The sequence below is a fragment of the Synergistales bacterium genome (genome assembly GCA_021736445.1).
GTDB lineage: Bacteria > Synergistota > Synergistia > Synergistales > Aminiphilaceae > JAIPGA01.
Genome location: JAIPGA010000004.1, coordinates 1 through 55,823 on the forward strand (window position 1 = coordinate 1; position 55,823 = coordinate 55,823).

Here is a 55,823-nt window from a genome sequence, read left to right on the forward strand (position 1 = left end):
CACCAGCGACCTGGCGGCCGCCGCCGGAGCGGAGGCCCTGGAGCGGGCCGGTCTGGCCCCGGAGGAGCTCGACATGGTGCTGGTGGCCACCAACACCCCGGACACCATCTTTCCTTCGGTAGCCTGCAGGGTCCAGGACAGAATCGGCGCCGTCAAAGCGGGCGCCAGCGATATCCAGACCGGCCCGCTCCAGGGCCTCCGCTCCGGCGGCGGCCGCCAGGTCGCTGGTGTTCTCGTCCGGTGCGGCGATACGCCGCTCAATGATGCCAGTGCGTTCCCGGATCCACTTGTCGTTGGTGTCCACCAGGGTTTCCAGTTCGTGGTTGTCCATCACCCGTTCGGGCACCGCCATCCCGGTGGACCAGAGACTAACGGTTCTTCCGGTAAAGATCGTCATTATATGTTGCCCCCTCGTTCCAGTTCTTCGCGGACCCGTTCCACAGCCTTCCTGGCCACCACATCCCGGCCGACACCGAGGGCGCTGGAGATGGCGGTCGCCTTCGAACGGCCGTGGGCCTTGATCACCGGTCCGTTCACCCCCAGCAGGAGGGTTCCTCCGTAGCGTTCGTAGTTGAACCGGTGCCAGAGCTCCTTCAGCATGGGAACCATAAAGACCATTCCCACCCGCGGCAGTACGCGGCGGCCCATCTCTTCCTTGAGGAGCTCGTAGACGGCGTGGCCCGCACCCTCCATGAACTTCAGAAGGATGTTGCCGGTAAACCCGTCGCAGACCACCACGTCCGCCGGCCCCATGGGAAGGTCCTTGCCTTCCACATACCCGATGAAGTTGTCGAGCTTCGCCTGGATCAGCTCCCGGGCCTCGCCGACCACCTCGTCACCCTTGAACTCCTCTTCACCGTTGGAGAGCAGGGCGATCTCGGGCTGCTCCACCCCCATGGTGCTCCGCATGAACACCTCGCCGACCAGGGCGAAATGGTAGAGGTTCACCGGCTTGCAGCGCACGGTGGCGCCCACATCCAGAAGCAGCGTGACCTTGCTCAGGAAAGGGACCGGGACACCCAGCGCCGGCCGCTCGATGCCGGGGATCCGTCCCACCAGCAGCACCCCGCCGGCTACAATCGCACCGGTGTTGCCGGCGGAGATGCACCCCGTGGCTTCGCCGGCGCGGACCATCTCCATGGCGACCCGCAGGCTTGATTTCCGCTTCTTGCGTATCGCCACCGCCGGGGTCTCGTCCATCCCGATGACCTCGGGGGCATCGACGATATGAAGCCGTCCCCGGTCGGCATCCTCCAGCTGCGACAGCTGTGCTTCTATGGCTTCAGCTCTTCCAACCAGCGCCACCTCGAGGTCACTGTGTTCCCTGCAGGCCTCCGCGGCCCCCTTGCAGGTCTCCTCGGGCGCATAGTCGCCTCCCATTGCATCAAGAGCCAAGAGCATTCACTCCACCTCTCCCTCAAACCGTATCCGCGTCAAGCGACAATCCACTCCGTTCGTCCATCGTCACGACAACAAACCGACCGACAAAGATCTCTTTCCCCTCGACCCGGGTCCGGACACTGACAACCGTTTTGTTACCCTTTCTCGAACCCACCTTGGCCTTGGCGATCAGACGATCCCCCACCAGCGCGGGCTTCCGGTAGTTGACCCGGGCGGCTCCGGTCACCACCAGACGGGCTTCGATCACCGCCATGGCGAGGGAGCTCGCCTGGGAATAGATGTGATGGTCCCAGATGATATCGGTATCCCGGAAGGCCATATCCCGGGAGGCCTGGATCACCGAAAGCGCCCAGCTGTCCGGTTCAAGCTCCAGCAGCTCGCCCACCACATCCTCGTGCCGCATGGAGGTCAACCGGCTTGTCGCCGTCTGCGCCATGCGCCGCATCCGTTCCCGCAATTCCGGGAGCCCGAGAAGGGTGCGGTCGAGCCTGATGGTGCTCACGCTCACACCAAGCACGGCAGCCAGCTCGTCGTCGGTGTACAGCGGGTTGTTCTCCAGCAGGTTCTGCAACCGCTGGTGTCGTTCTCTCCGAGGCCGTGACCGTACCAGAGAGGATCCCTCCATTAGCACTAGGTATTAAGAACGCCAGGTCATAGGAGCAGTATATAAAGCCGGCGGTGTTTGTCAAGCCCGGGTTTGTCCCCGGGCGTGGGCACACCAAAAGCGGGGGCCGGTCACGCCCCCGCTCTGCTCTCTGTGCCTCCGTGCTACTCCTCGTCCTCGTCGGCGGCCCCTTTGGTGACCTTCCTGCCCCTGTAATAGCCGCATTCGTTACAGGCCCGGTAGGTCTCTACCGGCTCCCCGCAGTGGGGGCAGGTTGTCAGCGAAGGTCCACGCAACGCGCCCAGCCACTGGGCCTTCCGTTTCCTGGCCCGCTGGCGCGATGTCTTCCTCTTCGGCACTGCCATGGTTACTCCCCTCCTTTATCCGCTTCGGGAAACTGCTGTTTGAGCTTTTCGAGCTGTTCCAGTCGTGGGTCGATCTCCTGCCCGGAACAGGTGCACTCCTCTGTGTTGAGATCCGCGCCGCAGGTCGGACAGATCCCCTTGCAGTCCTTTGTACAGAGCACTGCAGGGGGAAGGACCTCAACCAGGCACTCCCAGACGAGAGGTGCGATGTTCAGGGTTTCCGGCCACGAGTCAACCAGGATGAAGTGCTCTTCATCGTCAAAACCTTGGTCCTCGTCGTTCTCTGCACGGGACTTCAGCACATAAAAATACAGGAAATCACTCTGCAGTGCAAGCTCTACAGGCCGGAGACAGCGGGAACAGGGAACCACCGCCGCGCCCTCCACGTGGAGCTGCACCTGGAAGACCCCCTGCTCCCACCGTGTCGTCGCCCCTGCCGTAATGCCCTGGGGAAAGCTGTACTCCTGGCCCCAGTAGGCGATGGCAAAGTGTTCTGTCGATGACCACTCATACCGCTCTTCCTGCGGTGCGTCCACAAGGCCGGGTCGCACCGGGAAATCCCAATATGGGGGAGCCGATGTATACGCCATAGTTCGCCCCCCTTTCTTTGATGTTATCAGTGCCGGGCCGGGCCTGCCACGCCCCTGCTAGCCCTTGACGAGCGCCCAGGTGTCGCTGGCGATCACATACTCCTCGTTGGTGGGGATCACCATCAGGGCCACCGAGGAATCCTCCGTGCTGATCACGGCCTCCTCGCCGCGGATATTGTTCTTTGCGGGGTCAAAATGGGCACCCAGGAACCCGAGCTGTTCGCCCACCTTCCTGCGCAGCACATCGCTGTTTTCGCCGATACCGGCGGTGAAGACGACGGCATCCAGACCGCCCATGGCGGCCGCGTAGGCGCCGATGTACTTCCGCACGCTGTAGCAGAGCATCTCCTGGGCGAGGGAGGCCCGTTCGTCACCCTTTTCCGCGGCCTCCTCGATGTCCCGGAGGTCGCTGCCGATCCCGGAGACCCCCTTCAGGCCGCTCTCCTTGTGCAGGATGTGGCTGACCTCCTTGATGCTCAGCTCCTCCTCTTCCATAAGGTGCAGGACGGCCACCGGGTCGATGTCGCCGCACCGGGTCCCCATGAGAATCCCGGGGACCGTCCCGAAGCCGAGGCTCGTGTCGTAGCTCCTGCCGCCCTTGACGGCCGTGATGGAGCTTCCGTTGCCCAGGTGGCAGGTAACGATGCGGAGGTCCTTCTCGTCTTTGCCGAGCATCTCGGCAGCCCGCCTGGCCACGAAGGAGTGGCTCGTGCCGTGGAATCCGTAGCGTCTGATGGCGTACTTCTTGTAGTACTCGTAGGGAAGTCCGTACATATAGGAATGTTTGGGCATGGTCTGGTGGAAGGCTGTATCGAAGACCGCCACCTGGGGTGTCTCGGGGAGCACCTCATGCATCGCCCTGATTCCCGTCAGGTTGGCGGGATTGTGCAGCGGCGCCAGGGGGATGCACTCCTCGATGGCGGCGAAGACCTTGTCGTCCACAATGACGGACTGCGAGAAATGTTCGCCGCCGTGGACCACCCTGTGGCCGACAGCCTTCAGCTCGTCGAGACTCTGCAGCACGCCGTCTTCCGGGGACTGCAGCAGGGCGAGCACCTCGCTGACACCCTTTTTGTGGTTCGGGATGTCCACATCGACAAACTTCTTCTCCGAGCCGTTCTTCTCGTGCTTGATCCTCGATCCGTCGATGCCGATGCGCTCCACGAGACCCTTGCAGAGGACATCCTCTGTGGTCATGTCGAAGAGCTGATACTTGAGCGAAGAGCTGCCGCAATTCAGAACCAGAACCTTCATGTGTAGAACCTCCCTTGACCTCTACGATCCCTCCCGCTACATTGTCGATAGATTTCGGGAGGGATCTCCGATGACGCAACCTGTGGTCTGTATTGTTGCGGAATACAACCCGTTGCACAACGGGCACGCCTGGCATATCGCACAGTCCAGGGCAACCAGCGGCGCCCGGGCCGTCATGGTGGTGCTCTCCTCACACTTCGTCCAGCGGGGTGAACCCGCCTTCCTGGACAAGTGGACCCGTACCCGTCTGGCCCTGGAAGCGGGAGCCGATCTCGTCCTGGAGCTTCCCACCTACTTCTCCTGCTCCAACGCGGGGGTCTTCGGCAACGCCGCGGTGGACATCGCCGCCGCGACCGGGGTCGTGACCGACATGGCCTTCGGGATGGAGACACCGGAATGCGATCTGGAGCGGACCGTAGACATTCTAGTGCACGAACCGCCTCAATTCAAGGAAGCGCTCCGCACCAATCTCGAAGCGGGCTACTCCTACGTGGAAGCCCGCTCCCGCGCCCTGGGCTCCCTCTGCCCGGAAGGAGAGGAGCTGCTCCGCAGGCCCAACAACTCCCTGGCCGTGGCCTACTGCATGCGCATCACCGCAAGACACCTGGGCATCCGACCCCGGGCGATCCAGCGCCGGGGCGGCGGCTACCACAGCGAGGCCCCCCATCCCATGGCCGGCGCTTCGGCGGTGCGGCGGATGGTGCGGCAGGGGGAAGAGACCGACGCGGAGAAGGCCCTCCCCGCCTTCACCTGGCGGGCCGTCCGCGAGGCCCTGGAGGCCGGGCGGATTCCCCTGGACTCCGATCTCCTCTGGCGCTGCGTCCGCACGGTGCTGCTCCGGAACACCCCCCGGGAGACGGCAGCCTCCTCGGAGATGGCCGAAGGTCTGGAACACCGTCTCCACCGGGCGGCCCTGGCCTGCACCTCCTGGGAGGAAGCCGTGGATTTCTGCACCTCCCGGCGCTATCCCCGGGGCCGGATCCAGCGTCATTTCATCCATCTGCTGCTCGGGATCACCCACAGCTTCGGCCGTCGTCTCCAGCGGACAGGCCCGCCCTATATCCGGATCCTCGGCGCAACCGGCAGGGGCAGAACAGTGCTGAAGGAGATCAAGAGCCGCGCAGCCCTGCCCATCCTCTCCAAAGCGGCAGCGCCCCGGGGCACCCCTGCCTATGAGGTGGTCGCGCTGGAACACCGGGCCGCCGCACTCTGGGAGAACCTGGTGCCCGCCCCCCAGGCACGCACCGAAGCGCGCCGCAGCACGGTCGTCACCGATTGAACCGCACCGGCGGGAAACGCTCCCGCATCCTCCGGAAGACCCCCGGCGGCACCATGCTGTGCACGGAACCCCCGAAGTTGTAGACCTCCTTGACCATGCTGCTGGACAGATAGGAGTACTCCGGTTCGGTGACGATGAAAAAGGTCTCGATCTCCGGGGCCAGCTGTCTGTTCATCTGGGCCAGCTGGAATTCGTACTCGAAGTCGGAGAGCGCCCGCAATCCCCGGATCACCACCCTGCTCTGCACCTGGCGCATGAAATCCACCAGCAGTCCCTCGAAGCAGGTGACGGTGACATTGGGCATGTGGCTCAAGGCCTCGCGGGACATGGCCTCCCGCTCCTCCACGCTGAAGGTGGCCTGTTTCTGGGGATTCAGCAGGACGGCCACCACCAGTTCGTCGAAATGGGTGGCCGCCCGCTCCGCGATATACAGATGGCCGTTGGTAATGGGATCAAAGGATCCCGGATAGACAGCTCGTATCATCCTACGCCTCCAGGTCAGTCCGCTCCAGAAAGGTGAGCACCGTTTCGCCGTACGTCCTGTCCCTCCGCTCGAATCCCGCCGGTGTCTCCGGCAGCACAACCCGCGAGGAGTGCTCCAGAACAAAAACACCCCGGGGTCGGAGCAGCGCCGCAATGCCCGGAAAGAGCGCACCCAGCAGCGGCTGCTCCCAGCCGTCCCCATAGGGGGGGTCGGCAAAGACGACATGGAAGGGAGCGAAGCGGCGTTCCAGAAGGGGGAGGCTCTTGCGGACATCCACGGCGAGCACCTCCACACTCCCCTGCGGCGCGGTGCGCCGCAGCTCCGCCGCCCGCCGTCTGTCCCGCTCCACCATCACCACCAGACCGGCGCCGCGACGGAGCGCCTCGCCACCGACCCTTCCCGTTCCGGCGAAGAGATCGAGAACACGCTCTTCCGTTACGGGGCCGAGTATGTTGAACAGCGCCTGGAGCACCTTCCGGGAGGTCGGTCGAACCGGCTTCACAAAACCATCCTTCCACACTATACTGTAGCACGTTTGCTCGATTCTTCACGATTCACAGCAAAAAAAGGAGTGAGCCCATGGCAGGACTCTCGAAAGGCAAACAGGCACTCAAACCGGAACTTCTGCTCCTGGCGTGCACCCATCTGGTCAACGATATCCACGCGGCCTTCCTCCCTACGCTGCTCCCGCGGCTCGTGGACAGCCTGGGGATCACCCTCGCCCAGGGGGGGCTCCTGAAATCAATGAACGGACTGGTCCATATCATCGGGCAGCCTGTCTTCGGCCACTACGCCGACGCCTCGCGCAAACCCTTTTTTATCGTACTTGGGCCGATCTGTACAGCACTGGGCCTCGCCCTGCTGCCCTTTGCGCCGAACTACGGCGCCGCCCTGCTCTGCATCGCCATCTACAGCATCGGCAGTGCCGCCTTCCACCCCCAGGGCACCGGGACGGTAGGCCTGGTGGTGCCGCCGGAGCAGCTGGCCTTTTCACTGGCGATCTTCAGCACCGGCGGCATGCTGGGCGCCACACTCAGCCCGCTCTACGCCATCGCCATCACCGAGACCCTCGGGCTGTCTGGGCTTCCGGTCATCCTCCTCCCACCGCTGATCCTCCTGGGCCTCTTCTTCCGCTTCCGCCTCGACCGGGGGATCTCCTCGGAGAAACCCCAGAGCACAGGGGTACGCCTGCTTCCCAATGTGGTCTCCGTATTCCGACAGGTCTACCGCATCTGGAGCATCTCCCTGGCCCGGAACGCGGCCAACCAGGGGATCCGGTTCTTCCTGCCCACCCTGGTCGCCTCCCGGGGCGGTTCGCTCTTCGAGGGCGGGGCCACACTCTTCGCCGTCACCATCACCGGCACGGCGGCATCCATTCTGGGCGGCAAGGTCGCCGACAGACTGGGGAAGCGTGCGTTCCTGGGGCTCTCGCTGACCGCCGCACCGCTTTTCATCCTGCCGGCGACCCTGGCCGAGGGCGCCGGGTCGACGCTCCTCTTCATGGGGGCCATCGCCTGTCTGAACGCCACCATTCCCGTCACCACGGCGCTGGCCCAGGAACGGGTGCCCCACGCCCGCTCCCTGAGCAGCTCCATGGTCATGGGCGTGGCCTTCGGGCTGGCGGGGTTCGTCACCTATCCCATGGGGCTCATCGCCGACCGGTGGTCGGTCACCCTGGCCATCCAGGCCATCACCTTTCTCCCCTGGCTTTCGCTGATCCCGCTGGCCTTCAGCGCCAGGGACCACTCGTTCTAGGCGGGGGTCTCCCGCTCTTTGGCGCCCCCACCGAGATGCCGGGCCGGTTTGATATCCAGCACCGGTGTCCCGTCGATGGCGTCCAGCCCGCGCACCCGCAGCAGCCCTTCTTCGACAGCGGTGATCCGGCACCTGGTGACCCCGATGTTGTTGGGACGCATGGGAGCACAGGTGGAGAAGACCCCCCGCATCGGCCGATCCCGGTCCCCCCGGGGATGGACCTTGACGGAAAAACCGGAGGAACGGTGGAACCAGAAGAGGATCAGCACCTCCTCCTCCGGCGCCAGGCCCTCCAGAGCCTGGGCCAGCTCCGGCGCCACCTCGATGGCGGCTTCCACATCCTGGAATGCATCGGGGTGGGCAGGGACGGTCATGGGAGAGGCCACCCTGCCGACGGGGTAGAGAGGGAATCCGTTCATGACGACACCCCTTCCTGCAGCAATCCCGCAATATCGTGGAGCGCCGCCTTGACGGCGGGGGTGCGGAAGGGCATCGAGGCCGAATCGATCTTCACCAGCACCTCGCCCACCCTGGGCACCACCCGGACATAGAAACGCTGCTCGAACCCCTCGTCCACGGTCAGCACCTGCACCAGGCGGATCCCTCCGGAACCGGCAAAGGATTCGAGAAGCACCCGCAGACAGCCGGCTTCCCCTCGTTCGATCTGATTGATGCCCTCCAGGGCGGCCACATCACCCTGGAAGGGGAACTGGATCTGCAAGGGCATTCCTCCTTTCGCAAGACGGCGCACCGACCAGGGATGCGTCCGCTCCACCAGCACCCGGAAGAGCGACTTCCCCTGATCACGCCACTTCCGCTCGTACTTTGTCGTGATCCCACGCTGCGGATCCTTCTCGTAGAGGGCACAGCGCAGGGCGTCGTGCCTGTCGAGCAGGTCCGCCGTCTCATCGGCGTACCACGCCTCGTCGGTGACCAGTTCGAAGACCCCCTTCTGCTGCAGCACCGCCGCGAGGGTGTCGGGGAATCCCCCGCCGGTCACGCGCCGCGGGGCATGCCGGCTTTTGGGCCAGGGGCAGGGGAAGTGCATGAACAGCCGCCGGACGGACCCGTCGCCGAAACACTCCCGCAACAGGAAACGCGCATCCCCGTGGAGCAGCGACACATTCCGCACCTCCGCCCTGGCCAGGCGTTTCGCCGCCTTGGCGACACAGGTGAGGGACACCTCTATGCCCACCAGCCTCTCCTCCGGACAGGAGGCTCCGTAGTGCGCCAGAAACTCCCCGTTTCCAAAGCCGATTTCCACCGTGCAGGGCGGTTGCCCCGCCTCCGCCGCAAAGAGCGGTAACCTCTCCGCCTCCCGGGGGACACGGAGATACTCCTTGAAGGCCAACCGCTGCATCCGACCACCTCCTCCGCAACCCGGCCATTATACAGAAGACTTTCCTCGACATACACCTTGACCTGTCGGCGGGAGATGCGTATAATACATCTTGCACAGGGAAGTCGGGACGTAGCGCAGTCTGGCTAGCGCACTTGTATGGGGTACAAGGGGTCGGAGGTTCGAATCCTCTCGTCCCGACCAGAATGTACCGGGGGAACCCACAGGGGTTCCCCCGTTTTGCATATCTTCCAGGGAACGGGAGAAGACAATGACCACTCATCGGCGATCCACGGGTTTCGTGCCGGCCAAACGGTACGGGCAGCACTTTCTGACCGACAGGAATCTGTTGCATCTGCTCATCCGGGAGGCGGACATCGGCACAGCGGACAGCATCCTGGAGATCGGGCCGGGCAAGGGGACGCTCACGAGCGCCCTTCTGCAGAGCCCCTGCATGCGGGTGGAAGCGGTGGAGATCGACGAACGGTTCAGGGAGTTCCTCGAACCACTCCGGGAAGAAGATTCCAGACTCCATCTCCACTGGGGCGACGCGGTGCGCTTTCACTACGACACCCTCTCCCCGCCGCCCACCCGCGTGGTCGCCAACCTCCCCTACAATGTCACCACGCCGCTGCTCTGGGCGATGCTGGAGCAGCTGGACACGGCCCTGCTCAGGCATATCGTCGTGACCGTGCAGAAGGAGGTCGGCGACCGCCTCCTGGGCGCGCCGGGCACAAAGCAGCGTTCGCCCCTGGGGATCACCCTGGAGGCCATGGGGCGTGTGCGGCTGGTCCGGACCCTCCCCCCGGAGGCCTTCACGCCGCCGCCGAAGGTGGCCTCCTGCATCCTGGCCATCTCCCTCACCGGAAGGCACGGACTCCCGCGGAACCGGCTGTGGCGCTCCCTCCTCCGCTGCGGTTTCGCACAGCGGAGGAAGACGCTGGGCAAGAACCTCCGCCTGCTCTCCGGGGAGCTCCCCCTTCCGCCGCGTGGAGCGATCGACCGTGCGGGGCTGGGAGAACGTCTTCGCGCCGAGGAGCTGACCACCGACCAGTGGCTCCGCCTGGCGGCGGAACTGGGCATGAAAGACAGCGAAGGGGAGCGGGGCCTGTAAGGCCCTCTCCCCCTCGCGGGTATCCTGCAATCCGCCCGGCAACCACCGGGCACCAGACAGGGATGATGCAGCTACTGGTCTACCGCGTCCTTGAGCGCCTTCCCTGCTCTGAAGGCAGGGACCTTCTTGGCGGGAATCTTGATCTCCTTGTCCGGATTCTGGGGATTCCTTCCTGTCCGCGGCGCACGCTCTCGCACCTCGAAGGTACCGAACCCTACAAGCTGGACCTTGTCGCCCTGCGCCAACGCGTCCTGCATAGCCTGAAAGACCGCATCCACGGCCTCCGATGCATTCTTCTTGTTCAGATTGGCCGTTTTGGCTACCTCGCTCACCAGGTCATTCTTCGTCACTTCGCTACACCTCCCTCTTCCCAAACAGAGTCGTATCCCTTCGCGCCACTGCTTTGCGCCCATTATTAGCAGCATTTCCCGCTGTGGTCAAGGGAATAGCGCCCCCTCCAGGCAGGCGGTCGGGCCTACCCGCCGCTTTTCCGCCAGAAGAGCCGGAGGGGCGCCCCGTCAAACCGGGCCAGCCTCCTGAGCTGGCGTTCCACATGGCGGTGGAAGGCACGGGTCACGATCTCGGGATCGTTCACGAAAAAGACGAACGTGGGCGGAGCGCCCCGCACCTGCGAGGCGTAGTAGATCCGCAGGAACCGCCCCGCACCGTTGCTGGGCAGACGCTCAAAGGCCATCAGGTCCTGGAGGAGCCTGTTGAGCGGCCCCGTGGCGATACGGCGTCGCCAGTTTTCCCAGACCTCTGTAATCATCGCCGGGATCGTCTCCATTCCGCGGCCCGTCTTCGCCGACAGAAAGACCAGAGGCGCGTGGCTCACAAAGGGGAAGGCCTGCCGGATATACCGGGTCATCCGGTCGCCGACGCCCGGCTCCCGCGGCGCCAGGTCCCACTTGTTCACCGCCAGGATGAGCCCTCTCCCCTTCTCCAGAACATGGCCGGCGAGACGCTTCTCCTGCTCCGTACCCGACTCGGCACCGTCCATCAGCAGGATCGCCACCCCGCTCCGATCAATGGCCTCGTAGCTCCGCAGGGTGGAGTAGTATTCGATGCGGGACCGTACCCTGCTCCGTTTCCGCAGCCCGGCGGTATCCATGAAGCGGTAGGAGACCCCGTCCCGTTCCATCATGATGTCCACCGTATCCCTGGTGGTCCCGGGCACCTCGTCCACCAGCACCCTGTCGGAACCGGCAAAGCGGTTCAGCATGCTCGATTTCCCGACATTGGGCCTTCCCACGATCGCCACAGGGATCACCGTTTCCGCCAGTTCCGGCGCCGGTTCCGGCGGCAGCAGCCTGGTGACCTTCTCGTAGAGCTCGTCGAGGTTGCGCCCGTGTTCGGCGCTGACCGGCACCACCTCGCGGAACCCGAGCTCGTAGGCCGCCATCGCCAGGTCCTCGTGGACCACATCGTCGATCTTGTTGGGCACCACCAGCACAGGGTGCATGCTCTCCCGCAGGATCTGTGCGATCTCGTGGTCCAGCGGGGTCGGTCCCTCGCGACCGTCGATCATGAACAGGATGACGTCGCTCTCTTCGACAGCGGCCCGCACCTGAAGCGTGATATGCTCCTCCAGCCCCTCCTTGCTCCCCGGCAGGATTCCGCCGGTGTCGACAATATACCAGCTGTGTCCCTCAATCTCGACCTCCGCATAGATCCGGTCCCGGGTCACACCGGGGAGATCATCGACGATAGAGATCCGGCGTCCGGCGATCCTGTTGAACAGCGACGACTTCCCCACATTGGGACGGCCGACGATACTGACTACAGCCATAGGCAACGCTCCCTCCTTATCATAGCAATGGTACGCGGCGGCTACTCCCGCCACAGCCGGACACGGGGAAACCTGGCGGATTCGCGCCGCATCGAGAAAAAGGGCTCCAGAGCCTCCCGCAGACGAGCCAGACGCGAGGTGTGACACCACAGTTCGTGGTGCGCCGATTCGGGCTCCAGGGGCACCAGGCCCCTCTCCATGAACCGCTCCATACACCCCCTCTTCTGCTCTGCTGAAACGCAGAACAGCTGCACCAGCGTGCTGTAGGGAGGATGCTCCAGTTCGCGTCGCTCCTCCAGCTCGCGATTCCAGAAGCGTTCCCAGCCTCCCCCCAGCATCCCCTGCCATTCCCTGCCCGGGCGCCAGGTCTGGAGCACCACCTCCCGGTTCTCAGGACAGATACCGCGCCACAAAGACTCCCAGATCATGCTGAAGGCCTTGAACCGGGCATCGTACCAGGGTCGCCGGGCCTCGCCGTCGGCATCGATCCAGCAGACGGCGCCGACGGCGAGCTCGTCGCAGAGCGCCAGGGCGCGCCGGGTACCGAGGACCAGGCCTCCGTCGGCGAGATCCCCCACGAGACGCCTCCACTCCCGTACCCCGTAGGTCTTCTCGGCATACCAGGTATGGAGGGGGAGCCGGTCTCCCAGCAGGGCTTCGGCAAGAGGGGCGAAGGCCTCCAGCCCGGGGCGTTTCCCCTCCAGCACCACGCCTCCGCAGCGGGGACAGCGTTCGGGGAACGCCTCCTCCCGCCCGCAGAGAGGACAGCGGAGCCTTCCTCCTGTCCCTCCGGCCACCATGGGGATCCCGCAGCGGCTGCAGTGCAGCACATAGCTGCAGTCGGCACAGGACACCTCCCCGCTGAAGCCCTTCCGGTCCAGGATCCAGAGCACCGTTTCATTCCGGGAGAGTCGTTCCTGTGTGGTTCCCAGCACAGGTTCGGTCACCGCCAGGCCGTCCCGGATCCCCGGAGCCAGGAGGTTGTAGGCTTCGCGGAGGTCCACATGACGCAGGCGTTTCCCCGGGAGCCGTGGATTCGCAGGTTTCCAGCTCTGATAGATCCGTGACGAAGGCATCCGTCCGGCCACCGTCAGCGCGGCGCCTTCGAGACGGGCCCGCAGCGCCGCCACCGTCCTGGTGTGGAAGTGAGGGTGCTCCTGCCGCACATGCCCTCCGCTGGCCTCCTCATCCACCAGGACCGCGCCGATCCCGGGGAGGGGCGCAAAGACCGCACTCTGGCCGCCCACCACCGTGCGCACCTCGCCGTTGCGGACACGCCGCCAGGCAGCACGGAGGGCCTTGCCGCCCTTTGTCGAGGGCCACAGGATCGCATCCCGCTTCAGCCGCTCCGGAAGGGAGGCGAAGAAGCATTCGGCACTCCTCTGTTCCGGAAAGAGCGCCAGGGCGCTCCCGTCGACCGCCGCAAGGCGCTCCCGAAGCCGCTGGTGCCGCAGCTGATCCAGCGGTTCGTACAGCAGAAAGGGCTCCTCCGGCGGGGGGTCGCTCTGTGCCGCCCCATTCCGGAGAGGGGTCCAGTCATCGTCGGCATCGGCCCGGAAGAGAAAGGCAGGGAGCATGGCCCCGAGCGCCATGGGGGCCCCGCAGAGATAGAGCGCCCCCAGCTGTTCCGCCAGCCGCAGGGCGGAGCGCCCTACAGCGGGCACCCGCTCCAGGGTCCGCTTCACCGGCAGTACGGTGTAGGAGGCGCTCTCATCCTCCGGCGTCGAGGAGGCCACCACGCCCACCCGCCGGCGGCCTGCCAGGGAGACCGCCACCCGCGTCCCCGGGGCCACCGGACGGGACGATCCATAGGTCAACCCATGCCACCATGGCCCCGGAACATAGACGGTAAGATGCAGCAGGCTAGTCACCTCGGGAACGGAGACCGGCGACGGCATCCCATATCCCCTGGGCCACCTCTTCCTTCGTTCCCTCGAGGATCCCCTGCACACCCCCCGCTCCGATCAGGGTCACCTGGTTCCGCCCGGCCCCGAAGGCGCTGTCGGGACCGGTGATGCGGTTGGCGGCGATGAGATCGAGATGCTTCGCCGCCAGTTTGGCCGCCGCGTTGCGCTCCAGATCCTCCGATTCGGCGGCAAACCCCACAAGGGTCTGGTGCGCGCCCTTGTTCCGCCCGATCTCCTCGACGATATCGGGGTTCCGTTCCAGTTCCACCGTCAGGGTGGGCTCTCCGCCCCGCTTGATCTTCGATTCCTTCCGGGAAACAGGACGGTAATCGCCGACCGCTGCGGCCTTGACGATGACATCGGCGCCCTGTGCCCGCTCCACAACCCGGTCCCGCATCTCCAGAGCGCTGGTCACCGGAACGGACTCGACCATCGCGGGGAGCTCCACGGAAAGGGGTCCGTGCACCACCTCGACATGGGCGCCGCGGTACCAGGCCGTCAGGGCCAGGGCGAGCCCCATACGGCCGCTGCTGGGGTTGCCGATGTAGCGCACCGGATCGAGGAACTCCCGGGTCGGGCCCGCCGTGACCAGCACCCTGACCCCCTGCAGATCCTTCCGGGGCGACAGGGCGCGCCAGATATGGTGCGCCACGGTTTCCACGGCGGGGAACCGCCCCGGCGCGCTGTCCCCGCACGCCAGGGCACCGCTTTCGGGACGGACCACGGTATAGCCCAGCTCGGCACAGCGTGCGGCGTTGGCCTGGGTCGCCGGGTGCTCCCACATATGGACGTTCATCGCCGGGAAGAGCACCACCGGGGCTCTGGTGGCCAGGGCTACGGAGCCCGTCAGCGTCGCCGCTTCGCCGGCAGCCAGCCTGGAGAGCGTCGCCGCGGTACAGGGGGCCACCGCAAGCACCTCGGCCTCCTCGGCGAGGGTGATATGCGGGATGGTGCGGCCGCTCCCGGGCTCGAGGTAGTCCCGCTGCCTCCAGACATGCTCTCTGGAGAGGGTCCCGAGAACCAGGGGGCTCACAAAGGCTTCCGCGGCTTCGGTCATGAGCGGGACGAGACGATTCTGGTCCGGGGCGAGTGCCCGGACCAGCGCTGGTGTCTTGTAGGCCGCAATGCCGCCGGTGACGGCGAGAAGAATCGTCCGGTTACGATTCCATTCCATCGGACTCGTCTCCGTTCCGCTTCTCTTCCGGTTCCCCCTCGAAGATCTCTTCGGCCGCCGGAACGTCTCCGGATTCCTCCGTCGGGGCCGCCTCTTCGGTCTGGAATTCCCCGGTCTCCGGCGCCGCCTCCGCGGCCTGAGGTTCCGCCGTCTCCGGCGTGGGTTCCTCCTCCGCAGGGCTCTCCTCCGGACAGGGTTCCTCCCGTTCGGGGGGGTCCACCGGGCCCATGGACACGTGGAGCTTTCCCTCTTCCAGATCGTGGAGGGCGTCGGTGATATAGGTCTCCTTCGAACCCTCCAGGATGTGGCTTCCCTTCTGCTCGCTGAGCTGCCTGGATCGCTTCGCCACAATGATCGTCAATACGTACTTGTTCTCGATATTATGGTCGCCGTAGAGCTGCTCGTAATCGTAGAAAATCATTCAGCGTTCCCCCCGGTGTCGGTGGTTCTCCGTTTTCGATATTCCCGGACAAGATTCTGCAGGCGCTGCGCCGCCCCTTCGACATCGTCGTTGACGATGGTATGGTCGAAGAATCCGGCCTGGCGGATCTCCGTCTCGGCGTTGGTCAGCCGCACCTTCAGATCGCTTTCGCTCTCCGTTCCCCTCTGCTGCAAGCGCTCCCGGAGATCCTGCTGGGAGGGCGGAAAGACGAATATCAGGACCGCCTCGGGATAGCGGGATTTGACCGCACAGGCGCCCTGGACGTCGATCTCCAGCACCACGTCGCGTCCCCGCCGGCGCTCCTCCTCGACATCGCTGGCCAGCGTCCCGTACCGGTTGCCGTGGACCTCCGCCCACTCGAGAAAGGCACCCTCCCGGATCAGCCGGTCGAACTCCCGGTTGTCCAGAAAGCGGTAGTCCTCGCCGTGCCGTTCGTCCCGTCTGGGCGGTCTGGTGGTACAGGAGATGGAGAAGGCAAGACCGGGGACGGTCTGGAACAGCCGCCGCCGCAGTGTGCCCTTCCCGGTTCCGCTGGGCCCGGAGATCACGAAGAGGTACCCTCTAGTCAACGGGCTCGGCATCCTCTCGTTCTTCCCGGCCCTCAAAGCGATGCGCCAGTGTCTCCGGCTGCAGGGCCGAAAGGATAATATGATTGCTGTCGGTCACAATCACTGCCCTGGTTTTCCGTCCGTGGGTGGCATCGATCAGGAGCTTGGCGTCTCTGGCCTCCTCCTTGAGCCGCTTCACCGGCGCCGATGAAGGGGTGATGATGCCGACGATGCGCTCGCTTACCACCATATTGCCGAATCCGATGTGTACCAACCTGTTCGTCATTATCCTCACTCCACGTTTTGGACCTGTTCCCGGATACGTTCCAGTGCAGCCTTCGCCTCCACTGCCAGCCAGCGGATCCGGCTTTCCGCGACCTTTGACGAAATGGTGTTGATCTCCCTGTTCATCTCCTGGGTCAGAAAATCCATCTTCCGGCCCACCGGTTCCGTTTCATTGAACAGCTGGTGAAACTGCTGCAGATGACTCCGGGAACGCGACAGCTCTTCGGCGATATCCCACTTGTCCGACAGCACCGCCGCCTCCTGGGCGAGTCGGGACTGGTCGATCCCCGTCCCGCTCTCCTCGACAAACTGCTGCAGCCGTTCCACCATGCGGCTGTAGGCGTCCCGTTTGGCTTTCGGCCACTCGCCGTCAATGCTGTCGAGCAACGCGGAGAAGGTCCCGGCATGGGATGCGATATCCTCCTGAAGGTGCTCCCCCTCCTGCCGACGCATGGCATTCCATCCACGCAGGGCCTCGTCGGCGGTCTCCGCCAGCGCTGTCTCCACGGCATCGGTGACGGTCCGGTCCCTTCCGGCGGCCTCTTCCATCACGCCGGGCATGTTGAGCAGCAGATCAAGCCGAACATCCTCGATAATATGCAGCTTGCTCTTCAATCGCTCTATATGTGCGTAGTACCGCTTCAGCACCTCCTCGTTGATCTCCACCGTCTGCTGGAGCGGCGACCACTGCATCTCCACCCGCACCGTCATCTTGCCCCGCCGGAAGGCCGCTTTCGCCTGTCGCTGGAGCGCCTGCTCAAGGGAAGAGAGCTCCCTGGGGAGACGGACCGTCACCTCCTGATACCGATGGTTCACGCTGGAGATCTCGATGTGGAGCGTTCCCCACGTTTCGTCCCGGGTCGCAGACCCGAACCCTGTCATACTGGTGATCATGCGCCAGCCTCCTTACCGGATCATCGCTCGTCGTCTGTCTACGAGACGGAGCAGATGGTCCGTCCCCGCCCCCGACCTGGCGCAGACAGACGCCACCGTCTCCCCCTGGGCCCGAAGCCGCTCCTCCTGTCGCTGCAGATACGCCTCGGAGACCCGGTCGATCTTGTTGAGGACCACAATCCGCGGGATCGAGCCGGCGCCGATCTCATGCAGTGTGGACTGGACCACGTCCAGCGTCCCGGGCAGCTCCTCGCGCCGGCTGTCCACCAGCAGAAGGATCTGGTCGGCATTCTCCACCTCCTCCAGTGTCGCCTTGAAGGCTGCCACCAGATCGGGCGGGAGCTTCCGGATGAAGCCCACGGTGTCGGCGAAGAGGGCCGGCTCCCCCGAAGGGAGTTCCACCCTGCGGACACAGGTGTCCACTGTGGCGAAGAGCTTGTCCGCCGCGGCGATCTTCCTGTCCCCGGAGAGGCTCCGAAGCAGCGTGGACTTCCCGCTGTTCGTGTAGCCGGTGAGGGCCACCGTGGGGAGCCCCGCTTTCTCACGGCGCTTCCGCTGCCCCTGGCGGCGTTTCCGCATCTCCGCAAGCTTTTTGGTGATATCCCGGGAACGGCGCTCCAGCTTCCGCCGGTGCCGCTCGAACTCCGTCTCGCCCGGGCCCCGGGTGCCGATGCCGCCGCCGGCGCGGGACATCTGCAGCCCCAGCCCCTTCAGGTGGGGGATCTCGTAGCGGCAGCGGGCCAGCTCCACCTGCAGCTTGGCCTCGGCGGTATGGGCGCGGCTCTCGAAGATGCGCATGATCACCTCCGCCCGGTCCATGACCTGCAGCCCGGTGCTCTGCTGCAGCGCATAGACCTGACCCGGGGTGAGCCGGTCGTCGCTGACCAGGTAGGTCACCCCCAGCTCGCGGCCCATCTCGCGGATCTCCTCGGCCTTGCCGCTCCCGCAGTAGTAGGCCGGATCGGGGTGGTCGCGCTTCTGGACCACCCGATCGGCGGTCTCGATTCCCAGGTTCCCCAACAGGAGAACCAGCTCGTCGAGCAGCAGCTCGCGCTCCGCGTCATCCTGTCTGGGGGTTTCCACCGCCACCAGCAGCGCTGTCCCGTCGGACCGCTCCGTCATGCTCCGGCCTCTCCAAGCAGCTCCCGCATCCTCTGTTCCAGAGCGTCGAGAAAGGCCTGCCGTGCCTCCCGTCCCGTGCCGTGATCGGAGAAGTAGAGCGGTTCGCCGAACTGGACGGAGATCGAGGCCGGGCGGATCCCGGAACCCCCCATGGGCATCGCCCGATGGGTGCCCTGCACCACCACGGGCACCACGGGAAGACCGGAACGCTTCGCCAGCAGCGCCACGCCGCCCTCGAGGGAACCGAGTCGGCCGTCCCTGGAACGGCGCCCCTCCGGGAACAGGAGGACATGCTCCCCCTGCTCCAGAAACCCCAGCAGGTGGCGGAGTGCCGTTCCGGATCCTCCGCCGTCGTCGCGCCGCACAGGACTGGCCCCCAGCACGCGGATCAGCGGGCCGAGCAGGGGAACCCCGAAGAGCTCCTCCTTGGCGAGATAGCGGAGGCGTACGGGGCAGGAGACGCCGACCACCACGGGGTCCAGGTTGCTGCAGTGGTTGGAGACCACGATATAGGGATGCTCCCGGGGAAGCGATCCCTTCCCCGAAATGCGCAATCTGTTGTAAATCTTCAGAACAAGGAAGCAGAAGACCTTGGCTGCAGCGTAGACCACAGCCGAAAGCAGCCGGCCCATCCTATCCTCCGCCTCTCCCGGGTTCGCGGGCGATCGCCAGGATCACGTCCACCACCTCATCGATGGAGCGACCGTCGGTGGGGACCTCCCGGGCGTCCCCGGCGGCCCGCAGCGGCGCGTGTTCCCGGCCGGTGTCGTAGTCGTCCCGCCGCCGCACATCCTCCAGGACACGGTAGTAGTCCGTGTCATCGCCGCGGTCGGTCTGCTCCTTCCAGCGTCTCCGGGCACGCTCCTCCGCCGAGGCGGTGAGAAAGATCTTCACGTCGGCATCGGGGAAGACCACGGTCCCCATGTCCCGTCCCTCGGCCACCAGAGCGCCTTCCAGGGCCTGACGGCGCTGGAGTTCCAGCAGGCGCTCGCGGAGGGAGGGGAGCGCCGCGTAGGGGGAGACGATGGTGTCCACATAGGGCGTGCGGATATGGCCGGAGATGTCCTCCCCGTTCACGGAGACCCTTCCGTCCCGAAGCGCCACATCCAGCTGTTTGAGTTCCTTCCGCAATGTTTCCGTCTCCTCTGCCGGGACGCCGCTCCGGTCCAGCACGAAGGCGAGGGCACGGTACAGCGCCCCGGTATCGAGGTAGAAGGCCCCCAGCCGCCGGGCGACACGTCTGGCGACGGTGCTCTTGCCGGCGCCTGCGGGACCGTCGAGGGTTACAATCTGTGCCACCGGATTTTCACTCTCCAAGGTTGAATTCTTCGGACATGCTGTCGATGAGATCGACGATCTCCGACATGAGGCCCTCGATATCGGTCAGCCCCAGCCGCTCGATCACATCTTCGGAGGGCCGGTACTGGAGTCCGTCGGCGCCGATACCGATGCCGAGCATCAGACAGAGGATATTGGCCACATGCACCACGTCGAGGATCTCCCGGATGTTGCCGCTCTTCTCTTCGTAGTCGTCCGGATCATGATGGAACCGGGCGGTGACGATATAGGATTCGGGCATGTTCCACTGTTCCAGAATCATCCCGCCCACCTGCGCGTGGTCGAACCCCAGCGCCTGGTGTTCCGCCTCCATAAAGGGAACCCCGTCTTCCTCGACAAGACGCATGATGATGCTGTACCCGAACCGGACAAAGTCGTTCAGGACAATCTTGCCGAGGTCGTGGAGCATGCCCGCCACATAGGCCTCCTCCACGTCAACCCCCACCTGCTTGGCGATATGCCGGGAGACAAGGCCCACACTGAGAGAGTGGCGCCACAGGGCTCCGCGGTCCAGCGCATAGCCGGTAAAGGAACCCTCCATGAATTTGTACACCGAAGCGGCCAGCACAATGCTTTTCACCGTACGAAAACCGAGGAGTGCGATCGCCTCGGTCACACTCACGATGTTACGCGGCAACCCGTAGTACGCCGAGTTGGCGAGCCGTAGGATACGGATCACCAGCCCTTCGTCCCTCCCGAGCCGGTCGGCGACATCGGAGGCGCTGCTTTTGGGATCGTCGAGCTTCTTCAGCGTCTCCGTGACAAACTGCGGCAGCGAGGGGATATCCCTCACCCGCTTCAGCACCCGCCGCCGGATCAGTTCCTGCGTGCGTTCATCGAGTCCTTCCACAACCCTTCACCCCCGCTTCTTCTGCGCGGCTCATCTATACGATACCACCTGAAAGAAGCTTCTTCCACAGCTCTTTCTCCGACATTCCACACCACTGGCCGGATCGGAGCGTCCTGAGGCGCATTCCCCCGATGCCCGTCCGGATCAGCCGCTCTACCTCCAGTCCCGCCTGCGACGCGAGCACCCTGATCTCGCGCTTCCTGCCTTCGGCAAGCTCGATCTCCACCCATCCCGGTTTGTTGCGGGGATTCCGCTTTTCCACCTTCACCGGCCGGACAGGGCTTCCCTCCACGGTACACCCCCGCCGGAGCGCCTCCATAGCCCGCCTGTCGGGGGCGGGACGGAGTCTGACCCGGTAGTGCTTGCGCATCCCCCGGGAAGGGTGGAGGATCCTCTGGGCGCACTGGCCGTCGTTGGTCAGGAGCAGCAGCCCTTCACTCTCCCTGTCCAGCCGCCCCACCGGGAAGACCCCGGTGTCGCGCAGATGATCGGGAAGCAGCTGAAGCACCGTGGGGTCAAAGCGGTCCCGCACCGCGCACACCACACCCGCAGGCTTGTTCACCGCCAGATACACCGGCGGCGCCGGGGTCACCACGGCGCTGTCGACGGTAACGGTGTCCTCCGGACCGATCCGCACCGCCGGAGCCGTGGCCGTCACGCCGTTCACCGCAACACGGCCGGTGTCGATCAGGGTCTCCACAGAGCGCCTCGAACCCAGCGAACAGGCGGCGAGATAGCGGTTGAGCCGGACCGGTTCTTCAAACATCGCCGTCATGGTCGCCCTCCACTCCATCCTGGAGCTCTTCCAGACTGGGCAGGTCGGAGACGGAATCAAGGCCAAAGAGATCCATGAATCGCTCCGTGGTCCGGTAGAGCAGTGGTGTGCCTGTTCCCTTCATTCGTCCCGCCACCTTGATCAGCCCATGTTTCAGGAGTGTCTCCACCACCCGATCGCAGCGGACACCCCTGATCTCCTCCACCTCTCCCCGGGTCACGGGCTGACTGTAGGCGATGACAGCCAGGGTCTCCAGTGCCGGACGGCTCAACCGCACACGTCCCATCTGACTCTCCTCGCGGAACCGGGCCACCGTATCCCGCAGCTCCGGTGCGGTGGCAAGCTGCCATCCTCCGGAGATCCGGAGCAGTTCCAGGCCGTGTCCGCCGTAGTGCTGCTTCAGCTGCCGGAGCGCGTCGTCGACGCTCTCCGCCGGCCGCCCAAGGAAATCGGCCAAATCGGAGGTACGGATCGGATCCGTTGCGAGAAAGAGCAGCGCTTCGAGCTCCTTCTGGAGCGGCGTCAGTCCCTCAGGCTGCGATAACGACATGGCCGAACAGCCCCTCCTGCCGGAGTTCGATCTCCCCCATCCGGCTCAGTTCCAGAAGCGCCAGAAAGGTCACCACCAGGTGCGACCGGGTGGGCGTCTCGCGGACCAGCTCCGCCAGCGAAAGAGCGCGCCCCGCCGCCAGATGGGCACGGATCTGTTCCATCCGCGTCCCTACCTGGGCCTCCTCGGGCACCTCGTCGGGCAGTCCGTTCCAGAGCACATCCTCCTCCCCGGCATCCACAATGTCCCCGTCGTCCTCCCGCACCCTGCCGATCAGCGTCCACCAGACCCGGGCCAGGGAATAGAGGTCGCCCAGATCGAACCAGATCGTCTCCTCGCTGCCGGGCCGGGTGAAACAGCTCCTCCTCCACTGAAAACGCTCCGCCAGAATCGACGAGGCCCGCCGGTAGGGCCGATAGCGCTGGAGACGGGCGGTGATCTCCTCTGTCCCGTCCTCCCACTCCCCCTCGTCACAGGCTGGATCCTCCGGTTCCTCCCGGGGCATCAGGGCCCGTGCCTTGTTGAGCAGCAGCCGGGCGGCCAGGGAGAGGAACTCGGCCAGCTCCGTCAGCGGCACATCCCGTTCCTTCGCCAGATATGTGCAGTAGCGGCCAACGATCTCGTGCACCGGCACATCGCCGGCATTGACCTCACGGGATTCCAGCAGGGCGCAGAGCACGTCCAGCGGTCCGGAAAACCCCTTGCAGGACACCTCGAAGGCCACGGGGTTTCCTGCCTTACAGCGAGGTGTTCCTGGAGGAGATGAAGCCCAGCGCCCCGGTCACCTCCTGCATGGTCTCCCCGGCCACCTTGCGGGCACTGGCCGCCCCGTGGTGGAGCACATCCATGACCTCTTCGCCGTGGGCTTCGTAGTACCGGCGGCGCTCCTGCACGGGACCGAGATAGGTCATCACATGCCGGTGCAGGGACTTCTTGCAGTCGATGCAGCCGATGCCGGCGGTACGGCATCCCTCGGCGAGCTCCTCCCGCTGGGCCTCGTCGCCGTTGAACACCCTCTGCAGATCCCAGACGGGGCATTTCTCCGGCTCCCCGGGATCGGTCCGGCGCTCCCGGGCCGGATCGGTCTGCATGGTCCTGAGCTTGTCCCAGATCTCTTTGTCCGTATCGGCGATATTGATGGCGTTCCCGTAGGACTTGCTCATCTTTCTGCCGTCCGTACCGGGCACCCGCGGGGTTGGTGTCAGGAGGGTCTGCGGTTCCGGCAGGCTGGTCCCGAAGAAGTGGTTGAACCGCCGGGCGATCTCGCGGGAGAGCTCCAGATGGGCCGACTGGTCTTCGCCCACGGGAACCCGCTCCCCCCTGTAGAGGAGGATGTCCGCAGCCTGCAGAACAGGATAGCCGAGGAAGGCGTAGTTGCCCAGATCCTTGTTCTGCATGTTCTTGATCTGTTCCTTGTACGTGGGGCAACGTTCAAGCCAGCCAAGGGGGGTAATCATCGAAAAAGCCAGATGCAGTTCAGCGTGCTGCGGGACATGGGACTGGAGGAAGATGGTGCTCTTCTCGGGATCAAGCCCCGCACCCAGCCAGTCGAGCAGCACCTCGCGGCAGTTCCCCGCCAGCCCGCTCACATCGGCATACTCCGACATCAGGGCATGCCAGTCCACGATGCAGTAGAAACAGTTGTATCTGTCCTGCAGCGGGACCCAGTTCGACAACGCCCCGGCAAGGTGCCCCAGATGGAGCTTCCCCGTCGGGCGCATGCCGCTGAACACATTACTTGCCACATCTATCACCTCGTTTTATTCTGTTGATCCTTCCACAACGTCTCCGTACAGGGAAACGGGACGGGACGCGTGCACCACAGCCGCCTTCGCCCCGGTTCTGTCCCGAATCGTCGCACACAGGGCATCCAGGGAGAGGGCTTCCATATCGCCGTGGTCCACCTGACAGACACATATTCCCGAGAATAGCATATCCTGACGCTTATGGTAGGCGATATCCGCCGAAATGAACACGGAAGCGCCCTGTTCGGCCGCAGCAGGCCAGAAATCCGCTCCGGAGCCGCCCACCAGGGCCACCTTCGTCACCTCGCCGGGGGCCCCGGCGGCCGGGAAGCCCAGCAGCCAGGGGAGTTCCCAGGACCTCCGCACCCTGCTGCAGAGTTGGTCGAAGGAGACAGGGCGCGGCAGGGTCCCGACAATACCGTCGCCGAAGAGCCCCCCGTCGTCGCTCGGCAGGAGCGGCGCGGTCCGTTCCAGCCCGAGACGCCGGGCCAGAACCACGTTCGTGCCGTCGAAGGCGCGGTCCCAGTTGGTGTGGAGTGCGATGAGCGTCATGTCCCACTGGACCGCCCGGATCACCACCCGACCCGTTGGGTCCTCCGGGGTGATCCTCTTCCGGGGCGCGAAAATCGGGGGATGGTGGGAGACCACCACATTACAGCCCCGTCGTCCGGCCTCCGACAGGACCTCCTCCGTCACGTCCAGCGCCACCGCAATCCCCTCGACCTCTGTAGCAGGCGAACCGAGGAGCAGACCACAGTTGTCCCAGTCCTCGGCCCCGCGAAGGGGCGCAATGTCGTCCAATCGCTCCAGCAATGTCTTGACATCCACCAGCCGCGCACCTCCTTCAAGGCCCCTCCCTGGAGGGGGGAGAGAAAAGAAAAAAGCCACCGTGTCGGTGGCTTCCGGCTCACGCCGCAACTCTCATCGTGGTGGGCCCACCTGGACTCGAACCAGGAACCTTCCGGTTATGAGCCGGTGGCTCTAGCCACTTGAGCTATGGGCCCACGGGACACCGCAATTGGATCTCGTGGCCGGTCCCATGTGTTGTCGTCCTGGTCCCTCGCTATTCCTCCTCAATGTCAATGCAACTCACGGGACAGCTCTCTGCAGCCTCTTTCGCACATTCCGCCCCTTCGGGGCGAATGACCCTGGCCTTTCCTGCGTCCTCGTCAAGTTCAAACACCTCGGGGCATACCTGAGCACACACGCCGCATCCGATACATTCATCTTCGCGCACAGTGACAACCATGAAACCGCCACCTCCTTTTGCGGAAAGATTGTAACCCAGTGCGATAGGAACGTCAAACATTCCGCTCCCTTTTCTTCTCCAATTCGGCATTCCGGTTGTATAAAAAAGCACCCCGGAGGGTTTCCGCCGGGCTAGGGAAGCGATGTATTGACGACAATCCGCTTCTGGTCATCGCCGGCGCCGGTCATCCTGAGCAGCGTGGTGACATCCTGGACCGCTTTGTTCTCAGGCCGGTCGGCCATGATGAACACCCCGATGCCCACCACCAGCGCCTCGAACTCCCAGGCGACGTGCAGCATCCCCGACGCCGTACTGCCGCCGCGCATAAAATCGTCCACAATGAGCACGCGCGCCCCCCGGCGGAGCTGGCGCATGCTCATGTACATCGTCCGGACATCCCCCGTCCCGCTTGGATAGTGGACCGCCACCGCCGGCCCGTCGCTCGGTCTGTTCCGGAACCGGCAGAGCGCCAGCGGGACACCCAGGGCCTGGGCGGTATAGATCCCCAGGGGGATGCCCTTCACCTCGGAGGTCATGACCACCTCCGGGTTCTGTCCCGCAAAGAGCGTCGCCAGGCTGTTTCCCAGGGGCATCACCGTGGCAGGGTTCATCAGCACATCGCCGTAGTAGATCAAACCGCCTGGAAGGATCCGCTGCGGGTCGGAGAGCTGTTCGGCCAGACCGTGGAGATGCCGGCGCCGGCTCTCCCTGTCGACCTCCGCAATAAACCGCGCTCCGCCCGACCGTCCGCGGACCACCTCGATTCTGCCCAGGCCCTCCTTCTCCAGTGCGGCCCCTACCGCAAGCGCATCCTCGCTGGCGATGGTCTTGGAGACACCGAATTCCCTCGCCCAGTCGGTGAGCGAGAGATTGCGTCTGGGGAACCGGAGAAACCGGGACGCAAGCTGCACAAGCCTCTCTATACGTTGTCCGCGCATGCCATTTCCCACACCCCTCTGTGGCCTCGGCCGGTCTCACACCACCCCGCAGCAGCGCACCCAGGGGAACCGCTCTCCGGCTGCGGCGAGATGGAAGGCCTCCCCGGCGCACCGCGCCAGGGCGAAGGCAGAGCTGCCGCTTCCCGTAATGCCCCAGGCCGGCGCCCCCCGCCTTTCCGCCAGATCGAAAAACCGCCGGTACTCCGGATGCAGCCGGAGGAGCCCACCGGCGAAATCGTTGGGAAGCATACCGACCGATGCGCCCCTTTCCAGATCCTCTGCAACCGAACGGGCTACACGCTCTCCCTCCTCGGCGGTCCCCCACTGCCTGCCTGCACGGGCCGCGTCGATCCCGGCAAAGGCGGCCGCGGTGTCGCTGGACCACCGTGGAACCAGTACCACCACCCACAGCGGCCGGGCCAGCGGCATCGGCTGGAGACATTCGCCCACACCCGTGGCGAGCGCGCATCCTTCTCCCGAGTAGAGAAAGGGGACATCCGCTCCCACCGAGGCAAGCTCTGCAGGCTGCAGCGGAACGCCGTACCTCGCGGCCCCCCAGCGGAGGATCGCCGCGGCGTTCCCGCTGCCGCTCCCGAGTCCGCTGCCCGGCGGAATGCGCTTGGAGAGCTCCACCTCCACGGGCGGGATCCTCCCGCTCTTCCGTCGGAGGAGTTCAAACGACCGGGTGATGGTGTTGCGGGCAGGCAAAGGAGCCCCGCGCACCACCAGCATATCATTAACATTATGAACCTTATCGGGTCTTAATGTCAACATTTCTACCGCAGGCAGGCGGAAAAAAAGCGTCGACAGGTCGTGGAACCCGTCGGAACGCCTCCCAGTGACCGTGAGCGTCAGGTTGATCTTCCCGGGACTCTGCAGCAGCACTCCCGACACGAAAACGCCTCCTTTCATGCCACCGGCAGGACCGTGGCACCACGCCGAAGCAAAGAGAAAACCCCGGCGCCGAAGCGTCGGGGCTGGGGGCAATGATGTTGTGTGTCTCTAGAGGGGTCTCTGTTCTCCGGAAATGATCTCCATTTCCACTTCATGAGTCAGCAATTCAGCGTAACTGAAGGACACCGTACTGTTTTGCGAGGCAACGTAGAGTGTGAAGATCTTCGGATAGGTCTCCAGTATGACTCCCTGACGCTCCTCCACCTTACGCCGACCCTTGGAAGCCCGGTACCGAACTGTTGCGCCTTTTTGAAGCGCCACTTGTTCCCGAATCGTGGTCAAGCTGCAGGGCATTGGCGTCACTCCTACAATAGTCGAGTTAACTGAATTTTACCAGATAATTGAATAATTTTCAACCTCCAGTCGCCGGCCTCCGACACACTTGTCCACGAAGGGAGGCTCCCCTTTCGGGCGCCCTCCATCGATCTCCCCGCCACTGGGGCGGTCCGGGGCGAAACCGGGCCCGCCCGGCAGGTTCGCAGCTCACCACAGGCTATGGTTCCACCGTTACCGCTTCCTCAGGACCCGAACGTTCCCCACTCTCCGTGTGTACCCCTGGGCATCGAGATACTCGAGCAGGGGGAGCACATACTTGCGGGTGCTCCCCGTGGCGTCGCGCACATCCCCCAGGGAGATCTCCTTCCCCATGCCCTGCAGCAGTTCAAGGGTCTTCTGTTTCATCCCCTCCGTCAGCAGGAGCCCCCCGCCGAGCACCGCAAGCCGCTCCCGCTGCTTCCCCAGCTCCACCAGGAGGCCCATCTCCGCTTCGTCCAGCCCGAAGTCCTTCCGCACCTCTTCAATACTGGGCAGCTGCCAGGCCTGCCGGAGCGCCAGCTCGTCCAGCCGGTCGAGAAGGGCGTCGTACCGCGCCGTGTCCCGGGGCACAAACCCCGGCACCCGGACCCGGCCGTCGTCGACAGCCACGACACCCCTGCGGGCGAAATCGGCCAGGATCTCCCTGCCCGCCCGTGATGCCCTGCCGGAGAAGGCCTTCTGCACGGCCTCGTCGACGGGCATCCCCGCGAGCTGGGGATGGGCCTCGTGGAAGGCCTCGAGCCTCTGGAGAAGGCTGCGGGAGAGGCGATCGGACTCCCCGGCATCGAGGAAAAGCCGCGTCCCCTGCAAGGGCAGCACCGTCAGCGCGCCCTTGCCTTCGAGCTCCTCCGCCAGGCCGTCCACGGCCTCCGCGGTTTCCTGCAGCAGTCGCCTGGCCTCATCGACGGAGAGGATCCCCTCGCTCCGGAGGAAGCTGCGGAACATCTCCCCCTTGTCGGGAGCCTCCTCGAGCTCCCGCAGCGTGCCCGAGAGCTCCTCCCGGCGGCGCCTTCCCCGGGGCTTCCGCCCATAGGGGTAGAGCACCTCGCCGCCGCCGATGGTGATCAGCGGGCTGTAGAAACGGACGACGAAACGCTGCCGCAGCGAGGCCACCACCCGCTCCTCCAGCACCAGCTGAGCCGGTCCGCTCTCCCCGGGGGCGATGGTCCGTCCCTCCGGCAGGGAGAGGCGGGCCAGCACATCCGCCGTGCCGATATGGACCCGCACCCGCTGCCAGTGGTAGACCGTCTCGGGCGCGGATGTCAGGATGTGGAGCCACACATCGATACAGGAGGTGGGCGAGAAGACATCGGGGCTGCACAGCACGTCACCGCGGTGCAGCCGGTCCAGCGCCACCCCGGCGAGGTTCACGGCGATCCGCTGGCCGGCGTAGCCCTCGGAGACCGAATGGCCGTGGACCTGGACCCCCCGTACCCTGGTCTTCTGCTCCGAAGGCTGGATCTCCAGCGCTTCGCCTTCGCGGATCGTCCCGCGGTGGGCGGTCCCGGTGATCACCGTTCCGAATCCCGAGATGGGGAAGGCCCGGTCGATGGGCAGAAAGAGCGCCCCGCTCCGGTCCCGGGGCCGCACCCGTTCCACCAGGGCCGCCACCTCCCCGGTCAGATCGTCCACCCCCAGGCCGGTCACCCCGGAGACGGGCACCACCGCCCTGCCTTCCAGGAAGGTCCCCTTCACCGTCTCCCGCACATCCTCCAGGGCCATCTCCAGAAGCTCTTCATCCACCAGGTCGGCCTTGGAGATCGCCACAATGCCGTCGGCCACACCCAGCAGGGAGAGGATGTCCAGATGCTCCCGGGTCTGCGGCATCACCCCTTCGTCGGCCGCCACCACCAGGAGCACCGCATCGATCCCCGAGGCGCCGGCCACCATCTGCCTGATGAAGCGTTCGTGACCGGGCACATCGACGACGCTCACCACCGTTCCGTCCGGCAACGTCAGGGGAGCGAAGCCCAGCTCGATGGTGATGCCCCGCCGTTTCTCCTCGCCCAGCCGGTCGCAGTCGATGTCGGTGACCGCCCTGATGAGCGTGGTCTTCCCGTGGTCGATATGCCCCGCCGTGCCCAGGACCAGCGCGATCTCCCGGGGCCGCACGCTCATGGAGACACCTCCCCGAGAAGGGCGGCGAGGGCGTCCACCACAGCGCCTTCGTCCCCCTCGAGCAGCGTCCGGACATGGATCAGCAACGTGTCCTCCCGGGCGCCGCAGACAATGGGCGGATCGTTCCCGCGCAGGGCCTCCTGCAACCTGCCGGTGGGCATCCGCTCCGGTTTGAGCGCCACCGCCACACCGGGCAGGGCCTCCTGGGGGAAGGCGCCGCCCCCTACGGCGTCATCCACCTCCACCACCTCGGTCCCTGCGTCCGGAAGCGCCTTCTCCAGGCTCTCCGACAGCGCCTCGGCCCGGGCGTGCAGCGTCTCCCGTCCCAGGGCCAGCATCCCGACGGTGGGGATCTCCCCTTCCCTGCCGGCGAGGTAGCAGCGCAGGGTGCTCTCCATGGCCGCCAGGGTCATCTTGTCCACCCGGAGCGCCCGGGCCAGCGGATAGCTGCGGAGCCGGTCAATGAGCTGACGACGCCCCACAATCCCGCCGATCTGCGGCCCGCCGAGCAACTTGTCGCCCGAGAAGGTCACCAGGTCCACACCGGCCTGGAGGCAGTCGCGGACCGACGGCTCCCGCGAGAGCCCGTAGGGGGAGAAGTCCAGCAGCATGCCGCTGCCCAGATCCTCCATGCAGATCAGCTCCCGCTCCCGGGCCATGGCCGCCAGCTCCTCCCTGGTCACCTCGCGGGTGAAGCCCTGGACCCGGAAGTTGGAGGGGTGCACCTTGAGGAGCATGGCCGTCTGGTCGCCGATGGCGCCCAGATAGTCCGCCGGATGGGTACGGTTGGTGGTGCCCACCTCCCGCATGACGGCCCCCGAGAAGGTCATGATGTCGGGGATACGGAAGGACCCGCCGATCTCCACCAGCTCGCCGCGGGAGACCACCACCTCCCGTTCGGCCGCCAGCGCGGCCAGCGCCAGCAGGACCGCGCCGGCATTGTTGTTCACCACCATGGCGGCGTCGGCGCCGGTCACCTCACAGAGGAGCCACTCCACATGGTCGTTGCGCTGCCCGCGGGTCCCCTCTTCGAGGTTGTACTCCAGCGTATTGTAGGAGGAGGCCACCTGCGTCACCGCCTCCACCGCCTCGCCGCAGAGACAGGAACGCCCCAGATTGGTGTGGACCACCACCCCCGTGGCGTTCACCACCCGGCGCAGGCTCCGCTGGAGACGCCGCCGGCAACGCCTGCGGGCCTCCTCCACAATGGCCCCCGCATCCACCGTCCGGTCCTCCCCTTTTCTGATGTCCCGGCGCAGCTCCCCGACGATATCGGCGAAGACGCCCTTCACCGTCCGTTTCCCCAGGCAGGGCTCCACCTCGGCGATCCACGGGGCCTCCAGGAGCCTGTCCATCGACGGTATCCTCCGCAGCTTCTCGCGCAGCTCTTCGTCCACTGTCCTTCCCCCTGTTGTGTGCATATCCTCTGTTGCATCCCCCTGTTGCCTGTTCACCTTGAGACATACCCACGATCATGTTATACTTATCATAATACAGCATACACCCCGGCTCAACGCGCAAGGAGGTGGATTCCATGTACAGACCGGAAGCGCTGCTGGTGGTTGACGTCCAGAAGGATTTCCTTCCCGGCGGCGCCCTGGGCGTTCCGGGAAGCGAGGCCATTGTACCCATAATCAACGGGCTCGTCGAAAGATACGGAAGCGCCGGCTGCCCGCTGGTTTTCTCGCGGGACTGGCACCCGGCGGGACACGCGAGCTTCGAGGAACAGGGCGGACCCTGGCCGCCGCACTGCATCCAGGGCACCGAAGGCGCCGAATTCGCTCCGGGGATGGCTATCCCCCCGGAGGCCCGCATCCTCGATACGGCGGACCATCTCGATCACGACGCCTACTCGGCCTTCCAGGAAACCGATCTGGGGGAGTATTTCAGAAAACAGGGCGTAGGAACCATCACCATCTGCGGCCTCGTGACGGAGATCTGCGTCCGGGCCACCGTTCTGGGGGCCCTGGAAGAGGGATTCGACGTACTGATGCTTCCAGACGCCAGCCGGGGGGTCAATCTGAACGAAGGCGACGAAGAGCGGGCCCTCGGGGAGATGGCCCTGGCGGGAGCGGTGCTCTGCCCGGCAGAGCGTCTTCCCGAGCCCGCCGCACCGCAATAGGCATTCCGGCACCAATCATCCTTGAATCGGAAGGGGAAGTGGAAGGTGAAGACAGTCAACGCCAGAGGCAGGGCCTGCCCGGAGCCGGTCATGATGACCAAGAAGATGATCGACACCGGAGAACGGGAGATCCAGGTGCTTGTCGACAACAAGGTCGCCGTCTCCAACGTCACGCGGATGTTCGAGAAGATGGGCTACAGCGTGGCACAGGGGGGCGAGGGAACCGATCTCACCGTCACCGGAACCGGCGGCGACAGTGCGGCGCAGCCGGCGGCAAAGGACAGCGACGAAGGATCCCTGGAGGATGTGGCCATCCTTGTCTCCGGGAAGGAGCTGGGCAAGGAAGACAGGGAGCTCGGCGAGGTGCTGATCAAGGGCTTTCTGGGGGCTATGGCCGAACGGGACAGACCGCCCCGCGTGGTGGCCCTGATGAACGAGGGGGTCTTCCTCGCTCTGGACGACCACACCGCCCTGGAGAGCCTCAGGCAGCTCGAGGCGAAGGGGACGGAGCTGCTGGTCTGCGGCACCTGCACGACCCACTTCGGTGTCACCGACCGGGTGGGCGCCGGCGTGGTCTCCAACATGTTCGACATCTCCGAAGCGCTCCTCGGCGTCGCCCGGACGGTCTGTCTCGGTTGACGGGAAAAGAAGCTGCGGAACGCAACACCGGAACCTGCAGTGTTCAGCGCCGGGGCTCCCTCCTGGGGGCCCCCTCCGCTCTCTGTGTCCAGGCCTGTCTAGGCTACGGGGTGGGCGATGCCCCTGGTGATCCCTTCGCTCAGCGGGTCCAGCACCTGGGGGTTCGCGTAGACCTCCAGGCGGCCGTCGTCGCCGAGGCCGGAGATCTGCGAGTCGATGGGGATGCGTGCCAGGGCGGGGATCCCCCAGCTCCGGGCGACCTCGTCGAGACGGCTCCTGCCGAAGAGGTCCCAGGTCTCCCCGCAGTGGGGGCAGGTGGCGTAGGACATGTTCTCCACCACGCCGAGGAGCGGGACGTTCATCATCCGCGCCATATTGACGGCCTTCTCCACCACCAGCCCGGCGAGCTCCTGGGGCGAGGTGACCATCACCAGGCCGTCGAGCCTGATGGTCTGCATCACCGTCAGCGGCGCATCGGCGGTGCCCGGCGGCAGGTCCACCACCAGGTACTCGCTGTCGTCCCAGTTTACGTCCGTCCAGAACTGGCGGATCAGGTTGCCGATCAGCGGCCCGCGCCAGACCACCGGCTTGGTGGGGTCCTCCATGAGGAGGTTGACGGACATCACCTTGATGCCCAGCCCCTTGGTGGCGGGCGGGATGATGCCCTGCTCGTCGCCCTCGGGGGTGCCGGTGACGCCCAGCAGCTTGGGGATCGACGGGCCGGTGACATCGGCGTCAAGCACCGCCACCTTCTTGCCGGCCCGGGCCAGCGCTACGGCGGTGAGCGCCGCCACGGAGCTCTTGCCGACGCCGCCCTTGCCGCTGCCCACGGCGATGGTGTGGCTGAAGCTCCCCTTGGTGGGGTTGAAGGGGGTGTTGGCGCCCCCACAGCTCTTTTGCGAATCTGCCATTGCATTGCCTCCTATTGTATACTCCCGCTGGATGCGGGCATTACGGATACCCCCGGTTAGAGGGGAAGCTCCTTGAGTCGGCCGGCTTTGAAGGCCTCCACGGCATCGTCGCCGGTCCCCTGCCGGACCTCGTAGACCGCGATCTCCGCGGCACGGAGCGCCGAAGCCGCCTTGGGGCCCACCCTGGGCGCCAGCGCGGCGGTGGCCCCTGCGGAGGCGATGTTCTGCACCATCCGTCCCCCTGCTCCGTGGGCCATGTCGTTGGCGTCGTTGCGGAAGGTCTCCACGTTGTCTGTGTCGGTATCTACGATGTGCACAAATCCCCCCCGGGCGAAACGCCCGCCAAGCTGACTGGAGAGCGCCTCACCGTCGGACACGACTGCTATTTTCATCAATACTCCTCCTTATTGAATGTCTTTCTCAACAACTCTCCCTTATACACGCTGCCGGCCCGGCCGTCAAGCGGTATCCCGCAAAGATCATACGGGAACCGCGGATGAGGGTGCCGCTCCGGTGAGCAGTATACAGGAAGAACCGCGCAACGGCAGTCCTCTTCTGCACACAGATGGTTCAGGCCACCCGTGCCCTCCCCCGCCATGAGGCCCAGATTGCCGCTTGACAGCCTCGGCAGGCCTGGTATACTTCCCAACCAATACGAAATGCCGTGCGAGCAAATCCGGCGGAAAGGAGCGGCGGCGCATGTCTCTACAGAGATCACAGATCGATTCCAGTCTTCATACCGTTATGCTGACCAGCATGATGATGTGCGTCGGCCCTCCTGGGGTGATCGGCGCACGCTAGTCGTGCACAGGCAGCGCCGAGCGTTCCGGGCCAGGGCTCCCAAAGGGGGGTCCTGGTCTTTTTTTGTATCTTTGAATAAGGGGGATGCGTAATGACTGCACAGAAGGCACTGCGGCTGCAGGATGTGGAAGGCGTGGCGGAGGTCGTGGCGAACAGCTGGGTTGTCGGCGAGCTGGAGCGTGTGGTGGCCCGCTACGGCACACCGGAGGAGATCAACCGCAAGGCCCGGGAACAGGGGAGCGTAGCGGCGCTCAAGGAGCGGCTGCGGCGGGAGCGGTCGCCCTATCTGGCCGATCTGGCCTGGCTGGAAGACAGCGTCGCCGACGGGGCCTTTGTGGAGGCCGACAGGTTCGCGCGGGAACAGGGCGGTATCCCCGAAGGGGCGAACAGCCATCCCGTGACGCTGGAGCTCAGCGCGCTGCAGTACTTCCCCTGGCTGATCGCACAGGCGAAGGCCGCCATCCGCAATGGCGAGCTCCTGCCCGGTCGGTTCATCCGCGTCCGGAACATGGCCGAGCAGGAGGCCGACGGCGACCTGGCGGCGGTGGCGGCGGCCATGGGGATCCTGGGCTGCAGCTGGGTGGAGACGCGGGACACCAGGGGGACCGACGGCTCCAACGTCCACCTGGGCGGGCCCGAGACAATCACCGGCTACTTCGGCGGCGTGGGCCAGCCCAACGACCACCCGCTGCGGTGGGCCGGGGAGTTCCTCCACTACTACACCGGGTACGGCGTGCGGGAGGTGCTCAACGTCAACCCCGGCACGGTGCTGCTGGGCTTTCTGCTCTACCGGATGGGGGTGGATATCCACTTCAAGGTCTCCGTCTTCATGGGCAACGACAACCCCTTCGCCGTGCTGAGCATGCTCTCCCTGGCCCGGCTCTTCGCCCGCGACGACGGCACGACACCGCTGTCGGGGTTCAACGTCTCCAACTCCATGACAGCGGAGACAATCCGCCGGAGCGCCGCCCTCCGGGAGGCGCTGGGGCTCACCGAGCAGGTGCGGATCGAGCACCACATCACGGAGACCTACAGGAGCATCGTCCGCCAGCCCTACAACCGGCGCGGCGACATCGTAGAGCTGGGACGGACCGTGCCCAACCTCTCGGCCAAGCACGAAGGCGGCGATCCCGAGACCGAGGCGGCGGCCGAGGTCCCCTCGGATCTGCTGCACTACTTCCTGGCCAGGGAGGATATCGAAGCGGAGAACGCCATGGAAGGACTGGAGACCTCCTACCTCAGGAAGCACGAAGCCGTGAACGCCACGGCGGCCGCACTGGTCCGGGCGGGGATCCCCGTGGCGGCCGCCCCGCATGCGCATCACGGAACAGGCCGAAACCGTGTAGAATCGGAGAAACAGGCGGCATCGGTGCTGTCGTAAGCTGGAAAAGGAGGAATGGCTGTGATGCAGATTGCGAAACGATCCGGGCGGCTGCTCGGCGAGGCGGCCTTCGACGTGCTGGCCAGGGTCAAGGAAGAGGAAGGAAAGGGCAGGGATATCGTGAGCTTCGCCATCGGCGAACCCGACTTCGACACCCCCCAGCGCGTGAAGGACGCGGCGATCCGGGCGCTGCAGGAGGGGGCCACCCACTACACGCCCTCCCCCGGAACGGCGGCCTTCCGGCAGGCCGTGGCAAAGAAGGTCTCGGCCCAGGCGGGGGTGGCGATCACGCCGCAGCAGGTGCTGGCCTTCCCGGGGGTGAAGCCGGTGCTCTTCTGCAGCCTCATGTCCATCATCGACGAGGGCGACGAGGTGGTCATGCCCACACCGGGCTTCCCCGCCTACGGGTCGCTGATCCGGTACGCCGGCGGAACCCCCGTGCCGCTGCCGCTCCGCGAGGACCGGGGCTTCGGCTTCGACGCCCGGGAGCTGCGGCGCCTGGTGGGGCCGAAAACGAGCGCCATCATCATCAACAGCCCCCACAACCCCACCGGCGGGGTGCTGACCGACGAGCAGCTGCAGACCGTGGCCGATCTGGCCGAAGAGCACGACCTCTGGGTTGTCTCCGACGAGGTCTACCGGGCCTTTGTCTACGACGGGGGCCACACGAGCTTTCTCTCCCTCCCGGGGATGCGGGAGCGCACGATCCTGGTGGACGGCTTCTCCAAGACCTACGCCATGACGGGCTGGCGGCTCGGGTACGGGGTGATGCCCGATGAGCTGGTGCCCAGGGTGAGCCTGCTGGTGACCAATTCCGTCTCCTGTACGTCGGCGTTCACCCAGGCGGCGGGGGTGGCGGCGCTTGATGAGTGCGACGACGATGTGGCGGCCATGGTCGAGGAATACCGGGTGCGGCGGGATCTGATCGTGGAGGGGCTGAACGGCCTCCCCGGCGTCCGCTGTCCCGAACCGCCCGGGGCCTTCTACGCCTTCGCCAACGTTACGGAGCTCTGCGCCCGCCTCGGTCTGGACGGTGCGGAGGCGCTGCAGGACTACCTGCTGGAACATGCCGGCGTGGCCGTACTGGCCCGGAGCTGCTTCGGCGACCGCTTCCCCGGGGAGAGGGACGAGTACCTCCGTTTCTGCTATGCTACGGATAGAGCGCGTATCGGCGAGGGGATCGACCGCCTCGCGGCGCTGCTCGGCCACAACGCCTGAAAGGAGCGTGGACGCCATGCAGACACTGGTGATCGATGTGCCCGACATGTCCTGCGACCACTGCGTGAACCGGATCGGCAGGGCTCTCGAAGAGGCCGGCTACCCCGGCGCTCAGGTGGACCTTGCCGGCAAGACGGTGACCGTCGCCGCCGGGGACGAGAACGCGGTGCTGGCGCTGCTCGACGACACGGGCTATCCCTCGACGGTGAAGGAACGGAGGTAGAGCGATGGCGGGACAGGAGGAACGGAACCTCAAGCGGTCGATGCTCGTGACGGGGATGACCTGCGCCACCTGCTCCCGCATCGTGGAGCGGTCGCTCCGCAAGGTGGACGGCGTGGCCTACGCGGGGGTCAACCTGGCCACGGAGACGGCCTTCGTGGTGCTCGACCGGGACATCCCCCAGGAGCGCCTGGAGGAAGCGGTCCGCAAAGCCGGGTACGGGGTGACCCACGCGAGCCGCGAGGAACGCGAGGCGCGGCGCTATCTGGACGCCCGCAACCGGCTGGCGCTGGCCTGGAGCGTCACGGGCCCGCTGATGGTGATGATGGGCTTCCACATGGCCGGGACCCACGTGGCGGCCTACCTCTGGTTCGAGACGCTGCTGGGGGCGCTGGTGCTGCTCGCCACGGGACTGCCGACGATCCGGAGCGCCTGGATCGCCCTCACCCACGGCCACGCCAACATGGATGTGCTGGTGAGCCTGGGGACCGTGACGGCCTGGTGTACGGCCCCCGCCACGCTGGCGGGGGTTGTGGACACCTCCTTCGGGGCGCTGGGGCCGATGATCCTGGCCCTCCACCTGACCGGGCGCTATATCGAGTCCCACCTGCGGGACCGGGCCGCCAAGGAGATCAAGGCCCTGCTGAAGATCCAGGCCCGGGAGGCCCGCATCCGCACCGACGACGGCCGGGAGCTCAGTGTCCCCATCGAGGGGCTGAAGACCGGCGTGACGGTGCTGGTGCGCCCCGGGGAACGGATCCCCGTGGACGGCCGCATCGAACAGGGGCGGACCTCGGTGGACGAATCGATGATCACCGGCGAGTCCCTGCCGGTGCAGAAAGAAGAGGGCGCCGAGGTAACCGGCGGGTCGCTGAACCTCGGCGGCGCCCTGGAGATCACGGCGACGGGGATCGGCGAGGACAGCTTCCTGGCCCGGATGATCGGGCTGATCCAGGAGGCCCAGGGCGCCAAGATCCCCATCCAGGCGCTGGCCGACCGGATCACCAACGTCTTCGTACCGGTGGTGGCCTCGCTGGCCGTGGCGAGCGGTGTCTTCTGGTATCTCGGCGTGGAGCGCTTCGGCGGCTTCCTCGACGCCGCGGGAAGCCTTCTCCCCTGGGTGACCTCCGTCCGGGAGCCCTTCTCCCTGGCGGTCTTCGCCTTCATCACCACCATCGTCATCGCCTGCCCCTGCGCCCTGGGACTGGCCACGCCCATGGCGCTGATCACCGGGACGGGGCTGGCCTCGCGCAAGGGCATGATCATCCGGAACGCCGAGGCCATCCAGACGGCCCGGGAGATCGGTGTGGTGGTCTTCGACAAGACGGGGACCATCACCCAGGGTGCGCCCAGGGTGGTCTGGACGAACCTCGACAGGCAGGCGCTGGCTGTGGCAGGGGCCATGGAGCGCAACTCCACCCATCCCCTGGCGACGGCCATCGCCGACTACGCACCGGACGGGCAGACCGCCGTGACAGAGCTCCGGGAGCAGGCCGGCGAGGGCGTCAGCGCCACGGTGGACGACGACGCCTGGTTTGTGGGCAAACCGAAGGAAACGGAACGGTACCGGGAGTGCTACGCCGAAGGCGCCACGGTGGTGGAGGTGCGCAAAAACGACAGGGTCGTCGGGGCCCTCGCCGTGAAGGATCCGGTGCGCGCCGACGCCGCCCGGGGGATCCGGCGCTTCCAGGAGCAGGGCATCGCCACGGTGATGGCCACCGGCGATGTGCAAGAGACCGCCGAGGCGGTGGCCCGGCAGGTGGGGATCGATGAGGTCATGGCGGGCATCAAGCCGGAGGACAAGCTCTACGTGGTGCGCCGCGCCCAGAGCAACGGCGCGAAGGTGCTCATGGTGGGCGACGGCATGAACGACGCCGCGGCGCTCAAGGGGGCCGACATCGGTGTTGCCGTGGGAAGCGGCATGGACCTGGCCATCGACAGCGCCGATGTGGTGGTCGTCAAGGGCGGTCTGCCCTCGGTGGCCGACGTGGTGGGGATCTCCACCAAGACCTTCGCCGTGATCCGGCAGAACCTCGCCTGGGCCTTCGGCTACAATGTGGTGGCCATCCCGCTGGCCATGATGGGGCTGCTCCACCCGGTGATCGCCGAGAGCGCCATGGCGCTGAGCTCCATATCGGTGGTCCTCAACTCGCTGCGGATCAAACAGTAATGGGTGGGGGCAGGCGGCTGCGAGCCCCGGCCGGCGTTCCCCAGAGGATGCGGAAAGCGGTGGTTCCCATGGAAGTGTGCGTTGCAGAAGAATGTGGCACAGCTCCGGCGCGGTCCATGCCTGAGCGATCGCGGGGCTCCCGCCGGTGAACACCCCGCCGGAGCAGGCACCCGGGGCCGAACAGATGTCGCAGGACAGGTACAAGAAGACCCTCGCCGCCACGGGAAAGCAGGCGGGGCTCGTCTTTGTCTACCGCAGCATGGGCTATCTGCTGGGCTTTGTCGCCCAGGCGGCCATCGCCCGGCTCCTCGGCGCCGACAGCTACGGCCTCTTCTCGCTGGGCATGTCCATCACCCAGGTGGGCATGCTCATCGCCATCTTCGGCATGCAGCAGGGGCTCTCCCGGTTTCTCGGGCAGTACAACGGCCGGCGGGAGTACGGCCGCAGCCGCGTGGTGGTCCGAACGGCCTTCACCACGGGGATGGTGCTCGCCGCTGCCCTGGCGGCGGTGCTCCTGGTTTTCGGCCCGGGGATCGCCGGGGGGCTCTTCCACGAGCCGCGGCTGGTCCCGATCCTCCCCTGGTTCGCCCTGATCCTGGCCTTCAGTATCGCCAATCAGCTGCTGACGGCCGCCTTCCGGGGGTTCAAAAAGCCCTCTGTGGCCATGTTCTGCAACGAGGTGCTGCGCCGGAGCCTCCGGCTCGCCCTCTTCGGTCTGCTCTACCTGGCGGGGTTCCGACTGCTGGGGATTGTCCTGGCCACGGTCCTCGCCTGGGCCGTCGGCGCGGCGGTCCTCGCTCTGCGGTTCCGCACACTCGGCAGAGGGCGCCCGCATCAGGAGATAACCCCGGCACTCCGGACCGCCACGGCAAGGAAGTTCCTCCGCTTTTCCACGGGGATGTTCTTCATCACCGCCACCGGGTTCTTCCGGAATCAGGTGAACCGTCTGCTGGTCGGTGTCTTCCTGCTCTCCAAAGATGTGGGGCTCTTCACCGCGGCGATGAGCGTTTCCAAGCTGGCCACCTTCTTCCTGCAGGCCACGAACACCATCTTCGCCCCCACCATCGCCGAGCTCTACCACAGCGGCGACCACGAGATGCTGGAAGCGCTGCACCGGACGGTGGTCCGCTGGGTGGTGTCCGCCACGCTGCCGCTGGCGATCTGGTTCTTCCTCTTCGCCGGGGAGATCATGCTGGTCTTCGGCCCCGATTTTGTTCCCGCGGCGGATGTCCTGCGGATCCTGGCGGTGGGCCAGGTGGTGAGCGCCCTTTCCGGGCCGGTGGGACAGCTGCTTGCCATGACCAGGCACCAGCGCTGCGTGATGGCCAACAGCGCTCTGGTGGCGGCGCTGAATGTGACGCTCAATATCCTGCTGCTGCCGCGGCTGGGCATCACCGGCTCTGCCATCGCGGGGATGGTCTCGCTCTCTGCGATCAACATCCTGATGATGATCCAGGTGAAACGTCTGCTGAATCTCCAGCCCTTCTCACGGGCCTACTGGAAGCAGGGGCTCGCGGCGGCGCTCTGTACCGGGCTCTACCTGGGCCTCGGCGCGCTCCCCCTGGCCACGCCCCTCCTCCGGGCGCTCGCCGCCCTGCCGCTGGGCTACCTGCTGACGGGCGGTCTCTTCCTCCTGCTGGGCTTCGAAAAGGAGGACCGCTACGTTCTCGGCCTGGTGAAACGGCGTTTCACCAGAGCCACCACACCGAAGTGACGCCGGGCGGGCAGGGAGCGGCGCGTCAGTCCACCAGCAGTTCCCAGATCGCGTTGGCCACCCGGAACCCCCTGGGGGTCAGGGCGATCCGGTCTGCGTCCATGGAGAGGAAGGCGCCGGCACAGGGGGCCAGCAGCGCTCCAACGGCGTCGAGCCGGGCCGCTCCGTAGCGTTCCGCAAAGGCGGCCCGGTCGATGCCTTCCGCTGTCCGCAGCGCCAGGATGGCCGCCTCGCGGGCGGCCGCCCGCCCCTCCAGACGCTCCGTGTAGGCCTGGGGGAGCTCCCCCCGGGCCAGGGTTTCCCTCCAGTCTTCCGGCGGCCAGTGGTTGCGGTAGCGCAGCCCCCCCAGGAACCCCCAGGCGGCGGGCCCCAGCCCAAGCACCGGCGTCCGCCGCCAGTAGGCCAGGTTGTGCCGGCAGGCTTCCCCGATGCGCGCGAAACTCGCCACCTCGTACTGGGGCATGCCGTGCCGGGGCAGATACCACTGGCAGAACCGGTAGAAGGGATAGCCCTCGGGCAGACCGCCGGGCGGATGGTCCCCCCATGGCGTTCCCGGATGCAGCGTCAGCTGGTAGGCGGAGATGTGGCCCACACCGGCGGCAGTCACCTCCCGCAGCGTCCGGTGCCAACCCTGGAGGGTCTGTCCGCCGAGGCCGAAGAGCAGGTCGGCGCTCACCCGAAACCCCGATCCCAGGGCCGCATGGAGGGCGTCCACGGCCTGCCCGGCGCTGTAGGGACGCTGCAGCCAGGCCAGTTCGCCGTCATCCAGGCTCTGCACCCCGATGCTGACCCTGGTCACCCGCCACGCGCGCCACAGGGCGAGCTGTTCCGCCGTGAGGGTCCCAGGATTGGCCTCCACAGACACCTCGGCTCCATCCTGAAGAGGCAGACGCTCCTCCAGCAGGGCGATCAGCTCCGACCACTGCGGGGCGTCCAGGACCGTAGGGGTGCCGCCGCCGACATAGAGTGTCGACACTGGAGGGAGGACGCCCCACCGCCCCTTCCACAGATCGAGTTCCTCTCTCAGTGCCTGCAGGTAGGCGTCGGCCTCCCGTCTTCGAAGGGGCCGGCTCGGGAAGGGGCAGTAGGGACACTTGGCGAGGCAGAAGGGAACGTGGAGATAGACCCCCAGCTCACGGGGCGGCGACCCCATGGGGCTACTCGTCTTCATCCACCTTCATGAAGGCCAGGAAGGCCTCCTGGGGGATCGACACCTTGCCGATCTGCTTCATCTTCCGCTTGCCCTCCTTCTGCTTTTCCAGCAGCTTGCGCTTCCGGGTGATGTCGCCGCCGTAGCATTTGGCGAGCACATCCTTGCGGATGGGCTTCACGTTCATCCGCACCAGCACCCGCTTGCCGATGGCCGCCTGCAGCGGCACCTCGAAGAGCTGCCGGGGGATGAGCTGCTTCAGCTTCTGCATCACCCCGTGGGCCCGGTGGTAGGCGTCGTCCTGATGACAGATGAAGGAGAAGGCGTCCACCGGGTCGCCGGCCACCAGGATATCCACCTTCACCAGACTGTCCGACCGGTTGCCGATGTGATCGTAGTCCAGCGAGGCGAACCCCCGGGTGGCCGACTTGATCCGGTCGTGGAAATCCATGATGAACTCCGCCAGCGGCACATCGTAGACCAGGCGCACCCGCTCCGGCGTGATGTACTCCATGGTGCCGAAGTCGCCCCGTTTCTCCTCGCAGAGCTGCATCACCGGCCCCACATAGTCCGGCGGCACCAGCACCGTGAGACGAATATAGGGTTCCCGGATCTCCTCGATCTCCACCTGCTCGGGGAAGTCCGAAGGTCGGTGGGCCTCCATCACCGTTCCGTCGGTGAGGAGCAGCTCGTAGACCACGTTGGGGGCCGTGGCCACCAGCTCCACACCGAACTCCCGCTGCAGCCGCTCCCTGGTGATCTCCATATGCAGCAATCCGAGGAAGCCGCAGCGGAAGCCGAAGCCCAGAGCCGGGGAGTTCTCCGGCTCGAAGCTGATCGCCGCATCGTTCATCTGCAGCTTCTCCAGGGCGTCCCGGAGCTGGGGGTAGGCGTCCCGCTCCACCGGGTAGAGTCCGCAGAAGACCACCTGCTTGATCGGCCGGTAGCCGGGCAGCGGCCGCTCGGCCCTCCGGCTGGTGTGGGTGACGGTGTCGCCCACCTTGGCCTGTCCGACGGTCTTGAGGTTGGCGATCACGTACCCCACGTCGCCGGCCTCCAGGTGGCTGCAGGCCTTCTTGAGCGGCGTGAAGTAGCCCACCTCCTCCACCTCGTCGTCCCGGCCGGTGGCCATGAAGCGGATCTGATCGCCGGCACGCACCGTCCCTTCCATCACCCGGATATAGCAGATGACACCGCGGTAGTTGTCGTAGACGGAGTCGAAGATCATCGCCTTCAGCGGCGCCTCCGCATCGCCCCCGGGAGGCGGCACCAGCCGGACAATCGCCTCCAGGATCTCCGGAACGCCGGTCCCGTCCTTGGCGCTGGCCAGCACGGCATTCTCGATATCCAGGCCGATGACCTCCTCGGCCTCCTCCAGAACGTGCATCGGCCGCGCCGAGGGGAGGTCGATCTTGTTCACCACCGGGATCAGCTCCAGATCCTGCTCCACGGCCAGATAGGCGTTGGCCACCGTCTGGGCCTCCACCCCCTGGGCGGCGTCGACCACCAGCAATCCGCCCTCGCAGGCCGCCAGGGAGCGGGACACCTCGTAGCTGAAATCCACGTGCCCCGGCGTGTCGATGAGGTTCAGGATATACTCCTCGCCGTCGGAGGCCCGGTACCGCATCCGCACCGGAACGAGCTTGATGGTGATCCCCCGCTCCCGCTCCAGCTCCAGCGTATCCAGATGCTGCTGCTTCAGTGTCCGGGACTCAACCGTCTCGGTATTCTCCAGAAACCGGTCGGCAAGCGTCGATTTCCCGTGGTCCACATGCGCGATGATGCAAAAGTTCCGTAACTTCGATGACGCCACTCTGTTCACCTCTTTATCCGCCGGCGATCCGCCGTCCCTGGACGGTCGGAAGACACCGGCACCGTTGTTTCGCACAGAATCGGGGCTCCCCCACAGCTGGGGGTTCCCCTATTGTACAGCCTTCCCGCCGGAGCTTCCCCCGAACCGCATGGCAAGGACGGGGTTTCCGTCCTCTCCGGGGAAACGCCGCAATACGCAGAGGGGCAACACGCCCCTGTGGAAGCGGTTGCCCCTCCTTCAGCATCCCGGTCCGTGGTCCCTGCCGGTGCGCTACATACCCATGTAGGCCTGGCGCACCTCCTCGCTGTTGAGCAGTTCCGAGGCCGATCCGGAGAGGACGATCTGTCCCGACTGGAGGACATAGCCCCGGTCGGCGATCTCCAGGGCGTCCTGCACCATCTGCTCCACCAGAAAGACGGTGATGCCGGTCTTTTTGATCTCCAGAACGGTCTGCATCACCCGTTCCACCAGGCTCGGCATGAGCCCCAGGCTCATCTCGTCTATCATGAGCATCCGGGGCATGCTCATCAGCCCCCTGGCGATGGCCACCATCTGCTGTTCGCCGCCGCTCATGGTCTCGGCCTTCTGGTCCAGCCGCTCCTTGAGCCGCGGGAAGAGGGTGAGCACAAAGTCCAGGCGTTCGTCGATCCTGGCACGATCCCGCTGGAGATAGGCGCCCAGCTCGAGGTTCTCCCGGATGGAGAGCTTCCCGAAGAGCAGCCTCCCCTCGGGGACATAGGCGAGCCCCTTGCCCACCACCTTGGCCGCCGGCATGCCGCCGATCTCCTCGCCGGCGAAGGTAATGCTGCCGCTGCGTGGTTTCAGAAGGCCCGAGATGCAGCGCATGGTGGTGGTCTTCCCGGCGCCGTTGGAACCCACCAGGGCCACCACCTCTCCGTCGCTCACCTCCAGGGAGATCCCGTGGAGCACGGCGATCTCGTCGTATCCCGCTACCAGGTTGCTGACCTCAAGCATTGCCCCGTGCCCCCTTCTGTTTCTCCACGAACTTCTGTCCGAGGTACGCGGCGATGACCCGTTCGTCCTGCGCCACATTGGCGGGGACATCCTCGGCGATCTTCTGCCCGCCGTCAAGCACCACCATGCTGTCGGCGATGGGCATCACCGCCTCCATGATGTGCTCCACCAGCAGGAGGGTGATCCCCTTGTCCCGGAGCTTTTTCACCAGCTCCACAGCCTGTTTCACCTCGCTGGAGGTCAGCCCGGCCATGGCCTCGTCGAGCATCAGCAGCTTCGGTTCCGTGGCCAGGGCCCGGGCTATCTCCAGCCGTTTCTTGCCGGCGATGGTGAGCTGGGCGGCGTAGTGGTCCTTCCGGTCCAGCATCTCGCAGAGATCGAGCATCTCCATGGCCCTCTCCCGGGCCTTGTTCGCATTCCGGTAGCGCAGGAAGGAGCCCACCATCACGTTGTCCAGCACCGTCATCTCCTGGAGCGGCATCACCACCTGGAAGGTCCGGGCCGCCCCCAGCCTGGCCACCCTGTGGGGCGGCAGCCCGGTGACATCCCTGCCGTCGAAGGTGATGGTCCCCGAGGTGGGGGGAAAGAACCCGCTGATGCAGTTGAACAGCGTCGTCTTCCCGGCACCGTTGGGGCCGATCAGCCCGACGATGGTCCCCTCTTCCACCGAGAAACTCACTTCGTTGTTCGCCACGAGGGCGCCGAACTTCTTGGTGACATTGCGGATTTCGAGCAGTGCCATGCTACGCGCCCCCCTTCTCCGACTGCTTCCGCGACTTCCGTCCGCGGGTCAGATCCTCGAGGATACCCATGATCCCCCTGGGCTGTTTGACCACCACCAGGATGATCAGCAGACCGAAGATGATCAGATCGAGCCCGCCGCCGAGACCGCCGAACATCGCCCGGGTGTACTCCTGCAGCGGAATCAGTACCGCCGCGCCCAGCAGCGGACCCCAGAGGGTCCCCGTGCCGCCCAGCAGTGTGATGAGCACGAACTTCATGGAGACATCCAGGGACATCACCATCGGCGGATCCACGCGGAAGTTGTACTGGGCGTAGAAGGCGCCGCAGAGCGCCGCCAGGAACGCCGAGACACCCATGGCGGTGAGCTTGGTCCACGTACTGTTCACGCCCAGGGACTCCGAGGCGTCCTGGCCTTCCCGGACAGCCCGGAGCAGGTAGCCCAGGCGGTTGCGCTCGATCCAGCGCACCGTGGAGAAGACGATCACCATCAGGCCGAGGGCCCCGTAGTAGTAGGGCACCTTGGACTCGTACCAGACGAAATTGGCGATGCCGGTATCGGTCAGCCCGTAGTCGAGCCCCAGGGCGCCGCCGACCCAGTCCCAGACCATGAAGAGACGGTTGAAGATCTCCACGATCGCGAAGGTGGCGATGGCGAAGTAGTGCCCCGTGAGCTTGAACACCGGGTAGCTGATCACCATCGCCACCGCGGCCGCGGCGAAGGCGCCGACGATCACACCCGGCCAGGGCAGCGTCTGGAAGTGCACCACCGCCATCCCGGCGCCGTAGGCGCCGATGCCGAAGAAGACGGAGTGCCCGAAGGAGACCTGACCGCAGTACCCGCCCAGGACATTCCAGGACTGAGACATGGAGGCGTAGAGGAAGATCAGCAGAAAGACGTGCTGCGTGAAGGAGCTGGGCAGCACACCGGGGATGAGCGGCAGCAGGGCGAAGATCCCGAAGACCGCCGCGAGAAGGTAGTCCTTTCGTGCCAGATTCATCGTCTCACCACCCAAAGAGTCCACGCGGCCGGAACATGACGACCACGATATAGATGCCGAAGACGGCCACGTACTTGAAGACCGGGGCGATGTAGAACCCGCTGTAGGCCTCCACGAGACCGATCATCAGCGCCGCCAGGAAGGCCCCGGGGATACTCCCGAACCCGCCGAGGGCCACGATCACGAAGGCGATGAGACTGAACAGACTCCCCACCTCGGGATGGACGGCGAGATAGGACGGCAGCAGCCCGCCGGCGATCCCGCAGCAGGCGCCGCCGAGCCCGAAGACCAGCGTGTAGATCCACTCCGTGTTGATCCCCATGAGCTCCGCAGCCTGCTTGTTCAGCGCCGTCGCCTGGATCGCCCAGCCGAGACGGGTCCGCTTGATCAGCCAGAAGAGCGTCCCCACCACCACCACGGCGAAGATGCCGATCACCACCTGGGGGAGAGGGATGACGATATCGCCGATGAGAAAGCGCTTGCCCCCGAGGATGGTGTCGCTGAGCAAACGGAAATTGGGGGAGAAGTTGTAGAGCGCCGTGTTCTTCAGCACCATCGAGAGACCGAAGGTGGCCAGAAGCGCCGAGAGCGCCGATTTCCCCACCGTAAATTTAATAATTAACTTATAGGTGAGCGCCGCAAGAATAAAGACAAAGACGGCGGCACCGATCCAGGAGAACAGGGGATCGATATTCATCAGAAAACCAAGCCAGTAGCTCACGTACATGGCGACCATCAGGTACTCGCCATGCGCAAAGTTGATGACATCCATGACCCCCCAGATCAGACTGAGGCCAGTGGCGACCAGGGCGTAGAGCAGGCCCGTCAGCAGCCCGTCCAGGGTCACCTGAACAAATAAGGTCATGACCGCATACCCTCCATTCATGTGCAATGAGGTTCCCAAAAAAAGGCAACAGGGGAAGAAGGCTGTCCCCTGCTGCCATACGGAAGATTGGTTCGCATTCTACGAACAATCAACGAAGGGGAGTCCAGGCGGACTCCCCGGACTCCTCGTTCTGCTCCGCTTACCGCTCTTCCCAGGGAACCATGGGATAGACGAGTTCCGCATTGGCCACTTCAGGCGGATAGATGATCTTGTAATCGCCGCCCTGCAGCTGGGTGAGATAGCTCATGGCGAGCTCGTTCTGGCCGCCCGGTACGAAGGCCACCTCGCCCGAAAGCGTCAGCGGGGCCTCCCAGGTGTTGCTGTGGAGGGTCTTGGCCACCTTGTCGTGGTCCAGCTCGCCGGCCTTTTCGATGGCCTGGGCCAGCACGAACATGGCGGCGGCTTCCTTGATGCTGTCGCTGTCGAAGGGCACGCTGGGCTCGGTGATCTCCTTGTAGATCTCCTCCACAGCGGCGACGGCGGGCATCAGATCGGCGAACTGCGGCGAATAGCCGGTGCCGCCCATGAAGTAGTTGCCGTCATCGCCGAGCTGCTTGGCGATCATGGGATCCTGGTAGCCCGTGCAGTAGTTCAGCGACATCTTGGGGAGCCAGTTCATCTTCTTCATGGTCCGGACCCAGAGGGTGTAGTCGCCGCCGAGGCAGGCGCCGAAGACCACATCGGGATCGGCCGCCTTGAGGCTCTGGACCTCGCTGTCCATGGTGGTGGCGCCGGGGCTGAAGGCCACGTCGGCCACGACCTCGTAGCCGGCTTCATCGGCAGCCGCCTTGCCCTCCTCGGCCGCGTGCTTCCCGAATTCGGTGTTCTCGTAGATCAGGCCCACGGTCTCGATGTCGGCGTCGTACTTCTCGTTCACCCAGTCCATGAAGGTCACGAATTCGTGGGACTCCGTCTTGTCCGTGGGGGCGATGCGGAAAAAGTGCTTGAAATTGCGTTCGGTCAGCGCCGCCGAGCTGGAGCAGCCGCACATGAAGATCTTGCCCTTGCGCTCCGCCACGAAGCTCGCCGGCTTGGTCACGGCGCTGTTGTAGGAACCGAGGATCGCCCAGACGCCCTCCTGGTTGAAGAGGCGCTCCGCCTCGGATTTCCCCACATTCGGCTTGCCCTGTGTGTCGGCATGGACCAGCTCGAACTTGTAGCCGTCCATGACACCTTCCTGGGCCGCCAGGGGCACATCAAGATCGGGATGGGCGTTGTTGATCACCTCGACGGCCGTCATGACCGCCGCCTTGCAGCGCTGTCCCGCCGTGGCGCAGGGGCCCGTCAGTGGATAGAGCGTCCCCAGCTTGATGACCTTATCCTGAGCCGCCGCGACGCCGCCGAGGGCGCCGAGCACCAGTGCCGCCACTACCGCAATTGCCAGAAACTTTCGCATTACCTGTGCATCCTCCTTCCGATACCTGAACTGAAAGACAACCAACAGCTCCACCTGTTCCTCCGTCACCACCTTAGGTGAAGGGAGGAACGATTCCAACACCAGGGAAAGTATACTCCACATACCCTCCTTCTTTCAAGGGGAACCAGCCTTCAGACCTCCCCTGCTATCCCCCGGCGCCCCCCTTTTCGCGTTCCGGGGGGAACGGTTCGAGAGAGACGCGGTCGGGGTCGAAGGTGGACAGGAAGACATCGCGGGAGAGCGTCAGCGCCCCTGTCGGACAGATATCCTGGCAGAGACCGCAGAAACAGCACTTGCCGAAATCCACCTCCGGGTAGAGCCTGGGATAGCGCTCCCGCTCCCCCTCCGGCGCCTGGACCATCACGATGGCCCGGTTGGGACAGACCCTGGCGCAGAGCGAGCAGGAGACACACTTTTCCAGCTCGTACAGATGTCTCCCTCGATACTTGTCGGCGAAGGGGATCGCCTCGTCGGGAAAGGGGACGGTCATCGGCTTCGACAGGAGATTCCGCAGGACCACAGTCAGCATTTCCATCATGGCAGATCACCTATCCATATCGGCGGGACATATGTTCAGACTCCAGTAGATCGCGGGGATATCGGCGATCTCGGCGCCGGTGAACAGATGCTCCAGAAGGGGGATCATGTGGAGGAAGGAAGGCCCCTTGATCTTCACCCGCCAGGGCGTGGGCTCCCCGTTGCCCACCATGTACATCGCCCCTTCGCCGCGGGCCACCTCGTTGCGCACATAGACCTCCCCCTCGGGGAGCTTCATGGTCACATTGGGTTTCCCGAACCTCGGCGCGACGGCCTCCCCGCCGGGGAGCCCGGCCAGCGCCTGCCGGACCAGCGACATGGACTGCCGGATCTCGTCGGCGGCCAGCCGGTAGCGCGCCCCGGCGTCGCCCCCGGGCCTGGAAGGCACCTCGAACTCCAGCCGGTCGTAGACCTCGTAGGGCTCCTCGTCGCGCACGTCCCGGGCGATACCGGAGGCGCGGAGCACCGGCCCGGTGGCCCCGCAGCGGCGGGCCGCTTCGGGGGTAAGCACACCCACCCCTTCGGTCCGTTCCAGCAGGGTGAGGTACTCCGTCTCCAGCAGGCGGACCATCTCCTCCAGACGCTGGAGCACCCCTTCGATCCGTTCCGCCATCCCCGGCGGGAAGTCCCGCCGCACCCCGCCGGGGCAGATGTATCCGGCGGGATAGACCCTGCCCCCGGTGATCGCCTCGAAGAGGTCGAGGATGTAGTCCCGGTAGCCGAAGGCCATCTTGAAGCCCGTATCGAAGCCCAGAGCCAGCGAGAAGGCGCCGTACCAGATCAGGTGCGACTGGATCCGGGAGAGCTCGGCCATGACCACCCGGATGTACATGGCCCGTTCCGGCACCTCCACGCCCAAAAGCTCCTCCACCGCCTCGGCGTGGAGGAGGTTCCAGTTGAGGGACTCGAAGACGCAGATCCGGTCGGAGAGCACGGCATTTTGGATGGGCGCCCGGTACTCCATGAGCTTCTCGAACCCCCGGTGGAGATAGCCCGGATCCGCCCTGGCCCGCACCACCCGCTCGCCGCGGATGCCCAGTTTGACGCCGAAGTTCCCCGACGCCGCATGGGCCGGACCGAAATAGAGGTCGTAGCCCTCCTCCCCGCAGGGGGAGAGCTCCGTCTCCGTCACCGCAATCCGGGTGCCGTCACTGGTCATAGTAGGCACGCTCCCGTTCGTTGTCGCTGCTGTAGTGCTGCTCCCGCACGTAGGCCCGCCAGTCGAAGTCCTTCCGGAAGGGCGGCGGACCCTCCCACTCCTCCAGGAAGAGCGGGGCGAGATCGGGATTGCCGTCGAAGCGCACCCCGAAGAGCTCGTGGAGCTCCCGCTCGTGGATCCGGGCGTTCTCCCCGAAGAGGCCGCCCAGCGAGGGCGCCGCGGGATCGGACCTGTCCACCCGAACCTTCACCGTGACCACGGTCCCCAGGGCGCCGGACCAAAGATGACAGGTCTCCATAAGGATCCCCTCTTCGGGCCAGTCGGTCACCGACAGGGCCGAAAGATGATCGCATCCCTTCTCCTGGAGCCATCGGCAGAGCGGCACCAGCTGTCCCGCCTCCGCCTGCAGCCAGACCCGGCCCCGCCGCTGCACCCAGCCTTCCACGGCCGGGAACGCCTCGCCCGCCGCCTCGAGAAGCGCCGTCTCACGCTCTGCCATCTATTCCATCTCCCTTACATGACGGAATATCTTCTCGCACCCTTCGAAGACCGCCTCCGGACGGGGCGGGCAGCCCGGGATATACATGGTCACCGGCAGGAAATCCCCCAGGCGCTTGATGGTGTTGTAGGAATCCCAGTACATCCCCCCCGTCATGGAACAGGCGCCCAGGGCCATGATCACCCGGGGCTCGGCCATCTTCTCGTAGACACGCTGCGCCCGCCGGATGGACTTCCAGGTCTGGTATCCGGCGATGAAGAGCACATCGGCGTGCCGCGGAGACGCCACGACAACCATCCCGAACCGCTCCATATCCCAGCGCGAACCAACCACCGGAAGCAGTTCGGCGAACCCGCAGGAGTTGAACCAGTTGAAGACCCATATGGATCGGATCAGGCGCTGCATTGTCTTCTTGTGTGCCGATACGGCCATCCTCTCAATGCCCCCTTCCCGGAGAAACCACCCGCCGGGCTGCTAAACGCAGGATACATTACATGTATATGCCAACTATAGCCGTTTGTCAAGAGAATTCGGGATATTCAAACACTTGATCAACCGGCACCATCGCCGCCTCCATTCTTGAAAATGGAGCCCCTGCTTGTATAATAAAAAAATTACCTCCCCTATACGGGCCCCTGCATGGACGAAGGCACCGGTCGCAGGACAGTCATCCCCCCTCCTTCCGGGACCCGCCGGCCCGGCCGCCTCGATAGAGAAGGAGAACCGACTACCGAAGAGACAGAACCGAAAAGGAGGCATATCCTTGGACGACAGAGAACAGAGGATCGCCGAAACGCGGCGGATCGTCGACCAGTACAAAACCACACAGGGCGCCCTCATCCCCTGCCTGCAGCACCTCCAGAACACCTTCGGCTACCTGCCCGCAGAGGCACTGGAGACCGCTTCCCGGGAGCTCTCCATCCCTCTCGCCGAGATCTACGGGGTGGCCACCTTCTACGCCCAGTTCCACCTCTCGCCCCGGGGCCGGCACATCATCCGGATCTGCCGGGGGACGGCCTGCCATGTCAGGGGGAGCGCCACGCTGCTTGAGACGCTCAAGGAAACGCTCCACGTCGAGGAAAACGGCACCACCGAGGACAGACGGTTCACCCTCGAACCGGTGGCCTGCCTCGGGGCCTGCGGCCTGGCGCCGGTGATCACCGTGGATCGAAAGACCTACGGGCGGCTGGGCGCCGACGATCTCCCGGGCATCCTCGAGCAGTACCCGTAACAGCCGACCCGCCGACACCCGTCACGGAGGATCCGAAGCGGGAAGGATCCCGCAACAGTGTGCAGCAGAGATCCACAGCAGAGGAGGAACAACATGCCAACCTACCAGAGGCAGGTGCTGATCTGCGGCGGCACAGGCTGCGTCGCCAGCGGGAGCCTCGAACTGCAGGAAGCGCTGAAAGACCGTCTGGAAGCGTGCGGACTGACCGATCGCGTACTGGTGCTCCAGACAGGATGCCACGGAATCTGCGAAGCCGGTCCGATCGTCGTCATCCATCCGGAGGGCACCGTGTACACCGAGGTCCGGCCGGAGGACGCCGCGGAGATCGTAGAGGAACATCTGCGCCGCGGGCGACACGTAGAGCGGCTGATGCAGCGGGACATCCACTCCTTCTACGCCGGCCAGATGCGCCTCACGCTGCAGAACTGCGGCCGCATCGACCCGGAGCGTATCGAGGAATACATCGCCTACGACGGATACCAGGGCCTGGCCAACGCCCTCTTCTCCATGACACCCGAAGAGGTGGTCGAACAGGTCGCGCTCTCGGGACTCCGCGGCCGTGGCGGGGGCGGCTTCCCCACAGGCAAAAAGTGGGAGTTCTGCGCCCGCGCCGGGGGCGGGAAGAAATACGTCATCTGCAACGCCGACGAAGGCGACCCGGGGGCCTTCATGGACCGTTCGCTCCTCGAAGGGGATCCCAATGCGATCCTGGAGGGGATGGCCATCGGCGCCTACGCCATGGGCGCCGACGAAGGGTACATCTACTGCCGTACGGAATACCCCCTGGCCGTCGAACGCCTCCACACCGCCATCGCGCAGGCGGAGGAATACGGCCTGCTGGGCGACAACATCATGGGAACGGACTTCTCCTTCCATGTCCACATCAAGGAAGGGGCGGGCGCCTTCGTCTGCGGCGAGGAGACCGCCCTCATGGCCTCCATAGAGGGGAAACGGGGGACCCCCCGTCCCCGTCCGCCCTTTCCCGCCGACTCCGGGCTCTGGGGGAAGCCCACCAACATCAACAATGTGGAGACCTGGGGGCAGATACCCCAGATCATCCTGAAGGGAGGAGACTGGTACAACGCCGTCGGCACGGAGCGGTCCAGGGGGACGAAGGTCTTCGCCCTCACCGGCAAGGTGAACAACACGGGGCTCGTGGAGGTCCCCATGGGGATCACCCTCCGGGAGATCATCTTCGACATCGGCGGTGGGATCCGGAAGGGCAAGGGATTCAAAGCAGTGCAGATCGGGGGACCCTCGGGGGGATGCCTCACCGAGGAGCACCTCGACCTCCCGGTGAGCTACGAATCGCTCAGCGAGGCGGGTGCCATCATGGGCTCCGGCGGCCTGGTCGTCATGGACGACGAGACCTGCATCGTCGATGTGGCGCGTTTCTTCCTGGAGTTCACCCAGGCGGAGTCCTGCGGCAAATGCCCACCCTGCCGCGAGGGGACCAAAAAGATGCTGGACATCCTGAACCGCATCACCGAAGGAGAGGGCTCGCCGGAGGACATCGACACCCTCGAACGGCTGGCGTACCAGATCAGGGAGACCTCCCTCTGCGGCCTCGGGCAGACAGCCCCGAACCCCGTTCTGACCACCCTCCGCTATTTCCGCGACGAGTACATGGCCCATATCGAGGAGAAGCGCTGCCCCGCAGGGGTCTGCCAGGCACTGACGGGGTATTCCATCGACCCGGACAGATGCGTAGGGTGCACCAAGTGCGCCCAGGTGTGCCCCGTACAGGCTATCCAGGGAGAACGGGGCACCCCGCACTCCATCGACAGGGAAACGTGCATTCAGTGCGGCGCCTGTGTCAAGGCCTGTCCGGTACAGGCGATCAGCCGCTCGTAGAATGGGGGTCCACAGAGCAATGGCATCTATAACGATGACGATCAACGGAACAACGGTAACCACAGAACCGGGAACGACGATTCTCGAAGCCGCGCAGAGCGCAGGCATCCACATCCCCACCCTCTGCCACCATCCGGCACTGCCGCCCGTCGGGGCCTGCAGGGTCTGCCTGGTGGAAGCCGAGGGCAGCGGCAAACTGCTCACCTCCTGCACCACACCGGCCGCGGAAGGCATGTCGGTACGCACCCATTCGCCGCGGGTGCTCGAGGCCCGCCGGTTTGTCGTGGAGATGATCCTCCTCCGTCATCCCCTGGACTGCTTTTCCTGCCCGAGCAACGGAAACTGCGAGCTCCAGGACATCGCCTACGAGCTGGGCATCGAGGAATCCTCCTTCGCCGAGGAGGGGGACACCTGTCGCGACCATCCCCTGGAAGAGGACAACCCCTACTTCGTCCGGGACCTCAACAAATGCATCCTCTGCGGGCGCTGCATCCGCGCCTGCGACAGCCTCGCCCGGTACCACGCCGTCGACTTCCACAACCGGGGGATCCACACCATGGTCCACCCTCCGGCCGACAGGACGCTGGAGGAGTCGGACTGCACCTTCTGCGGACAGTGCGTCCAGCTCTGCCCCGTAGGCGCCCTGGCGGAAAAGCCCTCCCGCGGGAGAGGCCGGCCCTGGGAGCTCCACCCCGTCACCACCGTCTGCCCCTACTGCGGCGTGGGGTGCGAGCTGGAGATCCAGGTGAACAGCAAAACCGGCCGGATCGCCAACGTCACCAGCGACTACGGCAGCCCCACGTCGCTCAACAGGGGACGGACCTGCGTCAAGGGGCGCTTCGCCTGGCAGTTCGTCCACAGCGGCGAGCGCCTCACCACCCCGCTGGTCCGCAGGGACGGCGAACTGCGGGAGGCCTCCTGGGAGGAGGCGCTGGAGACGGCGGCCGCCGGCCTGCAGCGCATCAAGAGCGACCACGGCCCCGACAGCCTGGGCTTCTTCTCGTCGGCCCGCTGCACCAACGAGGAGAACTACCTGATGCAGCGGCTGGCCCGGGAGGTGGTGGGCACCAACAACATCGACCACTGCGCCCACTTGTGACACAGCGCCACAGTGAAGGGTCTCGGCGAGACCCTGGGAAGCGGCGCCATGACCAACGATTTCGACTCCCTCCGGCGGGCCGACGTGATCCTCGTCATGGGCTCCAACACCACCGAGACGCACCCCGTCATCGGCTCCTGGATCAAGGAGCGGCACGATCAGGGGGCGACGCTCATCGTCGGCGACCCCCGGAAAACGGAGATCGCCGGCCACGCCGACATCCATCTCCAGCTGCAAAGCGGCAGCGACGTGGCGCTGGCCAACGGCCTGATGCACGTCATCCTCCGCGACGGCCTCCACGACCGGGCCTTCATCGACGAACGGGTGGAGGGCCTCGATACCCTCAGGGAGACGGTGGCCTGGTACACCCCCGAACGCACCGCCGAGCTGACCGGCCTGCCCCGGGAGCGCATCGAGGAGGCGGCCCGCCTCTACGCCTCGGGCCCCGACTCGGCGATCTGCTACACCATGGGGATCACCCAGCACACCACGGGGACCGACAACGTCCGGTCGCTGGCCAACCTGGCCCTCCTCTGCGGCATGCTGGGACGCCCGGGGACAGGCGTCAACCCGCTGCGGGGACAGAGCAACGTCCAGGGCGCCTGCGACATGGGGGCCCTGCCCAATGTCTACACGGGCTACCAGAAGGTGGTCGACGACAGGATCAGAGAGAAATTCTCCACGCTCTGGAAGGCCGAAATGCCCGCGCAACCCGGCAGGACGGTGATGAAGATGATGGAGGCCGCCGGCAGCGGCGACATCAGGGGCGTCCTCATCATGGGGGAGAACCCCATGGTGAGCGACCCCAACACGGAGCACGTCAGGGAGTGCCTGACCAATCTCGATCTGCTGGTGGTCCAGGATATCTTCCTCACCGAAACGGCCCGTCTGGCCGATGTGGTGCTGCCCGCCGCCTGCCTGCCCGAGAAGGACGGCACCCTGACCAACACCACCCGCACCGTCCAGCGGGTCCGCAAGGCCGTGGACGCCCCGGGAGCGGCCAGACCGGACTGGGCGATCACCACGGCCCTGGCCGGGGCGATGGGCGCCGACTGGGCCTTCCGCGGCCCCGAAGAGATCTTCCAGGCCATCGCCGCCTGTACGCCC

60 protein-coding genes and 2 tRNA genes (1 of these 62 running past the window's edge) are annotated in these 55,823 nt (G+C 65.5%); 15 read left to right on the forward strand and 47 right to left on the reverse strand.

Annotated features, from left to right (window positions below; all coding sequences use genetic code 11):
• The 6 genes from K9L28_01405 to K9L28_01430 all read right to left on the reverse strand — a co-directional run.
• On the reverse strand, positions 1-397 hold a 397-nt coding region (locus K9L28_01405), incomplete at its 3' end, for a hypothetical protein (protein ID MCF7934991.1).
• Positions 397-1,401, reverse strand: a complete 1,005-nt coding sequence (gene plsX / locus K9L28_01410) for a phosphate acyltransferase PlsX (protein MCF7934992.1) — start codon at positions 1,399-1,401, stop codon at positions 397-399. The genes K9L28_01405 and plsX, both read right to left, overlap by 1 nt.
• A 16-nt stretch (positions 1,402-1,417) precedes the next feature.
• Positions 1,418-2,026 (reverse strand): transcription factor FapR, encoded by a 609-nt coding sequence (gene fapR, locus K9L28_01415; protein MCF7934993.1) that lies wholly within the window; start codon positions 2,024-2,026, stop codon positions 1,418-1,420.
• A 143-nt stretch (positions 2,027-2,169) separates the two neighbouring features.
• Entirely contained in the window at positions 2,170-2,370 is a 201-nt protein-coding gene (rpmF, locus tag K9L28_01420) for a 50S ribosomal protein L32 (GenBank protein MCF7934994.1), read from the reverse strand.
• 2 nt (positions 2,371-2,372) lie between these two features.
• Entirely contained in the window at positions 2,373-2,960 is a 588-nt protein-coding gene (locus tag K9L28_01425) for a DUF177 domain-containing protein (protein ID MCF7934995.1), read from the reverse strand.
• Between the two features lie 57 nt (positions 2,961-3,017).
• Positions 3,018-4,214 carry an acetate kinase gene (locus K9L28_01430; GenBank protein MCF7934996.1) on the reverse strand — a complete coding sequence of 399 codons (1,197 nt, stop codon included), beginning with the start codon at positions 4,212-4,214 and terminating at the stop codon, positions 3,018-3,020.
• 70 nt (positions 4,215-4,284) lie between these two features.
• Between K9L28_01430 and K9L28_01435 the strand changes: the two genes are divergently transcribed.
• Positions 4,285-5,493 carry a nucleotidyltransferase family protein gene (locus K9L28_01435; GenBank protein MCF7934997.1) on the forward strand — a complete coding sequence of 403 codons (1,209 nt, stop codon included), beginning with the start codon at positions 4,285-4,287 and terminating at the stop codon, positions 5,491-5,493.
• On the opposite strand, the gene coaD is transcribed toward K9L28_01435, so the two are convergent.
• Entirely contained in the window at positions 5,483-5,977 is a 495-nt protein-coding gene (gene coaD / locus K9L28_01440; protein MCF7934998.1) for a pantetheine-phosphate adenylyltransferase, read from the reverse strand. The two genes, K9L28_01435 and coaD, sit on opposite strands and share 11 nt — an antisense overlap.
• A 1-nt stretch (position 5,978) precedes the next feature.
• Positions 5,979-6,479 carry an RsmD family RNA methyltransferase gene (locus K9L28_01445; protein ID MCF7934999.1) on the reverse strand — a complete coding sequence of 167 codons (501 nt, stop codon included), beginning with the start codon at positions 6,477-6,479 and terminating at the stop codon, positions 5,979-5,981.
• Positions 6,480-6,556: 77 nt separating this feature from the next.
• Here K9L28_01445 and K9L28_01450 point away from each other — a divergent pair, with 77 nt between their 5' ends.
• Positions 6,557-7,732 carry an MFS transporter gene (locus K9L28_01450; protein ID MCF7935000.1) on the forward strand — a complete coding sequence of 392 codons (1,176 nt, stop codon included), beginning with the start codon at positions 6,557-6,559 and terminating at the stop codon, positions 7,730-7,732.
• Here K9L28_01450 and tsaA read toward each other — a convergent pair.
• Positions 7,729-8,151, reverse strand: a complete 423-nt coding sequence (gene tsaA, locus K9L28_01455) for a tRNA (N6-threonylcarbamoyladenosine(37)-N6)-methyltransferase TrmO (protein ID MCF7935001.1) — start codon at positions 8,149-8,151, stop codon at positions 7,729-7,731. The genes K9L28_01450 and tsaA overlap by 4 nt on opposite strands.
• Positions 8,148-9,092 (reverse strand): tRNA (guanosine(46)-N7)-methyltransferase TrmB, encoded by a 945-nt coding sequence (gene trmB / locus K9L28_01460; protein ID MCF7935002.1) that lies wholly within the window; start codon positions 9,090-9,092, stop codon positions 8,148-8,150. The genes tsaA and trmB overlap by 4 nt, the downstream gene beginning before the upstream one ends.
• A gap of 105 nt (positions 9,093-9,197) precedes the next feature.
• Between trmB and K9L28_01465 the strand changes: the two genes are divergently transcribed.
• Together K9L28_01465 and rsmA are read left to right on the forward strand one after the other, a co-directional pair.
• A tRNA-Pro gene (locus K9L28_01465) sits at positions 9,198-9,275 on the forward strand.
• Positions 9,276-9,342: 67 nt separating this feature from the next.
• Positions 9,343-10,185, forward strand: coding sequence for a 16S rRNA (adenine(1518)-N(6)/adenine(1519)-N(6))-dimethyltransferase RsmA (gene rsmA / locus K9L28_01470; protein MCF7935003.1), 843 nt, complete (start codon positions 9,343-9,345; stop codon positions 10,183-10,185).
• Positions 10,186-10,256: 71 nt separating this feature from the next.
• On the opposite strand, the gene K9L28_01475 is transcribed toward rsmA, so the two are convergent.
• The 24 genes from K9L28_01475 to selA form a co-directional block, all read right to left on the reverse strand.
• Entirely contained in the window at positions 10,257-10,535 is a 279-nt protein-coding gene (locus tag K9L28_01475; protein MCF7935004.1) for an HU family DNA-binding protein, read from the reverse strand.
• 125 nt (positions 10,536-10,660) lie between these two features.
• Positions 10,661-11,974, reverse strand: a complete 1,314-nt coding sequence (der, locus tag K9L28_01480) for a ribosome biogenesis GTPase Der (protein MCF7935005.1) — start codon at positions 11,972-11,974, stop codon at positions 10,661-10,663.
• Between the two features lie 41 nt (positions 11,975-12,015).
• Positions 12,016-13,872, reverse strand: a complete 1,857-nt coding sequence (locus K9L28_01485) for a hypothetical protein (GenBank protein MCF7935006.1) — start codon at positions 13,870-13,872, stop codon at positions 12,016-12,018.
• Positions 13,838-15,055 (reverse strand): bifunctional phosphopantothenoylcysteine decarboxylase/phosphopantothenate--cysteine ligase CoaBC, encoded by a 1,218-nt coding sequence (gene coaBC, locus K9L28_01490; GenBank protein ID MCF7935007.1) that lies wholly within the window; start codon positions 15,053-15,055, stop codon positions 13,838-13,840. Before coaBC ends, K9L28_01485 begins: the two co-directional genes overlap by 35 nt.
• The gene (gene rpoZ / locus K9L28_01495) at positions 15,039-15,476 is read right to left on the reverse strand and encodes a DNA-directed RNA polymerase subunit omega (GenBank protein MCF7935008.1); all 438 of its coding nucleotides are present in this window, start codon (positions 15,474-15,476) and stop codon (positions 15,039-15,041) included. The genes coaBC and rpoZ overlap by 17 nt, the downstream gene beginning before the upstream one ends.
• The gene (gene gmk / locus K9L28_01500; GenBank protein ID MCF7935009.1) at positions 15,473-16,078 is read right to left on the reverse strand and encodes a guanylate kinase; all 606 of its coding nucleotides are present in this window, start codon (positions 16,076-16,078) and stop codon (positions 15,473-15,475) included. The genes rpoZ and gmk overlap by 4 nt, the downstream gene beginning before the upstream one ends.
• The gene (locus K9L28_01505) at positions 16,059-16,331 is read right to left on the reverse strand and encodes a DUF370 domain-containing protein (protein MCF7935010.1); all 273 of its coding nucleotides are present in this window, start codon (positions 16,329-16,331) and stop codon (positions 16,059-16,061) included. Before K9L28_01505 ends, gmk begins: the two co-directional genes overlap by 20 nt.
• 5 nt (positions 16,332-16,336) lie before the next feature.
• A complete protein-coding gene (locus tag K9L28_01510; GenBank protein ID MCF7935011.1) occupies positions 16,337-17,224 on the reverse strand; it encodes a YicC family protein in 888 nt (295 codons plus the stop codon).
• A 12-nt stretch (positions 17,225-17,236) separates the two neighbouring features.
• Complete coding sequence (gene hflX / locus K9L28_01515; GenBank protein ID MCF7935012.1) at positions 17,237-18,346, reverse strand: GTPase HflX; 1,110 nt, start codon at positions 18,344-18,346, stop codon at positions 17,237-17,239.
• A complete protein-coding gene (locus K9L28_01520; protein ID MCF7935013.1) occupies positions 18,343-18,978 on the reverse strand; it encodes a 1-acyl-sn-glycerol-3-phosphate acyltransferase in 636 nt (211 codons plus the stop codon). The genes hflX and K9L28_01520 overlap by 4 nt, the downstream gene beginning before the upstream one ends.
• Before the next feature lies 1 nt (position 18,979).
• The gene (gene cmk / locus K9L28_01525; GenBank protein MCF7935014.1) at positions 18,980-19,663 is read right to left on the reverse strand and encodes a (d)CMP kinase; all 684 of its coding nucleotides are present in this window, start codon (positions 19,661-19,663) and stop codon (positions 18,980-18,982) included.
• Complete coding sequence (locus K9L28_01530; protein MCF7935015.1) at positions 19,653-20,534, reverse strand: HDOD domain-containing protein; 882 nt, start codon at positions 20,532-20,534, stop codon at positions 19,653-19,655. The genes cmk and K9L28_01530 overlap by 11 nt, the downstream gene beginning before the upstream one ends.
• 34 nt (positions 20,535-20,568) lie before the next feature.
• Positions 20,569-21,309, reverse strand: coding sequence for an rRNA pseudouridine synthase (locus K9L28_01535; GenBank protein ID MCF7935016.1), 741 nt, complete (start codon positions 21,307-21,309; stop codon positions 20,569-20,571).
• The gene (gene scpB / locus K9L28_01540; protein ID MCF7935017.1) at positions 21,293-21,859 is read right to left on the reverse strand and encodes an SMC-Scp complex subunit ScpB; all 567 of its coding nucleotides are present in this window, start codon (positions 21,857-21,859) and stop codon (positions 21,293-21,295) included. Before scpB ends, K9L28_01535 begins: the two co-directional genes overlap by 17 nt.
• Positions 21,840-22,583 (reverse strand): segregation/condensation protein A, encoded by a 744-nt coding sequence (locus tag K9L28_01545; protein MCF7935018.1) that lies wholly within the window; start codon positions 22,581-22,583, stop codon positions 21,840-21,842. The genes scpB and K9L28_01545 overlap by 20 nt, the downstream gene beginning before the upstream one ends.
• 13 nt (positions 22,584-22,596) lie before the next feature.
• Entirely contained in the window at positions 22,597-23,604 is a 1,008-nt protein-coding gene (gene trpS, locus K9L28_01550; protein MCF7935019.1) for a tryptophan--tRNA ligase, read from the reverse strand.
• Positions 23,605-23,619: 15 nt separating this feature from the next.
• Positions 23,620-24,432 carry a Nif3-like dinuclear metal center hexameric protein gene (locus K9L28_01555; GenBank protein MCF7935020.1) on the reverse strand — a complete coding sequence of 271 codons (813 nt, stop codon included), beginning with the start codon at positions 24,430-24,432 and terminating at the stop codon, positions 23,620-23,622.
• Between the two features lie 99 nt (positions 24,433-24,531).
• Positions 24,532-24,608, reverse strand: a tRNA-Ile gene (locus K9L28_01560).
• A gap of 59 nt (positions 24,609-24,667) precedes the next feature.
• Positions 24,668-24,853 (reverse strand): ferredoxin, encoded by a 186-nt coding sequence (locus K9L28_01565; protein ID MCF7935021.1) that lies wholly within the window; start codon positions 24,851-24,853, stop codon positions 24,668-24,670.
• Positions 24,854-24,984: 131 nt separating this feature from the next.
• Positions 24,985-25,791, reverse strand: coding sequence for a pur operon repressor (locus K9L28_01570; GenBank protein MCF7935022.1), 807 nt, complete (start codon positions 25,789-25,791; stop codon positions 24,985-24,987).
• A 36-nt stretch (positions 25,792-25,827) separates the two neighbouring features.
• Positions 25,828-26,685, reverse strand: coding sequence for a hypothetical protein (locus K9L28_01575; GenBank protein MCF7935023.1), 858 nt, complete (start codon positions 26,683-26,685; stop codon positions 25,828-25,830).
• 108 nt (positions 26,686-26,793) lie between these two features.
• Entirely contained in the window at positions 26,794-27,039 is a 246-nt protein-coding gene (locus K9L28_01580) for a Veg family protein (protein MCF7935024.1), read from the reverse strand.
• A 213-nt stretch (positions 27,040-27,252) separates the two neighbouring features.
• A complete protein-coding gene (gene selB / locus K9L28_01585) occupies positions 27,253-29,178 on the reverse strand; it encodes a selenocysteine-specific translation elongation factor (GenBank protein MCF7935025.1) in 1,926 nt (641 codons plus the stop codon).
• Entirely contained in the window at positions 29,175-30,599 is a 1,425-nt protein-coding gene (selA, locus tag K9L28_01590; protein MCF7935026.1) for an L-seryl-tRNA(Sec) selenium transferase, read from the reverse strand. The genes selB and selA overlap by 4 nt, the downstream gene beginning before the upstream one ends.
• A 113-nt stretch (positions 30,600-30,712) precedes the next feature.
• Between selA and K9L28_01595 the strand changes: the two genes are divergently transcribed.
• Both K9L28_01595 and yedF read left to right on the forward strand, forming a co-directional pair.
• Positions 30,713-31,300 carry an isochorismatase family protein gene (locus K9L28_01595; GenBank protein ID MCF7935027.1) on the forward strand — a complete coding sequence of 196 codons (588 nt, stop codon included), beginning with the start codon at positions 30,713-30,715 and terminating at the stop codon, positions 31,298-31,300.
• 45 nt (positions 31,301-31,345) lie between these two features.
• Positions 31,346-31,939 (forward strand): sulfurtransferase-like selenium metabolism protein YedF, encoded by a 594-nt coding sequence (yedF, locus tag K9L28_01600; GenBank protein ID MCF7935028.1) that lies wholly within the window; start codon positions 31,346-31,348, stop codon positions 31,937-31,939.
• 98 nt (positions 31,940-32,037) lie between these two features.
• Here the strand turns inward: yedF and K9L28_01605 are convergent, their stop codons facing one another.
• Both K9L28_01605 and K9L28_01610 read right to left on the reverse strand, forming a co-directional pair.
• Positions 32,038-32,850 (reverse strand): Mrp/NBP35 family ATP-binding protein, encoded by an 813-nt coding sequence (locus K9L28_01605; protein ID MCF7935029.1) that lies wholly within the window; start codon positions 32,848-32,850, stop codon positions 32,038-32,040.
• Positions 32,851-32,906: 56 nt separating this feature from the next.
• On the reverse strand, positions 32,907-33,242 hold the full coding sequence (locus K9L28_01610; protein MCF7935030.1) for a hypothetical protein: 336 nt from the start codon (positions 33,240-33,242) through the stop codon (positions 32,907-32,909).
• A 500-nt stretch (positions 33,243-33,742) separates the two neighbouring features.
• Between K9L28_01610 and K9L28_01615 the strand changes: the two genes are divergently transcribed.
• The 5 genes from K9L28_01615 to K9L28_01635 all read left to right on the forward strand — a co-directional run bounded on the left by K9L28_01615 (position 33,743) and on the right by K9L28_01635 (position 40,354).
• Complete coding sequence (locus K9L28_01615; GenBank protein ID MCF7935031.1) at positions 33,743-35,032, forward strand: hypothetical protein; 1,290 nt, start codon at positions 33,743-33,745, stop codon at positions 35,030-35,032.
• A gap of 21 nt (positions 35,033-35,053) precedes the next feature.
• Positions 35,054-36,250, forward strand: coding sequence for a pyridoxal phosphate-dependent aminotransferase (locus tag K9L28_01620; GenBank protein MCF7935032.1), 1,197 nt, complete (start codon positions 35,054-35,056; stop codon positions 36,248-36,250).
• 16 nt (positions 36,251-36,266) lie between these two features.
• Positions 36,267-36,473: a heavy-metal-associated domain-containing protein gene (locus tag K9L28_01625; GenBank protein ID MCF7935033.1), complete on the forward strand. Its 207-nt coding sequence runs from the start codon at positions 36,267-36,269 to the stop codon at positions 36,471-36,473.
• Between the two features lie 55 nt (positions 36,474-36,528).
• On the forward strand, positions 36,529-38,640 hold the full coding sequence (locus K9L28_01630) for a heavy metal translocating P-type ATPase (protein ID MCF7935034.1): 2,112 nt from the start codon (positions 36,529-36,531) through the stop codon (positions 38,638-38,640).
• A 184-nt stretch (positions 38,641-38,824) separates the two neighbouring features.
• Complete coding sequence (locus tag K9L28_01635; protein MCF7935035.1) at positions 38,825-40,354, forward strand: flippase; 1,530 nt, start codon at positions 38,825-38,827, stop codon at positions 40,352-40,354.
• 25 nt (positions 40,355-40,379) lie between these two features.
• On the opposite strand, the gene K9L28_01640 is transcribed toward K9L28_01635, so the two are convergent.
• The 11 genes from K9L28_01640 to nuoB form a co-directional block, all read right to left on the reverse strand.
• Positions 40,380-41,507 (reverse strand): coproporphyrinogen III oxidase family protein, encoded by a 1,128-nt coding sequence (locus tag K9L28_01640; GenBank protein MCF7935036.1) that lies wholly within the window; start codon positions 41,505-41,507, stop codon positions 40,380-40,382.
• A gap of 4 nt (positions 41,508-41,511) precedes the next feature.
• Positions 41,512-43,317, reverse strand: a complete 1,806-nt coding sequence (gene lepA, locus K9L28_01645) for a translation elongation factor 4 (protein ID MCF7935037.1) — start codon at positions 43,315-43,317, stop codon at positions 41,512-41,514.
• Positions 43,318-43,587: 270 nt separating this feature from the next.
• On the reverse strand, positions 43,588-44,292 hold the full coding sequence (locus K9L28_01650) for an ABC transporter ATP-binding protein (protein ID MCF7935038.1): 705 nt from the start codon (positions 44,290-44,292) through the stop codon (positions 43,588-43,590).
• Positions 44,285-45,034, reverse strand: a complete 750-nt coding sequence (locus tag K9L28_01655) for an ABC transporter ATP-binding protein (protein ID MCF7935039.1) — start codon at positions 45,032-45,034, stop codon at positions 44,285-44,287. Before K9L28_01655 ends, K9L28_01650 begins: the two co-directional genes overlap by 8 nt.
• Position 45,035: 1 nt before the next feature.
• Positions 45,036-46,034: a branched-chain amino acid ABC transporter permease gene (locus tag K9L28_01660; protein MCF7935040.1), complete on the reverse strand. Its 999-nt coding sequence runs from the start codon at positions 46,032-46,034 to the stop codon at positions 45,036-45,038.
• 4 nt (positions 46,035-46,038) lie between these two features.
• The gene (locus K9L28_01665; GenBank protein ID MCF7935041.1) at positions 46,039-46,899 is read right to left on the reverse strand and encodes a branched-chain amino acid ABC transporter permease; all 861 of its coding nucleotides are present in this window, start codon (positions 46,897-46,899) and stop codon (positions 46,039-46,041) included.
• Positions 46,900-47,059: 160 nt separating this feature from the next.
• Positions 47,060-48,316: an ABC transporter substrate-binding protein gene (locus K9L28_01670; GenBank protein MCF7935042.1), complete on the reverse strand. Its 1,257-nt coding sequence runs from the start codon at positions 48,314-48,316 to the stop codon at positions 47,060-47,062.
• A 166-nt stretch (positions 48,317-48,482) separates the two neighbouring features.
• Entirely contained in the window at positions 48,483-48,875 is a 393-nt protein-coding gene (locus K9L28_01675; protein ID MCF7935043.1) for a 4Fe-4S binding protein, read from the reverse strand.
• A 6-nt stretch (positions 48,876-48,881) separates the two neighbouring features.
• Positions 48,882-50,033, reverse strand: a complete 1,152-nt coding sequence (locus K9L28_01680; protein MCF7935044.1) for an NADH-quinone oxidoreductase subunit D — start codon at positions 50,031-50,033, stop codon at positions 48,882-48,884.
• On the reverse strand, positions 50,023-50,532 hold the full coding sequence (locus K9L28_01685; protein MCF7935045.1) for an NADH-quinone oxidoreductase subunit C: 510 nt from the start codon (positions 50,530-50,532) through the stop codon (positions 50,023-50,025). The genes K9L28_01680 and K9L28_01685 overlap by 11 nt, the downstream gene beginning before the upstream one ends.
• The gene (gene nuoB / locus K9L28_01690; protein MCF7935046.1) at positions 50,533-50,964 is read right to left on the reverse strand and encodes an NADH-quinone oxidoreductase subunit NuoB; all 432 of its coding nucleotides are present in this window, start codon (positions 50,962-50,964) and stop codon (positions 50,533-50,535) included. It lies immediately after the preceding gene.
• Positions 50,965-51,295: 331 nt separating this feature from the next.
• Between nuoB and nuoE the strand changes: the two genes are divergently transcribed.
• The 4 genes from nuoE to K9L28_01710 form a co-directional block, all read left to right on the forward strand.
• A complete protein-coding gene (nuoE, locus tag K9L28_01695) occupies positions 51,296-51,763 on the forward strand; it encodes an NADH-quinone oxidoreductase subunit NuoE (GenBank protein ID MCF7935047.1) in 468 nt (155 codons plus the stop codon).
• A 93-nt stretch (positions 51,764-51,856) separates the two neighbouring features.
• On the forward strand, positions 51,857-53,617 hold the full coding sequence (locus K9L28_01700) for an NADH-quinone oxidoreductase subunit NuoF (protein ID MCF7935048.1): 1,761 nt from the start codon (positions 51,857-51,859) through the stop codon (positions 53,615-53,617).
• Between the two features lie 19 nt (positions 53,618-53,636).
• Positions 53,637-54,716 carry a (2Fe-2S)-binding protein gene (locus K9L28_01705; protein ID MCF7935049.1) on the forward strand — a complete coding sequence of 360 codons (1,080 nt, stop codon included), beginning with the start codon at positions 53,637-53,639 and terminating at the stop codon, positions 54,714-54,716.
• Positions 54,717-54,728: 12 nt separating this feature from the next.
• Positions 54,729-55,823 carry the 5' portion of a molybdopterin-dependent oxidoreductase gene (locus K9L28_01710; protein MCF7935050.1) on the forward strand. The gene runs 522 nt beyond the window's last position, so only the first 1,095 of its 1,617 coding nucleotides appear in the window; the start codon lies at positions 54,729-54,731; its stop codon lies off the right edge, out of view.

Coding starts and splice junctions, on each gene's coding strand:
- hflX (MCF7935012.1), bottom strand. CDS start 18,346: ATGACGGAGCGGTCCGACGGGACAGCGCTGCTGGTGGCGGTGGAAACC.
- K9L28_01565 (MCF7935021.1), bottom strand. CDS start 24,853: ATGGTTGTCACTGTGCGCGAAGATGAATGTATCGGATGCGGCGTGTGT.
- K9L28_01640 (MCF7935036.1), bottom strand. CDS start 41,507: ATGGGGTCGCCGCCCCGTGAGCTGGGGGTCTATCTCCACGTTCCCTTC.
- K9L28_01650 (MCF7935038.1), bottom strand. CDS start 44,292: ATGCTTGAGGTCAGCAACCTGGTAGCGGGATACGACGAGATCGCCGTG.
- K9L28_01680 (MCF7935044.1), bottom strand. CDS start 50,033: ATGACCAGTGACGGCACCCGGATTGCGGTGACGGAGACGGAGCTCTCC.
- tsaA (MCF7935001.1), bottom strand. CDS start 8,151: ATGAACGGATTCCCTCTCTACCCCGTCGGCAGGGTGGCCTCTCCCATG.
- rsmA (MCF7935003.1), top strand. CDS start 9,343: ATGACCACTCATCGGCGATCCACGGGTTTCGTGCCGGCCAAACGGTAC.
- K9L28_01625 (MCF7935033.1), top strand. CDS start 36,267: ATGCAGACACTGGTGATCGATGTGCCCGACATGTCCTGCGACCACTGC.
- K9L28_01665 (MCF7935041.1), bottom strand. CDS start 46,899: ATGACCTTATTTGTTCAGGTGACCCTGGACGGGCTGCTGACGGGCCTG.
- der (MCF7935005.1), bottom strand. CDS start 11,974: ATGGCTGTAGTCAGTATCGTCGGCCGTCCCAATGTGGGGAAGTCGTCG.
- gmk (MCF7935009.1), bottom strand. CDS start 16,078: ATGCCGAGCCCGTTGACTAGAGGGTACCTCTTCGTGATCTCCGGGCCC.
- K9L28_01705 (MCF7935049.1), top strand. CDS start 53,637: ATGGCATCTATAACGATGACGATCAACGGAACAACGGTAACCACAGAA.
- K9L28_01615 (MCF7935031.1), top strand. CDS start 33,743: ATGACTGCACAGAAGGCACTGCGGCTGCAGGATGTGGAAGGCGTGGCG.
- K9L28_01700 (MCF7935048.1), top strand. CDS start 51,857: ATGCCAACCTACCAGAGGCAGGTGCTGATCTGCGGCGGCACAGGCTGC.
- nuoB (MCF7935046.1), bottom strand. CDS start 50,964: ATGGCCGTATCGGCACACAAGAAGACAATGCAGCGCCTGATCCGATCC.
- K9L28_01425 (MCF7934995.1), bottom strand. CDS start 2,960: ATGGCGTATACATCGGCTCCCCCATATTGGGATTTCCCGGTGCGACCC.
- selB (MCF7935025.1), bottom strand. CDS start 29,178: ATGAGCGTGCGGCCCCGGGAGATCGCGCTGGTCCTGGGCACGGCGGGG.
- plsX (MCF7934992.1), bottom strand. CDS start 1,401: ATGCTCTTGGCTCTTGATGCAATGGGAGGCGACTATGCGCCCGAGGAG.
- scpB (MCF7935017.1), bottom strand. CDS start 21,859: ATGTCGTTATCGCAGCCTGAGGGACTGACGCCGCTCCAGAAGGAGCTC.
- K9L28_01610 (MCF7935030.1), bottom strand. CDS start 33,242: ATGAAAATAGCAGTCGTGTCCGACGGTGAGGCGCTCTCCAGTCAGCTT.
- K9L28_01580 (MCF7935024.1), bottom strand. CDS start 27,039: ATGCCCTGCAGCTTGACCACGATTCGGGAACAAGTGGCGCTTCAAAAA.
- K9L28_01430 (MCF7934996.1), bottom strand. CDS start 4,214: ATGAAGGTTCTGGTTCTGAATTGCGGCAGCTCTTCGCTCAAGTATCAG.
- trmB (MCF7935002.1), bottom strand. CDS start 9,092: ATGCAGCGGTTGGCCTTCAAGGAGTATCTCCGTGTCCCCCGGGAGGCG.
- K9L28_01570 (MCF7935022.1), bottom strand. CDS start 25,791: ATGCGCGGACAACGTATAGAGAGGCTTGTGCAGCTTGCGTCCCGGTTT.
- selA (MCF7935026.1), bottom strand. CDS start 30,599: ATGCACACAACAGGGGGAAGGACAGTGGACGAAGAGCTGCGCGAGAAG.
- K9L28_01435 (MCF7934997.1), top strand. CDS start 4,285: ATGACGCAACCTGTGGTCTGTATTGTTGCGGAATACAACCCGTTGCAC.
- K9L28_01485 (MCF7935006.1), bottom strand. CDS start 13,872: ATGCCGTCGCCGGTCTCCGTTCCCGAGGTGACTAGCCTGCTGCATCTT.
- K9L28_01605 (MCF7935029.1), bottom strand. CDS start 32,850: ATGGCAGATTCGCAAAAGAGCTGTGGGGGCGCCAACACCCCCTTCAAC.
- K9L28_01595 (MCF7935027.1), top strand. CDS start 30,713: ATGTACAGACCGGAAGCGCTGCTGGTGGTTGACGTCCAGAAGGATTTC.
- K9L28_01450 (MCF7935000.1), top strand. CDS start 6,557: ATGGCAGGACTCTCGAAAGGCAAACAGGCACTCAAACCGGAACTTCTG.
- K9L28_01505 (MCF7935010.1), bottom strand. CDS start 16,331: ATGACGAACAGGTTGGTACACATCGGATTCGGCAATATGGTGGTAAGC.
- fapR (MCF7934993.1), bottom strand. CDS start 2,026: ATGGAGGGATCCTCTCTGGTACGGTCACGGCCTCGGAGAGAACGACAC.
- K9L28_01630 (MCF7935034.1), top strand. CDS start 36,529: ATGACCTGCGCCACCTGCTCCCGCATCGTGGAGCGGTCGCTCCGCAAG.
- K9L28_01670 (MCF7935042.1), bottom strand. CDS start 48,316: ATGCGAAAGTTTCTGGCAATTGCGGTAGTGGCGGCACTGGTGCTCGGC.
- K9L28_01635 (MCF7935035.1), top strand. CDS start 38,825: ATGTCGCAGGACAGGTACAAGAAGACCCTCGCCGCCACGGGAAAGCAG.
- K9L28_01685 (MCF7935045.1), bottom strand. CDS start 50,532: ATGGCAGAGCGTGAGACGGCGCTTCTCGAGGCGGCGGGCGAGGCGTTC.
- K9L28_01660 (MCF7935040.1), bottom strand. CDS start 46,034: ATGAATCTGGCACGAAAGGACTACCTTCTCGCGGCGGTCTTCGGGATC.
- K9L28_01675 (MCF7935043.1), bottom strand. CDS start 48,875: ATGATGGAAATGCTGACTGTGGTCCTGCGGAATCTCCTGTCGAAGCCG.
- coaBC (MCF7935007.1), bottom strand. CDS start 15,055: ATGGAATGGAATCGTAACCGGACGATTCTTCTCGCCGTCACCGGCGGC.
- K9L28_01655 (MCF7935039.1), bottom strand. CDS start 45,034: ATGGCACTGCTCGAAATCCGCAATGTCACCAAGAAGTTCGGCGCCCTC.
- K9L28_01520 (MCF7935013.1), bottom strand. CDS start 18,978: ATGGGCCGGCTGCTTTCGGCTGTGGTCTACGCTGCAGCCAAGGTCTTC.
- rpoZ (MCF7935008.1), bottom strand. CDS start 15,476: ATGATTTTCTACGATTACGAGCAGCTCTACGGCGACCATAATATCGAG.
- K9L28_01510 (MCF7935011.1), bottom strand. CDS start 17,224: ATGATCACCAGTATGACAGGGTTCGGGTCTGCGACCCGGGACGAAACG.
- coaD (MCF7934998.1), bottom strand. CDS start 5,977: ATGATACGAGCTGTCTATCCGGGATCCTTTGATCCCATTACCAACGGC.
- K9L28_01535 (MCF7935016.1), bottom strand. CDS start 21,309: ATGACGGCGATGTTTGAAGAACCGGTCCGGCTCAACCGCTATCTCGCC.
- rpmF (MCF7934994.1), bottom strand. CDS start 2,370: ATGGCAGTGCCGAAGAGGAAGACATCGCGCCAGCGGGCCAGGAAACGG.